General features: G+C 64.6%; 53 protein-coding genes, 1 tRNA gene and 1 riboswitch (1 of these 55 cut by a window edge). Of the genes, 21 read left to right on the top strand and 33 right to left on the bottom strand.

Annotated features, from left to right (window positions below):
- Positions 1-1630, top strand: the 3' portion of a protein-coding gene (locus IPV08_RS17440) for a DNA polymerase III subunit gamma/tau (protein WP_207412802.1). 338 nt of this gene lie to the left of the window's left edge; the window shows 1630 of its 1968 coding nt (coding positions 339-1968); its start codon lies beyond the left edge, outside the window; its stop codon occupies positions 1628-1630.
- A gap of 66 nt (positions 1631-1696) precedes the next feature.
- Positions 1697-2017, top strand: coding sequence for a YbaB/EbfC family nucleoid-associated protein (locus tag IPV08_RS17435; RefSeq protein ID WP_207412801.1), 321 nt, complete (start codon positions 1697-1699; stop codon positions 2015-2017).
- Positions 2018-2084: 67 nt separating this feature from the next.
- On the opposite strand, the gene IPV08_RS17430 is transcribed toward IPV08_RS17435, so the two are convergent.
- Positions 2085-3701, bottom strand: coding sequence for a phosphoenolpyruvate carboxykinase (locus tag IPV08_RS17430; RefSeq protein ID WP_207412800.1), 1617 nt, complete (start codon positions 3699-3701; stop codon positions 2085-2087).
- 336 nt (positions 3702-4037) lie between these two features.
- On the opposite strand from IPV08_RS17430, the gene recR reads away from it, so the two are divergent.
- The 5 genes from recR (at position 4038) to IPV08_RS17405 (ending at position 8513) form a co-directional block, all read left to right on the top strand.
- On the top strand, positions 4038-4643 hold the full coding sequence (gene recR, locus IPV08_RS17425) for a recombination mediator RecR (RefSeq protein ID WP_056430987.1): 606 nt from the start codon (positions 4038-4040) through the stop codon (positions 4641-4643).
- Between the two features lie 120 nt (positions 4644-4763).
- Positions 4764-5282, top strand: coding sequence for a peptide deformylase (locus tag IPV08_RS17420; protein WP_207412799.1), 519 nt, complete (start codon positions 4764-4766; stop codon positions 5280-5282).
- Between the two features lie 28 nt (positions 5283-5310).
- On the top strand, positions 5311-6240 hold the full coding sequence (gene fmt, locus IPV08_RS17415; protein WP_207412798.1) for a methionyl-tRNA formyltransferase: 930 nt from the start codon (positions 5311-5313) through the stop codon (positions 6238-6240).
- 25 nt (positions 6241-6265) lie between these two features.
- Positions 6266-7039, top strand: a complete 774-nt coding sequence (gene truA / locus IPV08_RS17410) for a tRNA pseudouridine(38-40) synthase TruA (RefSeq protein WP_207412797.1) — start codon at positions 6266-6268, stop codon at positions 7037-7039.
- 88 nt (positions 7040-7127) lie between these two features.
- On the top strand, positions 7128-8513 hold the full coding sequence (locus IPV08_RS17405; protein ID WP_207412796.1) for a hypothetical protein: 1386 nt from the start codon (positions 7128-7130) through the stop codon (positions 8511-8513).
- A 6-nt stretch (positions 8514-8519) separates the two neighbouring features.
- Here the strand turns inward: IPV08_RS17405 and dapE are convergent, their stop codons facing one another.
- Positions 8520-9725, bottom strand: a complete 1206-nt coding sequence (gene dapE, locus IPV08_RS17400; RefSeq protein ID WP_246748013.1) for a succinyl-diaminopimelate desuccinylase — start codon at positions 9723-9725, stop codon at positions 8520-8522.
- A gap of 112 nt (positions 9726-9837) precedes the next feature.
- Between dapE and moeB the strand changes: the two genes are divergently transcribed.
- The gene (gene moeB, locus IPV08_RS17395) at positions 9838-10614 is read left to right on the top strand and encodes a molybdopterin-synthase adenylyltransferase MoeB (protein ID WP_207412794.1); all 777 of its coding nucleotides are present in this window, start codon (positions 9838-9840) and stop codon (positions 10612-10614) included.
- A 120-nt stretch (positions 10615-10734) separates the two neighbouring features.
- Here moeB and IPV08_RS17390 read toward each other — a convergent pair whose 3' ends face one another.
- The 12 genes from IPV08_RS17390 to IPV08_RS17335 form a co-directional block, all read right to left on the bottom strand.
- Positions 10735-10938, bottom strand: coding sequence for a hypothetical protein (locus IPV08_RS17390; RefSeq protein ID WP_207412793.1), 204 nt, complete (start codon positions 10936-10938; stop codon positions 10735-10737).
- A 63-nt stretch (positions 10939-11001) separates the two neighbouring features.
- Positions 11002-12033: a formate dehydrogenase subunit gamma gene (locus tag IPV08_RS17385; protein ID WP_207412792.1), complete on the bottom strand. Its 1032-nt coding sequence runs from the start codon at positions 12031-12033 to the stop codon at positions 11002-11004.
- A gap of 47 nt (positions 12034-12080) precedes the next feature.
- Positions 12081-12677 carry a formate dehydrogenase FDH3 subunit beta gene (gene fdh3B / locus IPV08_RS17380; protein ID WP_056431009.1) on the bottom strand — a complete coding sequence of 199 codons (597 nt, stop codon included), beginning with the start codon at positions 12675-12677 and terminating at the stop codon, positions 12081-12083.
- A 12-nt stretch (positions 12678-12689) separates the two neighbouring features.
- The gene (locus IPV08_RS17375; protein WP_207412791.1) at positions 12690-15632 is read right to left on the bottom strand and encodes a formate dehydrogenase subunit alpha; all 2943 of its coding nucleotides are present in this window, start codon (positions 15630-15632) and stop codon (positions 12690-12692) included.
- Positions 15633-15639: 7 nt separating this feature from the next.
- On the bottom strand, positions 15640-15864 hold the full coding sequence (locus IPV08_RS17370; RefSeq protein ID WP_207412790.1) for a formate dehydrogenase: 225 nt from the start codon (positions 15862-15864) through the stop codon (positions 15640-15642).
- Positions 15865-15908: 44 nt separating this feature from the next.
- Complete coding sequence (locus IPV08_RS17365; RefSeq protein WP_207412789.1) at positions 15909-16556, bottom strand: molecular chaperone TorD family protein; 648 nt, start codon at positions 16554-16556, stop codon at positions 15909-15911.
- Positions 16557-16651: 95 nt separating this feature from the next.
- A complete protein-coding gene (locus IPV08_RS17360) occupies positions 16652-17326 on the bottom strand; it encodes a DUF3306 domain-containing protein (protein ID WP_207412788.1) in 675 nt (224 codons plus the stop codon).
- Positions 17323-17865, bottom strand: coding sequence for a DUF3305 domain-containing protein (locus IPV08_RS17355; RefSeq protein ID WP_207412787.1), 543 nt, complete (start codon positions 17863-17865; stop codon positions 17323-17325). Before IPV08_RS17355 ends, IPV08_RS17360 begins: the two co-directional genes overlap by 4 nt.
- On the bottom strand, positions 17862-18872 hold the full coding sequence (locus IPV08_RS17350; protein WP_207412786.1) for a DUF6352 family protein: 1011 nt from the start codon (positions 18870-18872) through the stop codon (positions 17862-17864). The genes IPV08_RS17355 and IPV08_RS17350 overlap by 4 nt, the downstream gene beginning before the upstream one ends.
- Positions 18869-19447 (bottom strand): DUF6505 family protein, encoded by a 579-nt coding sequence (locus IPV08_RS17345; RefSeq protein ID WP_056431027.1) that lies wholly within the window; start codon positions 19445-19447, stop codon positions 18869-18871. The genes IPV08_RS17350 and IPV08_RS17345 overlap by 4 nt, the downstream gene beginning before the upstream one ends.
- A gap of 151 nt (positions 19448-19598) precedes the next feature.
- Positions 19599-20882: a porin gene (locus tag IPV08_RS17340; RefSeq protein WP_207412785.1), complete on the bottom strand. Its 1284-nt coding sequence runs from the start codon at positions 20880-20882 to the stop codon at positions 19599-19601.
- 77 nt (positions 20883-20959) lie between these two features.
- Complete coding sequence (locus tag IPV08_RS17335) at positions 20960-21688, bottom strand: biotin/lipoate--protein ligase family protein (RefSeq protein ID WP_207412784.1); 729 nt, start codon at positions 21686-21688, stop codon at positions 20960-20962.
- Positions 21689-21816: 128 nt separating this feature from the next.
- Between IPV08_RS17335 and IPV08_RS17330 the strand changes: the two genes are divergently transcribed.
- On the top strand, positions 21817-23859 hold the full coding sequence (locus IPV08_RS17330) for a 4Fe-4S dicluster domain-containing protein (protein WP_207412783.1): 2043 nt from the start codon (positions 21817-21819) through the stop codon (positions 23857-23859).
- Between the two features lie 289 nt (positions 23860-24148).
- Here the strand turns inward: IPV08_RS17330 and IPV08_RS17325 are convergent, their stop codons facing one another.
- On the bottom strand, positions 24149-25411 hold the full coding sequence (locus IPV08_RS17325; RefSeq protein ID WP_207412823.1) for a c-type cytochrome: 1263 nt from the start codon (positions 25409-25411) through the stop codon (positions 24149-24151).
- Positions 25412-25629: 218 nt separating this feature from the next.
- Here IPV08_RS17325 and IPV08_RS17320 point away from each other — a divergent pair, with 218 nt between their 5' ends.
- The 5 genes from IPV08_RS17320 to IPV08_RS17300 all read left to right on the top strand — a co-directional run bounded on the left by IPV08_RS17320 (position 25630) and on the right by IPV08_RS17300 (position 31359).
- Positions 25630-26715 carry a molybdopterin-binding protein gene (locus IPV08_RS17320; protein WP_207412782.1) on the top strand — a complete coding sequence of 362 codons (1086 nt, stop codon included), beginning with the start codon at positions 25630-25632 and terminating at the stop codon, positions 26713-26715.
- Positions 26712-28706 (top strand): molybdopterin biosynthesis protein, encoded by a 1995-nt coding sequence (locus IPV08_RS17315; RefSeq protein ID WP_207412781.1) that lies wholly within the window; start codon positions 26712-26714, stop codon positions 28704-28706. Before IPV08_RS17320 ends, IPV08_RS17315 begins: the two co-directional genes overlap by 4 nt.
- On the top strand, positions 28703-29257 hold the full coding sequence (gene mobB / locus IPV08_RS17310; RefSeq protein ID WP_207412780.1) for a molybdopterin-guanine dinucleotide biosynthesis protein B: 555 nt from the start codon (positions 28703-28705) through the stop codon (positions 29255-29257). Before IPV08_RS17315 ends, mobB begins: the two co-directional genes overlap by 4 nt.
- Positions 29241-30494 carry a gephyrin-like molybdotransferase Glp gene (glp, locus tag IPV08_RS17305; RefSeq protein ID WP_207412779.1) on the top strand — a complete coding sequence of 418 codons (1254 nt, stop codon included), beginning with the start codon at positions 29241-29243 and terminating at the stop codon, positions 30492-30494. Before mobB ends, glp begins: the two co-directional genes overlap by 17 nt.
- Before the next feature lie 163 nt (positions 30495-30657).
- Complete coding sequence (locus tag IPV08_RS17300; protein ID WP_207412778.1) at positions 30658-31359, top strand: TerC family protein; 702 nt, start codon at positions 30658-30660, stop codon at positions 31357-31359.
- 767 nt (positions 31360-32126) lie between these two features.
- Here IPV08_RS17300 and IPV08_RS17295 read toward each other — a convergent pair.
- Genes IPV08_RS17295 through IPV08_RS17285 form a run of 3 tightly spaced genes read right to left on the bottom strand, consistent with a single transcriptional unit; the run spans position 32127 to position 34359 of the window.
- A complete protein-coding gene (locus tag IPV08_RS17295) occupies positions 32127-32963 on the bottom strand; it encodes a substrate-binding domain-containing protein (protein ID WP_207412777.1) in 837 nt (278 codons plus the stop codon).
- A complete protein-coding gene (locus IPV08_RS17290) occupies positions 32936-33667 on the bottom strand; it encodes an ATP-binding cassette domain-containing protein (RefSeq protein ID WP_207412776.1) in 732 nt (243 codons plus the stop codon). Before IPV08_RS17290 ends, IPV08_RS17295 begins: the two co-directional genes overlap by 28 nt.
- Complete coding sequence (locus IPV08_RS17285; protein ID WP_207412775.1) at positions 33664-34359, bottom strand: ABC transporter permease; 696 nt, start codon at positions 34357-34359, stop codon at positions 33664-33666. Before IPV08_RS17285 ends, IPV08_RS17290 begins: the two co-directional genes overlap by 4 nt.
- A 75-nt stretch (positions 34360-34434) precedes the next feature.
- Between IPV08_RS17285 and IPV08_RS17280 the strand changes: the two genes are divergently transcribed.
- Entirely contained in the window at positions 34435-35415 is a 981-nt protein-coding gene (locus IPV08_RS17280) for a substrate-binding domain-containing protein (RefSeq protein ID WP_207412774.1), read from the top strand.
- Between the two features lie 65 nt (positions 35416-35480).
- On the opposite strand, the gene IPV08_RS17275 is transcribed toward IPV08_RS17280, so the two are convergent.
- The 11 genes from IPV08_RS17275 to IPV08_RS17225 form a co-directional block, all read right to left on the bottom strand.
- Positions 35481-36209: an amino acid ABC transporter ATP-binding protein gene (locus IPV08_RS17275; protein ID WP_198290855.1), complete on the bottom strand. Its 729-nt coding sequence runs from the start codon at positions 36207-36209 to the stop codon at positions 35481-35483.
- A gap of 53 nt (positions 36210-36262) precedes the next feature.
- Entirely contained in the window at positions 36263-36955 is a 693-nt protein-coding gene (locus IPV08_RS17270; RefSeq protein ID WP_056431063.1) for an ABC transporter permease subunit, read from the bottom strand.
- A 57-nt stretch (positions 36956-37012) separates the two neighbouring features.
- Positions 37013-37735 carry an amino acid ABC transporter permease gene (locus tag IPV08_RS17265; protein WP_056431064.1) on the bottom strand — a complete coding sequence of 241 codons (723 nt, stop codon included), beginning with the start codon at positions 37733-37735 and terminating at the stop codon, positions 37013-37015.
- A 28-nt stretch (positions 37736-37763) separates the two neighbouring features.
- The gene (locus IPV08_RS17260; RefSeq protein WP_207412822.1) at positions 37764-38642 is read right to left on the bottom strand and encodes an amino acid ABC transporter substrate-binding protein; all 879 of its coding nucleotides are present in this window, start codon (positions 38640-38642) and stop codon (positions 37764-37766) included.
- Between the two features lie 403 nt (positions 38643-39045).
- Complete coding sequence (locus IPV08_RS17255; RefSeq protein WP_207412773.1) at positions 39046-40647, bottom strand: porin; 1602 nt, start codon at positions 40645-40647, stop codon at positions 39046-39048.
- A 458-nt stretch (positions 40648-41105) separates the two neighbouring features.
- Positions 41106-42611: an aspartate ammonia-lyase gene (locus IPV08_RS17250; protein WP_207412772.1), complete on the bottom strand. Its 1506-nt coding sequence runs from the start codon at positions 42609-42611 to the stop codon at positions 41106-41108.
- A gap of 565 nt (positions 42612-43176) precedes the next feature.
- The gene (eda, locus tag IPV08_RS17245; protein WP_207412771.1) at positions 43177-43794 is read right to left on the bottom strand and encodes a bifunctional 4-hydroxy-2-oxoglutarate aldolase/2-dehydro-3-deoxy-phosphogluconate aldolase; all 618 of its coding nucleotides are present in this window, start codon (positions 43792-43794) and stop codon (positions 43177-43179) included.
- 95 nt (positions 43795-43889) lie between these two features.
- On the bottom strand, positions 43890-45713 hold the full coding sequence (edd, locus tag IPV08_RS17240; RefSeq protein WP_207412770.1) for a phosphogluconate dehydratase: 1824 nt from the start codon (positions 45711-45713) through the stop codon (positions 43890-43892).
- A 149-nt stretch (positions 45714-45862) separates the two neighbouring features.
- A tRNA-Leu gene (locus tag IPV08_RS17235) sits at positions 45863-45949 on the bottom strand.
- Positions 45950-45986: 37 nt separating this feature from the next.
- Positions 45987-47204, bottom strand: a complete 1218-nt coding sequence (locus tag IPV08_RS17230; protein WP_348646146.1) for an FAD-dependent oxidoreductase — start codon at positions 47202-47204, stop codon at positions 45987-45989.
- A gap of 33 nt (positions 47205-47237) precedes the next feature.
- Positions 47238-47492: a zinc-finger domain-containing protein gene (locus tag IPV08_RS17225; RefSeq protein ID WP_056431078.1), complete on the bottom strand. Its 255-nt coding sequence runs from the start codon at positions 47490-47492 to the stop codon at positions 47238-47240.
- A 271-nt stretch (positions 47493-47763) separates the two neighbouring features.
- On the opposite strand from IPV08_RS17225, the gene map reads away from it, so the two are divergent.
- The 6 genes from map to IPV08_RS17195 all read left to right on the top strand — a co-directional run bounded on the left by map (position 47764) and on the right by IPV08_RS17195 (position 53601).
- The gene (map, locus tag IPV08_RS17220) at positions 47764-48594 is read left to right on the top strand and encodes a type I methionyl aminopeptidase (protein ID WP_056431081.1); all 831 of its coding nucleotides are present in this window, start codon (positions 47764-47766) and stop codon (positions 48592-48594) included.
- Between the two features lie 25 nt (positions 48595-48619).
- Positions 48620-49339, top strand: coding sequence for a DNA repair protein RadC (gene radC / locus IPV08_RS17215; protein ID WP_207412769.1), 720 nt, complete (start codon positions 48620-48622; stop codon positions 49337-49339).
- A 138-nt stretch (positions 49340-49477) separates the two neighbouring features.
- Positions 49478-50917: a circularly permuted type 2 ATP-grasp protein gene (locus tag IPV08_RS17210; protein ID WP_056431086.1), complete on the top strand. Its 1440-nt coding sequence runs from the start codon at positions 49478-49480 to the stop codon at positions 50915-50917.
- 68 nt (positions 50918-50985) lie between these two features.
- Positions 50986-51930, top strand: a complete 945-nt coding sequence (locus IPV08_RS17205) for an alpha-E domain-containing protein (protein ID WP_056431088.1) — start codon at positions 50986-50988, stop codon at positions 51928-51930.
- Positions 51931-51966: 36 nt separating this feature from the next.
- The gene (locus IPV08_RS17200) at positions 51967-52794 is read left to right on the top strand and encodes a transglutaminase family protein (protein WP_056431091.1); all 828 of its coding nucleotides are present in this window, start codon (positions 51967-51969) and stop codon (positions 52792-52794) included.
- A gap of 57 nt (positions 52795-52851) precedes the next feature.
- Entirely contained in the window at positions 52852-53601 is a 750-nt protein-coding gene (locus tag IPV08_RS17195) for a hypothetical protein (RefSeq protein ID WP_056431094.1), read from the top strand.
- Here the strand turns inward: IPV08_RS17195 and IPV08_RS17190 are convergent.
- The 4 genes from IPV08_RS17190 to thiO are packed head-to-tail and all read right to left on the bottom strand — an operon-like array spanning position 53598 to position 56443.
- Positions 53598-54227, bottom strand: coding sequence for a thiamine phosphate synthase (locus IPV08_RS17190; RefSeq protein ID WP_207412768.1), 630 nt, complete (start codon positions 54225-54227; stop codon positions 53598-53600). The genes IPV08_RS17195 and IPV08_RS17190 overlap by 4 nt on opposite strands.
- Positions 54227-55021, bottom strand: a complete 795-nt coding sequence (locus IPV08_RS17185; protein ID WP_056452111.1) for a thiazole synthase — start codon at positions 55019-55021, stop codon at positions 54227-54229. The genes IPV08_RS17190 and IPV08_RS17185 overlap by 1 nt, the downstream gene beginning before the upstream one ends.
- 16 nt (positions 55022-55037) lie before the next feature.
- Positions 55038-55250: a sulfur carrier protein ThiS gene (gene thiS / locus IPV08_RS17180; protein WP_056431100.1), complete on the bottom strand. Its 213-nt coding sequence runs from the start codon at positions 55248-55250 to the stop codon at positions 55038-55040.
- Positions 55247-56443, bottom strand: coding sequence for a glycine oxidase ThiO (thiO, locus tag IPV08_RS17175; RefSeq protein ID WP_348646147.1), 1197 nt, complete (start codon positions 56441-56443; stop codon positions 55247-55249). Before thiO ends, thiS begins: the two co-directional genes overlap by 4 nt.
- A 98-nt stretch (positions 56444-56541) precedes the next feature.
- Positions 56542-56672: riboswitch (TPP riboswitch) on the bottom strand.
- Positions 56673-56812 lie beyond the last annotated feature (140 nt).

Genomic DNA, 56812 nt, shown 5'->3' with positions numbered 1-56812 from the left:
GGAATCACGGCACATGGACGTGCTGGAGATGGATGCCGCCTCGCATACCGGTATCGACGACGTACGCGGCATCATCGACGGCATCCGGTATTCGCCGGTCTCCGCCCGCTACAAGGTCTACATCGTCGACGAAGTGCACATGCTCTCGGAGAAGGCGTTCAACGCCTTTCTGAAGACACTGGAAGAGCCGCCGCCCCACGCCAAATTCGTCTTCGCCACCACCGAGATCCGCAAGGTGCCGGTGACGATCCTGTCGCGCTGCCAGCGTTTCGACCTTCGTCGGGTCGAGGCCGACACCATGGTCTCCCATCTGGCCAAGATCTGCGCGGCCGAATCCGTCGAGGCCGAGCCGGAAGCCCTGGCGGCGATCACACGCGCCGCCGAAGGTTCGGTGCGTGACGCGCTCTCGCTCCTCGACCAGGCCATCGCCCATGGCGCCGGCCTGGTCACCGGGGCGAGCGTGCGCGACATGCTCGGCCTCGCCGACAGGGGGCGGATCGTCGACCTGTTCGAGGCGGTGATGCGCGGCGACGTACCGACTTCTTTCGCCGAGATCCGCAGCCAGTACGAAGCGGGCGCGGATCCCGCCGTCGTCCTGTCGGACCTGGCGAGCTTCACACATCTCGTCACTCGGCTGAAGCTCGTCCCCGATGCGGCGGCGGCCGACCCGACCTTGAGCGCCGACGAGCGCGGTCGCGGAGGTGAGTTCGCGGCCAAACTGTCCATCCGCGCCCTGTCCCGCGCATGGCAGATCCTGCTGAAGGCGATTCCCGAGGTCCAGACCGCCGCGAGACCGCTCGCCGCCGCCGAAATGGCTCTCGTCCGCCTGGCCTATGCCGCCGACCTGCCGACGCCGGACGAGGCCCTGCGACAGTTGAAATCGGATGCGTTCGCTGCAACCCCGATGACATCGACGGGAGCTACACTGCCGAGTGCATCCGCGCCGAGCGGAGTGTCATCTGCGCATGCCGGAGCAGCGCACTCGGCCATATCGGGCCCGCCGCCGGGGGCTGCGCAGTCATTGGCCGCACAATCGATGGCCTCGCCATCGATCGACTTGCCATCAATCGACTTGCCATCGATCGACTTGCCCCCGCCGCGTCCCGCGCTGACCCTCGCGGCGAGCGGCGGCGCGCGTGTGAATCTCGTCCCGGCCCCCGCCCCGGAAGCAGCGCCCCGCGAGGCTGGTCCGCGCCTGACCTGTTTCGAGGATATCGTCGCCCTCGCCGACGAGCGCCGCGACATCGGTCTCAAGATGGCGCTGGAACGGGAAGCGCATCTCGTACGGTTCGAGGAAGGACGGATCGAGTTCCGCCTGGCGGAGGGGGGCCGGCAGAGCCTGCCCAACGATCTTGCCCGTTCGCTGGATGCCTGGACCGGCCGACGCTGGATCGTGGCGCTGTCGAAGGAGGAGGGAGAGCCTACCCTTGCCTACAAGGCACGCGCCGCGCTGGAATCGCGCCATGAGAACGCGGCGGCGCACCCTCTGGTGAAGGAAGTGCTCGCGCGCTTCCCCGGCGCTCAGATCATCGACGTGCGGGACAAGGCCCCCCCGGTGGAAGCGGCTGCCAGCACGGACCTCACGCCGGTCGACCCCGAAAGCACCGGAGATCCGGACGACGAGGCATAGCGCTTCGCCGCTGCCGACCCCAGATGCCGTCCTGTAATCGTCTCACTTCGTTTTGAAAGCTCAGCCATGCGCGACCTCATGGGAATCATGAAGCAGGCCCAGGCCATGCAGGAGAAGATGGCGACCCTGCAGCGCGAGCTCGATACCGTCGAGGTCAGCGGCGCGTCCGGCGGAGGCGCGGTCGCCGTGACGATGACCGCCAAGGGCCTCGTAAAGGGCGTCACCCTCGATCCTGGGCTGATGAACCCCGACGAACGTGAGATCCTGGAAGATCTGATCGTGGCCGCGGTCAATGACGCGCGCGGGAAAGCCGAGCACGTGGCGGCCGAACGTATGGCCGAACTGACCAAGGGATTGCCGATCCCGCCGGGGCTGAACCTGTTCTAGGTCTTCGGCCGGTTCTTCCTCGTAGGGGCCGATCCCGGCACGAGCCGGGATCGGATGATGATCTGTCTCAGGCCGCGATGACCTGAACCGGCTCGGCGGCGCGCACGTCGGCGTCCACATGGGCCTCGAAGCGCTTGAAGTTCTCCCGGAACATCGACACGAGGCGCGTCGCCGTCTCGGCGAAAGCCGTCTTGTTGCCCCAGGTCTTCACGGGCTGGAGAATGTGCGGCTCGACCCCCTGAACGAAAGCCGGAACCGCGAAGCCGAAATACGGATCGCGACGGAACTCGGTCTTCGACAGCGACCCGTCCAGGGCGGCACCGAGCAGCCGACGCGTGACGCGGATCGGCATGCGCCGTCCGGTGCCGACACCTCCGCCGGTCCAGCCGGTATTCACCAGCCAGCAATCCACATCGTGATGGGCGATGAGATCACGCAACAGGTTGCCGTAGACGCTCGGGTGCCGGGGCATGAAAGGTGCGCCGAAACAGGTCGAGAACGTCGCCTCGGGCGCCGTCAGGCCGCGTTCCGTTCCGGCCACCTTGGCGGTGTAGCCGGAGAGGAAGTGGTACATCGCCTCCGCGCCCGAGAGCTTGGCGATGGGTGGCATCACCCCGAACGCGTCGCAGGTGAGCATCACGATGTTCTTCGGGTGAGCGGCCCTGCCCGTGGCGCTGGCATTGGCGATGAAGTCGAGCGGGTAGGCGCAGCGGGTATTCTCGGTGAGCGACGCATCGTCGAAATCGGGGCGACGCGAGAGCGGGTCGATCACCACGTTCTCCATCACCGTGCCGAAACGCTCGGTCGTGGCGTAGATCTCGGGCTCGGCGTTGCGGGAGAGACGGATGGTCTTCGCGTAGCAGCCACCCTCGAAATTGAAGATGCCGTCCTTGCTCCAGCCATGCTCGTCGTCGCCGAGGAGCTGCCGCGAGGAATCGTTGGAGAGCGTGGTCTTGCCGGTGCCCGAGAGGCCGAAGAACAGGGCTGACTCGCCCTCGGCATCCAGCGCCGCATTGGCCGAGCAATGCATCGGCATCACGCCCGCGCCGGGCAGAACGTAGTTCAGATAGGTGAAGACCGACTTCTTCATCTCGCCGGCATAAGCACTGCCGCCGATGAGAACGATCTTCCGGGTGAAGTCGATGGCGATGACGGTCTTCGAGCGGCAGCCGTGACGGTGCGGTTCGGCTTGGAAGCTCGGAAGATCAATGATCGTCAGACCGGGGACGTAATCCGCAAGGGCCGAACGCTCAGGCCGGATCAGCAGGTTGCGGATGAAGAGCGAGTGCCAGGCGAGTTCGGTGAAGACCCGCGCCTGGACACGGTGGGCCGGATCGGCGCCGCCATAGAGGTCCTGGGCGAAGAGTTCGCGCCCTTCGGCATGGCTGAGGAAATCCTGGTACAGCGTCTCGAATTGCTCGGGCGTAATCGCGCCGTTGTTCTCCCACCAGATTTCGTTCTCGGTGTTGGCGTCACGGACGATGAACCTGTCCTTCGGCGAACGACCGGTATGGCTGCCAGTGGTCGCCACGAGGGCGCCGCCATGGGCGAGCTGCGATTCACCACGGCTCAGGGATTCCTCGTAGAGCCGCGGGGGTTCCAGGTTCCAATGAACCGCCTTCAGATTGCGCAGACCGATTTTTTCGGGTCCATGGCTGGCGTTGAAATCGCCGAAATGTGTCACGTCCGCTACTCCTCGAACACCTGATCGCTTTGAGGTCTGGCTTGGCCGGAATCTCCCATTCGTCTTCCGGACGGTCCGATGGAGCGTCCACGCGGTCGTTCAGGTCCGCCGCGCACAGGTTCACCACTCGATCGAATAGACCTGCTTATTCTCCGGCGGCCACCGGTCAATTGAGACGGCAACGGTTTAAAAGACGAACGAACGGATCTGTCAGAGAAACAAAGGGGTATCCGGAGCGGCGTCGGAACGCATGCGGCGGCGGCGATTCCCGACTACAAGACGACGAGATCCGACCCCATTTAACGAACACGGCCGCGGCCGTCTGACGGAACACGTATGGCCCAAGCCGTTGCCGGCCCCGAAATCGAACGCCTGATCCAGCTCCTCGCGCGAATGCCGGGGCTCGGCCCGCGCTCGGCCCGGCGCGCGGCGCTGCATCTCATCAAGAAGCGAGAAGCTCTGCTCGCTCCGCTGGCGGAGGCGATGCAGGTGGCCTCCGAGCGCATCGTCGTGTGCCAGGAATGTGGCAACGTCGATACAAGCGACCCATGCACCATCTGCCGGGACGCGTCGCGCGATCCCTCCATCCTGGTGGTGGTCGAGGATGTCTCCGACCTCTGGGCCTTGGAGCGGTCGGGCGCGGTGACGGCGCGCTATCACGTCCTCGGCGGCGTGCTCTCCGCCCTCGATGGTGTTCGGCCGGAGCATCTCAACCTCGCGAGCCTCGTGGACCGGGCCGGGAACGGCGATGTCCGGGAGATCATCCTGGCTCTGAACGCCACGGTCGATGGCCAGACCACCGCGCATTACGTCACCGAATCCCTGGCGCATCACGGGCTGAAAGTGACCCGCCTCGCCCATGGCGTGCCGGTGGGGGGAGAGCTCGATTATCTCGACGAAGGGACACTCTCGGCGGCCATCCGAAGCCGGACGGCGTTCTGAGCCGCATCGTTATCCCGGCCGATTTGACCGGCCATCCGCCAAACCTTATCTGCGGGTCCGGCACGGCGGACCCGGGAGACAGGGAGCCGGGCCCTTTTCATCGACAGATCCGGCCGCGCCATGACCATCCGCCCCCTCGTCATCCTGCCAGACGCCCGCCTGCGTCAGGTGTCGACCCCCGTCGGTACCATCGACGATGAGGTCCGCACCCTCGCCGCCGACATGCTGGAGACGATGTACGATGCCCCGGGCGTCGGCCTCGCCGCCATCCAGGTCGGCGTGACCAAGCGTGTAGTCACGATCGACACGTCGAAGGACGAGAACGCGCGCCAGCCGCAGGTCTTCATCGACCCGGAGATCGTCTGGGCTTCGGAGGAGAAGCGCGTCTATGACGAGGGCTGCCTGTCGATCCCCGAATATTACGGCGAGGTCGAGCGGCCCGACCGGGTGCGCGTACGCTTTCGCGATCTTTCCGGCGAAACCCGCGAGATCGAGGCGGACGGGCTTCTGGCCACCTGCATCCAGCACGAGATCGATCACCTCGACGGCGTACTCTTCATCGATCACCTGTCGAAGTTGAAGCGCGACCGGGTCATCAAGAAATTCGTCAAGGCGGCCAAGCGCGGCGAGGACGTCTGATCTCATCCTTCAACAGAGAGCGCGTGCGATGAAGCTCGTCTTCATGGGGACGCCCGATTTCGCCGTGGCGACCCTAGCGCGCCTGGCGGAAGACGGTCACGACATCGCCGCGGTCTATACCCGCGCCCCGGCGCGGTCCGGGCGCGGCATGGCGTTGCGTCCGTCCCCCGTCCATGCGCTAGCGGACAGGCTCGGCCTGCCGGTTCATACCCCCACGACGCTGAAGACGCCGGATGCGCTCACGCTGTTCCGATCGCACGGATGCGATGTCGCCGTGGTCGTCGCCTACGGGATGCTGTTGCCTCAGGCGATCCTCGACGTGCCGCGCCACGGGTGCCTGAACCTCCACGCCTCCCTGCTGCCCCGTTGGCGCGGGGCGGCACCGATCCAACGCGCGGTCATGGCGGGGGATACGGAGAGCGGTGTCGGCATCATGCGCATGGAGGCGGGCCTCGATACCGGCCCCGTGGCCCTGGAAGAACGGGTCGCCATCACCCCCGGCATGAGTGCGGGAGACCTGCACGATGCGCTGATGCCCATTGGCGCGGCGCTCATGAGCCGGGCCCTCGGCCAGCTGGAACACGAGCCCCTCCCCCTCACGCCCCAATCCGAGGAGGGTCTCGTCTACGCGCACAAGATCACCAATGACGAGGCGCGCATCGACTGGTCGAAGCCGGCGGGTGAGGTGGCGAACCATATCAACGGGCTGTCGCCCTTCCCCGGAGCCTTCTTCGAGGCCGATCTCGGCAAGGGGCCGGAACGGGTTAAGGTGCTGCGCGCCGTGCCAAAGGAGGGACAGGGCACGCCCGGCACTCTGCTCGATGCGGCCGGAACCATCGCCTGCGGCGAGGGCGCCGTGCAGCTCACAGAATTGCGCCGGGCCGGCAAGGGCGGCATCGTCACGGGTGCGGAATTCGTGCGCGGTGCGCATCTCGCGCCGGGAACGCGCTTCCCGTGAAGTCAGAGACCAGGGGCCGTCGCTGATGCCCCGCTACAAACTCGTCATCGAGTATGACGGCGCTCCGTTCTGCGGATGGCAGCGGCAGGCCGAAGACATCACCGTCCAGGGCGCCATTGAGGACGCCGTCAAACGCTTCACAGGGGAGGACCTGCGCCTGACCTGCGCCGGTCGGACGGATGCCGGCGTCCACGCCATCCATCAGGTGGCCCATCTGGACCTCATCAAGGACTGGCGCACGGATACGGTGCGCGACGCCCTGAACGCCCATCTCCGCCCGCTACCGGTCGCCATCGTCAGCGCCGAGCGGGTCGGGCCCGGTTTCGATGCGCGCCACTCAGCCATTCGACGGCATTACCGCTACCGCATCTTCAACCGGCGCAGCCCGCCTGCCCTGACGCGCGACCATGTTTGGCACGTTCCATGGCCGCTCGATGCCGAGGTGATGCACAGGGCCGCGCAAGGTCTCCTCGGTCGCCACGACTTCACCGCCTTTCGCGCCGCCGAGTGTCAAGCGAACAGCCCGATCCGCACCCTCGAACAGCTCGATGTGGCCACGGTGACGATGGGCCTGTTCGAGGAGATCGTGATCTCGACCTCGGCGCGCTCGTTCCTGCACCATCAGGTCCGCGCCATGGTCGGAACACTGATGATGGCCGGCTGCGGACGATTCGGTATCGCCCAGGTCGCCGACATCCTGGCGAGCCGCGACCGCGCCCGCTGCGGCCCGATGGCGCCCGCCAAGGGACTGACCTTCGTGGGGGTGGATTACGGACCGAACCGGGAATCTACTGAGTAAGCAATTTCAGATTGTATTTCGCCAGCGAAAAGGCATCTTCAGGCAACCTCGACGATTTTCGACATCGTGAGGCCTGGAGCCTTCGCCCGTGGAAACGCCATTCCAGATCATCCTCGTTCTCGCGACTGTCTTCGCGGTCGTCTCACCGCTGATCTTCGTCGCCATACGAGAGGCGATCAAACTTCAGAGGCAGGAGATCATCACGGATCTTGCAACGGTCTTCGATAGATCGGATCAGCCGGGGCCGATGCTGATCCCCTCCTTCGAATTCGTGAAATACAAGTATTTCGTCGGGGCCAAGCGCAGCAGCGACCCGACCGCAGGATTCGGTGGCGATGATCGAACGAATGCCATGGCGCGGGAGGCGCATCGCAAACGCGAGGATTTCTCGAAGGTCTCCTGGCTCATCGGCTGCGCTCCCTTCAGCGCATTCGCGGGGATCGGCATGTTCTACGGATTGTCGCTGCTCCTCTGGATGTTCGCCGGACAACCGACGACACCGTCCGGTTTCAGCTGGCCGGGCGTGACGTATCCGACGCCGGGTAGCCTGGGGCTGGTCTGGCTCCTGGGAATCTGCGCGGCCTTCGCCGGAAGCTACGTTACGGCGTTGCGCAGTTTCTACCGCGCGATCAAGAACTTCGACATGAGCCCCGGGACGATCGTCGGCGAGAGCATCAGGATGCTGGTCAGCATCGCGCTCGGGCCGATCCTCGTCATTTCCATCCTCTGGATCGGGACGGACGTGGTCTCCGCACTGCTGAAAGCAGATTCCTTCGCGACTGCGCCGGCCACCATCGCTGCAGTGGTCGTCGCCTGTTTCATCGCCGGGATCATGCCAGATGTCGTCATGCGGAGCATCGTGCAAAGAGACCAGCTGAAGAACTTCAAACGCGAGGAAGAGGACGTCTTCCGAGCGTTCAAGATCACACCCGTAGAGATCATCGACGGGATCGACAGCAACATCCGCGTCAGGCTCGACGATCACCACATCCACTCGACACAGAACCTAGCGACCGCCAATCCGCTGATGCTGTTCGTAGAGACACCGTTCGGCGTCTACCAGATCATGGATTGGGTGGCGCAGGCGCAACTCTGCTGTTCGGTCGGCCGAGAGAGGGTCATCCGGCTTTGGCCCCTAGGCGTGCGGACCTTGTTCGACCTCGAACGTCTCGCGGCTTCCACCGACGGCACACACGAAAACCTGCTTCTGGAAGTCGGGCGCATCATCCTCGGTGACAGCCTCGTTCCGCTCAGTGTCAAGGATCCCAAGGCTGCGGCCGCGCTGACGAGAGCCAGTATCGAGCTGCGCCTGGACGACCCGCATGTTCACCGCCTTCGGCAGATCTACATCGCCGTCGGGGAAAGATTGGGCCCGCGCAATCGCCGCTTCACCTTGCACCGGCATCGCCTCCAATGCCGGTATCGCATTCGCGATAGCTGGGTTCGACGGTCGATCATGCATAAGGCGTCGTGATGCCCATCAGGCCTTGGCTGGGTTCGCTGTTTCCCCGAAGTAAGCCGCCAGCACCCGCCCATAGATCGCGGTCAGCCGATCCAGATCGGCGATAGCCACGCATTCGTCGGTCTGGTGCATGGTCTCACCCACGAGGCCGAACTCGATGACCGGACAGGCATCCTTGATGAAACGGGCATCCGATGTGCCCCCGGTGGTGGACAGGATGGGGCGCAGCCCGGTCTCGGTCTCGATCGCCTCGACCACGAGGTCCGTGAACGCGTCCGGCGCGGTGAGGAAGGCCGGGGAGTTCGAGGGCTGAAGGTCCAGGGTGAACCGGTCGGTGTTGCCGGCGGCCGCCTCCAGCCGCCGTTGGATCTCGGCACCCAGGGTTTCCGCCGCCCAACCCTCGTTGAAGCGAATGTTGAACGTCGCGCGGGCATCGGCCGGGATGACATTGGTGGCCGGATTGCCGACATCGATGGTGGTGAATTCGAGGTTCGACGCATCGAAATGCGCGGTGCCGCCATCGAGTGGCTCGGCGAGAAGGGCAGAGGCGAGGCGCAGCAGGCCGGGGATGGGGTTCTCGGCCTTGTGGGGGTAGGCCACGTGGCCCTGGCGGCCATGGACGACGAGCTTGCCGGTGAGAGACCCGCGCCGACCGATCTTGATCATCTCGCCGAGGCGCGCCGGGTTGGTAGGCTCACCCAGAAGGCAATGGTCGAATCGCTCGCCCCGCCCCTTCACCCATTCGAGGAGCTTCACCGTGCCGTTGATGGCTGGCCCCTCCTCGTCGCCTGTGATGAGGAACCCGATGGAGCCGTTGAACGCCCCTCCTCGCTCGGCGACGAAAGCAAGCGCTGCCGAGAGCATACAGGCGATACCGCCCTTCATATCGACCGCGCCGCGGCCGTAGAGCATGCCGTCCGCTACCGCGCCGTCGAACGGCCCGTGCCGCCACGCTTCGACGGAGCCGGGCGGGACGACGTCGGTATGGCCCGCGAAAAGGAGATAGGGACTGCCTGTCCCGATCCGCGCGTAGAGATTGTCGATATCGGGCGTTCCCGGCTCCGAGAAGCGTGGGCGCTCGACGGTGAAACCTGCCTTCTCCAGGACGCCACCGAGCCATTGCAGGGCACCGCCTTCCTCTGGCGTCACCGACGGGCAGCGGATGAGGGCCTGGGCGAGGGCCAGCGGCGAGTGATCGGCGATAACGGGAGAGGACACGGGCATCGTCTCGTCGAGATGGGACATTCCACCGTCGCGAATAAGCGGCACGGCATCGGGACGCAAATACCGTCCCGATGGCCTTTCGGCGCTTCGCCGCAAGGGCTATCTCACCGGGATGGCCTTCTCCAGCGACGAAGTCGAACGCTACGCCCGCCACCTCGTCCTGCGTGAGGTCGGAGGACCGGGACAAGCGCGTTTGCAGGCGGCGCGGGTGCTCGTCATCGGCGCCGGCGGGCTCGGCGCTCCGCTGATCCAGTATCTGGCAGCGGCCGGCATCGGCACGATCGGCATCGTCGACGACGACACGGTCTCGCTCTCCAATCTGCAGCGGCAGGTCATTCACGGCACGCCCGATATCGGCCGTCCGAAGATCGCCAGCGCCGCCGATGCCGTGGCGCGTCTCAACCCGCATGTGCGGATCGAACCGCATCTCATGCGGATCGACGTCGACAATGCCGTCGCGTTGATCGGCCGATACGATATCGTCGCCGATGGGTCGGACAATTTCGCGACCCGCTATGCCGTCTCCGATGCCTGTTTCCACGCCAAGCGTCCGCTCGTCACGGCCGCCCTCGGGCAGTTCGACGGCACACTGACGACGATCCGCGCCCATGAGACTGGACCGGACGGCCGCCCGAATCCAACCTATCGCTGCCTGTTCCCGAACCCGCCTCCCCCTGGCAGCGTGCCCGCCTGCGCCGAGGCCGGTGTGCTCGGCGCTCTGGCCGGGGTGATGGGATCTCTGATGGCGATGGAAGTGATCCGCGCGGTTGCGGATTTCGGCGAGCCGCTGGTGGGACGGCTGCTCATGGTCGATGCCCGATCCATGCGGTTCGAGACGCTCGGCTATGGTTGGGACGAAGGCAATTCGTTGAACGGATCGGCGGTTTAAGGACCGGAAAGTCGCTTTCGCGGCCCATTGTCCACCGAATACGGTACCGCGCATCCGGCAAGCGGGGCTGCTTTCGTGCCCCTGAACCCACGTCGTGAGCGTTCCGTGAGATTCCGGAATTCAGGATTTAGAGGGCTTCTCCGGATCGGGCGTGACGCCGTTCCAATGCGGCCCGACGAGATTGCTGTGCCCCGCCGGGTCGGAAACCCGCGTGCCGGAGGTCGTGAAGGCCTGGTAGGCGAAGCGCTGCTGCTGGTTGAGAAGCATGGCGGCCAGCGTGCCGAGGGCGACGGCGACGACGAGGGCGATGATGAAAGCTTTCATGGACGTTGTCCGATCCTCGACATGCCGGCTCCGGTCGCCGAACGCCTGTATTAGTCCGTCAGGTTACTCGGCAGGCACCTGATGGCGCCCTAGCTGGGGGCCGCTGGCGTTCTTGGCCTGCTCTTCCTCGACCCAGAGGTCGTGGTGGACCTTGGCCCAGCCGAGATCGACTTTGCCGCTGCCCATCGCGTCGTAGGCGCCCTCCATTCCGAGGGTACCGATGTAGATATGGGCGAGGATGCCGGCGATGAAGGCGATGCCGATGAGGGCGTGGATCACCTGCATCAGCTGCATTCCGGTGATGTCGGTGAGGGCGAAGGGAAAGATCATCATCAGGCCGGTGACGCTCATGGCCGTGCCGAAGCCGATCACCATCCAGAACACCATCTTCTGGCCTGCGTTGAAACGGCCAGCGCTGGGATGCTTGTTGCCGATGAAGCCGCCGAAGGCCTTGATCCAGGCAATGTCGATCTTGTTCGGGATGTTGTCCTTCAGCCAGAGCACCAGCATCAGCGCGACGCCGATCATGAACGGCCACGCGAGGTAGATGTGGCTGAACTTCGCGTATTGCGCCACCACGCCGAACGCATCCGCACCGATGAGCGGCATCAACAGGCGCTTGCCGAAGATGTAGTTCAGGCCGGACAGGGCCAGGATGATGAAGCAGCTCGACGTCATCCAGTGCGCGAACCGCTCGAACCCGTTGAAGCGCAGGATCTTGCGGCCCGTATCGGGACCGGGCTCCATCAGAATACGGCCCCGGAAGAAGTAGAACAGGCCGAGAAGCGCGACGGCGCCAAGGACGGCGAGCGCGCTGAGCCAGGGCAGCCACCGTTCCCGGAAATCACGGTAGTCGCGGCCGGCGGGCTGGATCAGGTGCGCCGCCTTGCCGTCGGGGATGCTGATGCGGCCGGTGATCTTCGGGTCCTGCTTGAACAGGAAATCCTCGTTGACGGATTCAGCCGTCGGGTTCTGCCCGGTCGGGTTCAGTCCGTCGCGCGTCTGCTGCGCGAAGGAGGTCGACGAGGCGCCGACAGCCGCCGTGAGGATGGTCGCTGCGACCAGCGTCCTGAAAGTCGTCAGTGTCCGCCGCATCGGCGTTTCCTTCCTGAAGTCTCGACCCCGGCAGTCCAATCCGTCGCCTAGATGGCGACGGTTTCGCGATAGGCGGTCTTCCAGCCCCAGGCGCCGGAGCCGTAGCCGCGCTTGATCACGCGCTGCTTGTAGATCTGGGCGATCATCTCACCGTCACCCGCCAGCAACGCCTTGGTCGAGCACATCTCGGCGCAGAGCGGCAGCTTGCCCTCGGCAAGACGGTTCGAACCGTATTTCTCGTACTCGATGGTGGAGAGATCGGATTCGGGACCGCCGGCGCAGTAGGTGCACTTGTCCATCTTGCCGCGCGAACCGAAGTTGCCGACCTTCGGATATTGCGGCGCGCCGAACGGACAGGCGTAGAAGCAGTATCCGCAGCCGATGCAGATGTCCTTCGAATGCAGCACCACCGCGTCGGCCGTGGTGTAGAAGCAATTCACCGGGCAGACCGCCGCGCAGGGCGCGTCGGTGCAGTGCATGCAGGCCATGGAGACCGAGCGCTCGCCGGGCTTGCCGTCATTGAGCGTGACGACACGCCGGCGGTTGATGCCCCACGGCACCTCGTGCTCGTTCTTGCAGGCGGTGACGCAGGCGTTGCACTCGATGCAGCGGTCCGCGTCGCAGAGGAATTTCATGCGAGCCATGGCGATTATCCCTCAAACGGCCCGGATCTGACACAGGGTGCACTTCGTCTCCTGCATGCCCGTCACAGGATCGAAGCCATAGGTCGTCGTGTTGTTGGAGCTCTCGCCCAGCACCACGGGGTCGGTGCCGTGCGGATAGAATTTCCGCATGTCGTCGCCCTGGTACCAGCCGGAGAAGTGGAACGGCATGAAGGCGACGCCCTTGCCGACCCGGTCCGTCACCAGCGCCTTGACCTTGGCCTTGGCGTTGTTCTCGGGGCCGGAGACCCAGACGAACTGACCGTCCTTGATGCCGCGATCGGTGGCATCGCCGGTGTTGATCTCGACGAACATGTCCTGCTGCAACTCGGCGAGCCACGGGTTCGAGCGCGTCTCCTCGCCGCCGCCCTCGTATTCCACGAGACGGCCGGAGGTGAGGATGATCGGGAAGTCCTTGGCGATGCCGCGATCGACCGCCGCCTTCTGCACCGAGAAGCCGATATTCGGCATGCGCAGCTGACGTTCGTCGGGGCGAGTCGGGTACTGGGCCACGAGATCGGGACGCGGGGTATAGATGGGCTCGCGGTGCACCGGCACGGGGTCGGGCAGGTTCCAGGCATTCGCCCGGGCCTTGCCGTTGCCGTAGGGCGTGACGCCGTGGTCGAGGCAGACGCGCTGGATACCGCCCGACAGGTCGGTCGCCCAGCTCACCGTATCGATGTTGGCCCCACCGATCTTGGTGATGGTCGCCATTTCCTCGGCGGTCAGGTCCTTGTCCCAGCCGAGCTTCTTGAACACCGCCATGGTGAATTCGGGGTAGCCGTCGGTGAGCTCGGAGCCCTTGGCAAAGGAATCCTCCGCCAGCAGGGTCACGCCGTTACGCTCGGTGCCGAAGCGGGCCCGGAACGTTCCGCCACCGTCCTTGATGTGGAGGTTGGTGTTGTAGAGGATATGCGTTCCCGGATGGCGGAGCTCCGGCTTGCCCCAGCACGGCCAGGGCAGGCCGTAATAGTCGCCGCCCACTTCAGGGTCGTCCTTGGGCGCCCGCAGCGTCACCAGATCGAACTTGGCCTGGTTGCGCATATGCGCCTTCAGGCGTTCCGGGCTCTGGCCGCAATAGCCCGTCGACCAGCCGCCGCGGTTGATCTCCCGCAGGATATCCTCCGCGTCCGGCACCGCGTCCACGACCTTGATGTTCTTGAACATCTTGTCGGCGAAGCCGAGCTTCGCCGCCAAGCGATAGATGACCTCGTAATCGTTCTTCGATTCGAAGGCGGGTTTCACGATCTGCTCGCCCCATTGGAGCGAGCGGTTCGAGGCCGTGCGGCTGCCATCCATCTCCAGCGAGGTGCAGATCGGCAGGAGGTAGGTGTTGTCGCGCCGCGCATCGAGGGCGGCGAAGGTAGTGGGATGCGGATCCGCCACTACGAGGAGGTCGAGCTTGGTCAGGCCTTTCACCGCCTCCGGCAGGCGGGTGACGGTGTTGCCGCCATGGCCGAACACCATCATCGCCTTGATGCCGGTGCGCTGGTCCACCTGTTCTTCGGGCAGATTCACGCCGTCGAACCACCTCGTGGAGGTGATGCCGGGTAATTCCATGCTCTCCTTGCGCGTACGGGCCTTCCGGCCGCCCTTGGCCGGCACCTCGTCGAATCGCGACTGGAGCCAGTCGTATTCCACGTCCCAGACGCGCGCCCAGTGCTTCCAGGCCCCTTCGACGAGACCGTAATAGAGCGGCAGCGACGTCACATCGAGGCCCAAATCGGTGGCCCCCTGTACGTTGGTGTGGCCGCGGAAGATGTTCGCGCCCGTGCCTGGCTTGCCGACATTGCCCGTGGCGAGACACAGGATGCAGAGCGCACGGACGTTGGCGGTGCCCACCGTGTGCTGGGTTGCGCCCATGCACCAGATCAAGGTGGCGGGCTTCTCCTTGGCGAACTTCTCGGCCACGCGGCGCAGCTGCTCGCCGGGCACCCCGGAAACACGCTCGACCTCCGCGGGATTCCACTTGGCGACTTCCTTGCGGACGTCGTCCATGGCGTAGACGCGCTGGCTGATGAACTCCTTGTCCTCCCAGCCATTCTGGAACACGTGCCAGAGGATGCCCCAGACCACCGGGATGTCGGTGCCGGAACGGATGCGGACATATTCCGTGGCGTGGGCGGCCGTGCGGGTGAAGCGCGGATCGATGACGATCATGTTCGCGCGGTTGATCTCCTTGCCGGACAGCAGGTGCTGAAGGGAGACCGGATGCGCTTCGGCGGGGTTTCCGCCGAGAATGATCATCGTCTTGGCGTTGCGGATGTCGTTGTAGGAATTGGTCTGAGCGCCGTAGCCCCAGGTATTGGCAACGCCTGCCACCGTGGTCGAATGGCAGATCCGCGCCTGGTGATCGACCGAGTTGGTACCCCAGAAGGCGCCGAACTTACGCAGGACGTAGGCGGCCTCGTTGGTGAATTTGGCGGAGCCGAGCCAGTAGACGGAATCGGGGCCGTATTTGTCCCGCAGGCCGGTGATCTTGTCGCCGATCTCATCGATGGCCTGATCCCAGGAGATGCGGGTCCACTGCCCGTCGACCATCTTCATCGGATATTTCAGGCGGCGGTCGCTGGAGACGAGCTCGCGGATCGCCGCGCCCTTGGCGCAATGGGTACCCCGGTTGATCGGGCTGCTGAAGGAGGGCTCCTGGCCGACCCAGACGCCGTTCACGACCTCCGCCGTCACCGTGCAACCCACCGAGCAATGGGTGCAGATGTTCTTCTTGATCGTCACCTCGGGGCCGATCGCGGAGGCGCCCGCCGCCTGGGCCTTGCGGACCGAGCCGAGCTGGATCGAGCCGGCGGCCGCGAGCCCTCCGGCGACGAGGCCGGAATTGCGCAGGAAGGCGCGACGGTCGAGGGCCTTCGGCGTCTCGCCGATGGTGACGGCCTGATGGAAGGTGCGGCCCGGGCCGCCTGTCTTGCGCTTGATCAGCATGGCGCCCTCAATTCTTCTTCAGGGTCTCGTAGCCGTTGGTGCGGTAGAACGCCTTGACGTGGTCGGACTCGCGGTAGCGGGCCTTCGTCTCATCCGCGCCGGGGTCGTAAGCCTGCGCGGGCGTCGCAATCATCGGCTGGGCCGTGATCACGGCAGCGGCCGCCACCGATCCGCCGCCGAGGGCGCGGAAGAAATGGCGCCGTCCCATCTCGTCCTTTCGATCGTCCCGCATGCTCGTCACTCCTGAATGCGACCGATGTTTCAATGATTCCCGCCTCACGCGTCGAGCGCGTAAGCCCGGGTCTCGATGTCGATGAACGTCCGGCCGAGGTCGCCCACGGCACGGTAGAAAGACGAACGGGTATTGGCCGCCACATCGTCGAACAAACGCCCGGCCCAGGGCTTTAGATGCCGCTCGAAGAAGACGCGGTCCTCGCCGGCTCCCGTCTCGAAACGGCCCGAGACGAGACCCGCCATGGTCTCGAGCAGCATCGCCACATGGTCTTCCGGCTCGCTCATGCCGCCCGAGGCTTCGATGCCGAGCCGGGCCAGATCCTGGCGGATGCGCGCCAGCGGGCGCTCGTTGAGAAAGCCGGTCAGGTAGTAGGAAGCGTGCGGCACGACTTCGCCGCGTCCGACGCCGACGAAGAGACCGAAATACTCGCGCCCGACCTTGGCCAGATCCGCACCGGCCGCTTCGCGAGCGAGGGCGGAGCTCGCCTTGCCCAGGGGAGTCTCATCGCCACCCGAGCCGGCAAGAAGCGACAGGATATCATCGGACGGGACTCGGCCGGTTAGGGCCGCGAGGAGATCGTAGAGATGAGCGCGCAGAAAATCGACGTCGTCGACGACCGGCTGCGTCATGCCGGGCGCGCCGGAAGCGAGTTTCGCTTCGTCTTCGCGCAACAACTCAACCGAACGCATACCATCCTCAAACCGCGACCCGATCGCGGGCGAAGTGAATTCACTTCGTCCACAATACCGCGGAATGGGACGTGCGCAACGTAGTTTTTAATTGCTCAAAGTGGGATGGCGCTGCCATGTCGTCGCGGCCTCGGCGTAGCCGTATCCACGGGGGCAGAACGTGGCGGCGACAAGGCCAAGCTTGGCTCGTCAACCTGCACGACAGTGAGACCCGGTTCTTCACTGCCCCGATCCGTCTCTTCGGTTTTCACCGGTTCGGATTCCTCCGCCAGCTCCTCCGCTTCGATCAGCGTGGCCTCTTCGCTTTCCTGCTCAGGATCGACGTTCAAGTCGGGCGTCCCGTCGAAGATGTCCCGCAGCATGGCCTTGATGTCGTCTGTGGGCAGAAGCGGGCCGTTTCCCGGCACACCGCCCACCGCATTCCAGTCATAGGCGTATTCCCGCGCCTCGCTGACATAGTCGCGGATGTTGGTGTCGAGGGACCACATCCGGCGCAAAGCCGCCTTGCGCATCACCATCGGAACGCCAGCCCGAAGGAACTGGGTCAGGTCGGTCTGTGCCGTCAGGCTGTCCAGGGAGGGCAACTTGGCGAGTTCCTCGGGCGACAGGGTCTCACCCTCGGAGAGTTCTCCCGCGAGAGGCGCCGCCTCGCTCTCGACCGCTTCGCCCGCGACCGCCTCGCTTCCAACCGGCACGGTCGCGGGCGGGTTCTCGCGGACGACAGCCCGCTTGCGCTTCGACCAGCGGGAAAAGAAATCGCCGCCGCTCATCCCTCGTCCCCCCGTCTGCGCGTACCGGTCCCCTGTCGCGCCAGGGCCTCGGGATCGGCACGGTCGCGCTTACGCTTGTGGAACACCTGTTCGACGTGGAAGGCCTCGAAGAAAGCCAGGACCTTGGCCTGCACCTCCAGCGGCATCGGCACCGCCTCGACCACCTCGCCGATACCCTCGGCCATGGATTCGCCCTCATAGGGATCGGCCGTCACATTGGCGACTTCGTAGCTGCCCTCCGCGATCTGCCGCAGGGCGACCCAGAGCGAGGGCCGGCCCGAGATCAGGTTGTCGCGGTAATGCGACGTCTCGGCGGGGTGGAGCGAGACCTCGTAGGCGCCGGCATAGAAGGTTTCCTCCTCCGGCGTTGACGACAGCACGGTCCAGGGCGAGGCGGCCGGGATCGCCGGAAGGGCCGCGACCGGTAGCCAGGCATGGCTTGTCCAACGGCTCTTCAAGGCCCGTTTGACGACAATGATCCCGACGTCGAAACGGTCATCGGGCGGCGTCGGTAGAGGGGTCGGATTCTCTTCGGTCATGCGGCCTCCGCGCCGTCGGCGAGCGGCAATCCAGCCATGAGGTTCTGAGGTTTGAGAAAAAGGCGCTTGTCGGGGTCCATGGCCATCAGGAGATAGACCGGCCGGCCCGCCGCGCGCGGGTCGATCCGCCGGTCGTCGGCGAAGGTGAGGCGAAACAGGGCCAGGATGCGCATGCGGCTCGCTTCGTCCAGGGTCTCGCCGTTCCAGAGGGCGTTGCCGATTCGGGTCGCTTGAGCGTCGAGCCCGACGAACCAGCGCCAGTCCGGATCGTCCATGGAGGCGATCGGCTCCACTTTCGCCTCCACATGCAGAAGGTGTCGTACCCAGGCCTCGATGGCGCGCGCCAGACCGTCGCGGCTCTTCGGGTTGCTCCCGAGGTTGAGCGCCATGGTGAACGCGTCGGAGCGGCTCCAATAGGTCCAAGCCGTCTCGTCCGTGAGCACGTCGAGCTCATTCGCCGGCTCCTTGCCCAGCATGGCGACGAGGGGCGACTGCGCGGCCCCGATCTCCCGCGCCTCGATCACCTCGGCATCGGCCAGGAACGCCGCACCATCGACGAAGGAGACGCGCTGCGGCCGGAAGAAGAGTTCGCCGGCGCGGAGCGTGTAGGGGTCATCGCAGCCATCGAGGGCATTACGCAGGATGAGATGCGCCAATTGATTGAGGAAGATCGGCGGCGTGCCGTTCAGCCCCCTGCGAACGAGGTCGAGATAGGCCGCCTCCACCGACTGCGCGGCCATCAATCGGTCGCGGAAGGCGAGCATCATGGTCCAGTTCTCGCGCGCATCGGCATCCGCCATCGCGGCGATCTCACCGGGGGAGACCGGCCGGCGCGGCGCCGTCACGAGGCTGCGGTGGAGCGCCCGCTCCGCCATGCAGGCTTCGTCGGGCGGCACGAGCTCGGGCCGTGCGAGATAGGCGAGGATCAACTCGTCGGTGACGGCAAGGCCGCCCCCTTCCGTGCGCCCGGCGAGGTGGTGTCCGCTGGAGACCCAGAACTCGGTCATCGTCCGTCATTCCCGGAAACAGGTGCGTTGGCCATGCCGATGAGGTCCGCCCGTTCCTCGGGTTCGTCATCGGTCTCCTCGAAGGTGAAGGCCCTGGCATGGGCATGCAACTTGTCCGCCCCGGCGACGCCCGGACCACGCTGATGCAGCGTGCGGAACGCTTCGCGGATCGCACCGTCCTCGAAGGTCCGATGCAGCGCGATCACGCTTCCCACCGCCGGCTGACACAGGGTGGCGGCGAAGGCGATCTCCTCGTCGGCCGCGATGCGGGCCACATCGAGGGTAGGCGCGCCGAGGCGCTCGCAAAGGTGATGCGCCAGCTGCTCGACCGCTTTGTCCCGCTCGGCCATCGTCGCCTCGCTGACCACTGCCAGGGTCGAGAAGCCGAGGGAGGTCACCCCAAGGAACCCGGAGCGAAACGCCGTACGGTCCTTACCTTCGAGAAGCGGAACGTCGGCATCCCAGAACAGGAACGAGCCCGTGACGGCCCATTCGCCGGGCTCGGCCGCCTTCGCGAAGACGAAGGTATCGGACGGATCGAGGCGGATCGTCCGGGGAAGTTTGAGACTGCTCATCGAGGCCTTCGCCTGTTCATTCCATCGTCACCACCCGAACCGGCCGAGAGGTGGTGGCGAAGACCTTCGTGTTCGAGGCACCTGTCCGGCGTCCACGGTACGTATCTGGGGTCGGCTCGCGGAAATTGCTCACGACTGGGCGAGACGCCCTTCACCAATACAATTGAAACCGGCCGATGAACGTATCGGCGTCGATCGTCCGTCCGTTCTGAAGCGCGGAGGGAGAGGTGTGGGACCGGACGTAATCGGCCATGATGCGGATGTTGGTATCGGGATACCAGGATAGGCCCACCGTGCCGTCCCGCTCGATGCCGCCGCGCACGCCGCCATCGTCGAGATCGATGGCCGAGAACCGCAGGCCGAGTTCGAAGACGCCGAAACCGCCACGGGTGATGCGCTGCGCTTCTGCGACTTTGACGCCGCCGAAGACCGCATAGCCGGTGCCATTGAAGTCGGGCGCCATGCGATAGGCCCGATTGTCGCCGTTGAGCACCCAGCTCGCCTGGACGTATCCCCCCTGGAAGCTTAGCGGCGATCCGCCATCGAGCCGGCCGATCTCGGTTCGCGTGTATTCCGCGCTCACCAGCAGCGGACCGGAGCGATAGGCCAGTTCCGCACCGAGGCGGGCGATGCTCGCCGCATCGCGGATATCGCCGGTATCGACGAACCTCCTCGCGTAGAGGAACGCTTCGGATCGGCTCGAGAGCGAGAGGGGGCTCTCGTCGCGCGGCAGGCTGCGGTAGCTCCCGGCGAGGCCGAGATGGAGCGTCCGTTTCTCATCGTTGATCGGCGCGTAGGTCACCCGGCTCGTCGAGGCCAAGCCCTCGCTGCCGATACCGGTATTGGCGTTGCCGCCGAAGATGCCGGTGACGACGCTCCAATCCTTGCCGTGCCTCCCCAGGGCGAAGCCGAAGTTCCGCGCCGGAACGAAGGCGTCGGACAGGGCCCGCTCGGTGAAGAGAATGTTGTTGTTGGAAGCGAGCTGGTCGAGGCCGAACGGCTCCTTCTCGTTGCCGATGCTGAAGAGCATGTCCGGCACACCGCGATAGACCAGGACCGCATCGTTGATCGGCGTCACCGGATCGGCGAAATCGTATTGAAATCCGAGGCCGACATCCTTGCCGAGGCTCAGAGTGGTCTCGATCCATGAGCGGCGCACCGCGATATTGTCGCTGAACGGATTGCCGAAGCCCGATTGGCGGATGCCGGCCGCACCGAAATCGAGGTGGAGCCGGCCGCCGATGCGCAATGTCGCGGCATCGTCGGGAAAGGTCAGGGTGATGCCCTTGTCGTCGATGGTGAGCCGCTCGCCATAGGGGCCGGGCATGCCCTTCGCCTCGATGGCCGGGCCCCTCGGAGCCTCCTCAGCCCGAAGCCCACCCGGCAGGGATAGAAGTGCGGCCAGCGCAGCGAGGCAGGCGATGCGGGTTCTCAATGATGTCTTCTCACTGGGGAACGCCCTAACCGCGGGCGATATCGACCGACATTCCCACATTCCGGGCATCGCCACATTCACAGATGAGGCTCGCCCGTCTGCGGATCGCCCCAGCGCATCGCGGCCAGGGCTTCGACGAGATCGCGGCGATCGCCGTCGCCGCCGATCAGGTCGCCGCCAGCATCGATCCGTGCCACCGGGCCACCCTCGGCGAGCCGCCAGAGATAGCGTCGTTCGATCCCCGCGAACCCGTCTTCCTCCCAAATGGCGAAGGTCTTCATGAGATGACGGGCGAAGCTCTCCACGAGGATTCCGTGGCCATCCTCGAAATTGAAACCCTCGTTTTCGAGGGAGGTCGAATCCGGCGTCAGGCCCGGATCGCCGGCCCGTGCCTTCGAGGCGATGATCGTGGCGGAGAAGACGAGCCAGTCCGGCACGTCGCCCTCGCCGCAGGTTTCCGGCCATCCGAGACGCCCGCCGCCGAGGCGCGCGCCGTCGAAGCGGAGCGTATCCGGCCAGCCGAACGTCACCGGGACCTCGGGCGGCCCATGGGCGCCGATGGCCTCGGCAAGCGCCACCATGCCGGCGAAGACGGCGCGGCGCGCCGTGGCGAGGGGCTCGTCCGGCTCCAGGATCACCGCAAAGTCGAGCAGTTCCGCGTTCTTTCGCCAGACGAGACGCCCGGTCCGGCCGCCGGATGCGGCCGCGTCGCGGGCTTCGTCGAACGCGCTCGCCGGCCCGGCTGAGATTGCGAGAGAAAAGACGGGCGGCAGGATCAGGTCCGGGTCGTTGGAGCTCGGCGCCATGCGTTTCGGTTCTACCTGCGCCCGTATGTCGGGTCCTAGTTTCGAGCCGTTATAGTATACGATGCACCAACCTGAGCGCGAGTGGGCTGGTACCCTCGCCGCTGTGACCAAACGTTCGGGGTAAATCATTGTCCGACCGGATCGTGTTCGCGTGCTCCTGCGATGAGACCGTCGCCCTCGACGGGCAGGCGATCGGCAAGGCGTGCGGTGGCCGCCTGGAGACCGCCGATCAACTGTGCGGGCGTGAGATCGCCCGGTTCGAGGACGCGCTGGCACAGGGCGCGCCCGTCACCGTCTCGTGCACGCTGCAGGCCCCCCTCTTCACCGACATCGCCGCCGGGGCCGGGGCGGAAGCCCGCGTGACCTATGCCAATATCCGCGAGAACGCGGGCTGGTCGAGGGATGCCGATGCGGCCGGACCGAAGATCGCGGCACTGCTGGCCGCCGCGGCCGAGACGACGCCCGCGCCGGGCACCGTCGCGATGGTGAGCCAGGGCGTCGCCCTCATCTACGGACGCGACGAAGTCGCCATCGAGGCCGGGCGGCGGCTCGCCGACCATCTCGACGTGACGGTTCTGCTGAGCCGACCGCGCGATGTACCGGTGCCGCGCCGGCACGAGTTTCCCGTGCTCCAGGGCAGTGTCGTTTCGGCGAGCGGGCATCTCGGGGCGTTCTCCCTGCGCATCGACGATTACGCGGTGCCGAGCCCCTCATCCCGTCAATCCCTGTCCTTCGGCCCGTCGCGCAACGGCGCCACCTCCACCTGCGACGTGGTGCTCGACCTGACGGGGGGCACGCCGCTCTTTCCCGCGCATGACCTGCGCAGCGGCTATGTCCGGGCGGATCCCGGTGACCCGGCCGCCGTGGAGCGGGCGATCTTCACGATCTCCCACCTCGTCGGCGAGTTCGAGAAGGCGCGCTTCATCGATTTCCAGGCCGATCTCTGCGCGCATTCGCGCTCACGCATCACCGGCTGCACGCGCTGCCTCGAAGTCTGCCCGACCGGCGCCATCGCGCCCGCAGGCGATCACGTCGCCATCGATCCCTATATCTGCGCCGGCTGCGGATCTTGCGCCTCCGTGTGCCCCACCGGTGCGGCGGCCTACGCCCTGCCCGCCGCCGACGGGCTGATGCGCCGCCTGCGGACCCTGATGCGTGCGTATCACGAGGGCGGGGGACGGAACGGCGTGGTGCTGTTCCACGATTCCGAGCACGGCGAGCCCCTGATCGAGGCGCTGGCCCGCTACGGCGACGGCCTGCCGGCCAACGTGCTTCCTGTCGCCGTCAACGAGGTCACGCAACTCGGCCCGGAGGCCGCCGCGGCGCTCCTGGCCTACGGCGCCGTGGGCATTCGCCTCCTCGTCCGTGACCGTCCCAAGCACGACATCGCGGCTCTACGCCGGATGGCTCATCTTGCCGATACCCTCGCTGGAGCGCTGGGCTACGGTTCGGCCGATGGGACGCCCGTCGTCTCGCTCATCGAGACCGACGATCCAGACAAGCTGGGCTCCGCGCTGACGACCGGAAATCTCGGCACAGCCGCGCCGGTGCCCGCGGCCTTCATGCCGGTCGGCCCCAAGCGCAACGTCCTGCAATTCGCCTTCCGCGAGATGCATGTCGCCGCCCCAGCCCCTGTCGCAGTCGTCCCCTTGGAAGCCGGTTCGCCGTTCGGCGGTCTCGACTTCCGCACCGAGGATTGCACCCTGTGCCTCGCCTGTGTCGGCACCTGCCCGACCCATGCCCTCAGTGACAGCCAGGACCGGCCGCTGCTGGCATTCGAGGAAAGTCTCTGCGTGCAATGCGGGCTCTGCGCCGCCACCTGCCCGGAAGATGTCATCTCTCTGAAGCCGCAGGTGGATTTCGCCGCCTGGAGCCAGCCGCGCCGTATCGTCAAGGAGGAAGAGCCGTTCGATTGTGTCTCCTGTGGCAAGCCCTTCGGCACACGCAGCAGCATCGAGCGGGTCATCGAGAAGCTTCAGGGCCGCCACTGGATGTTCAGAGGCAGTGCCGGCGAGGCCAGGATCCGTACCCTGATGATGTGCGACACCTGCCGCGTCGAAGTCGTCGTGAACGAGGCTTTCGACCCGCATACGGTGCCGGAGCGGTCGAAGCCGAGAACCTCCGAGGATTACTTCCGGGCGCGGGAAACGAGCGGGAGCGGCGGCGCCTGAGAACCGGTTTGGCCGGATTTCCCAGCGGATGCTCCTGCCAGAGTCGATCATCCCATCCAGTCACCTCATCCTGAGATGCCCGCGTCAGCGGGCCTCGAAGGAGCCCTCCAGTTCACTCAGTGGGTTCTGGAGCGCTCCTTCGAGGCCGCTAGGCAGCACCTCAGGAAGAGGTAAAGCATTGGAAAACCAATTCAAAAAGTGTCTTACAAATAGCCCGCTGCACCGTCTTGCTCCGGGCAAGAACCTACCGAGACGGGAAGATTCATGATGCCTCTCACTCCCGTTTTGATCACGGCGTCTTCGTCGCCCTCTCGAGGAAACGCACCAGGGCCTCGCGGTCGTCCGGGTTGTTGATCGTCTGCTCGGGCATCTTGGTGCCGGGCGTGTAGCGGGATGGGCCGATCTCGAACAGTTTCGAGATGGTCCGCGCATCCCAGACGATGTCGAGGCCCTTCAGGGCCTGCGAGAACGTGTATCCCTCGGCGGTGGCGACGCGCCGACCGAACACGCCGCTCAAGGTAGGGCCGGCTCGCGTGCCGTCCTCCGGCGTCAGGGTATGGCAGGCGACGCAGGCGCGAAATACCTCGGCCCCGTGATCGCCCTTGAAGGCCGCCAGCGAATCCACCGGCCGCGGCATCGACAGCGAGCCGATGGGTTCGCCCGTCCCGGCATTCCATCGACGGACCAGCCTGTCCCCGCCCCCGGTCAGCAATTCGGTTCCGTCCGGCCGGAAGGCAAGCGACCAGACGGGCAGTCCCGGCCCCACGAGGCTGAACGCCACCTTGGCCGCGCGACGGTCGATCATGGCCACGGTGCCGGCCACCGTGGCAGCGGCGACCCGCCGCCCGTCTGGAGACAAAGCGAGACCGATGACAGGGTTGGTCGCGAGGTCGACCGACGCGCGGATGGTGCCGTCGGCGGACAGGAAGCGGACCACGCTATCCGCACCGGCGGCGACGATCTCGCCCTCCCCGGCCACGGCCACGCTGTTCACCGGCGATGGGAGTTGAACGATGCGCGGTGGCTCGTCGGTCTCGGCGAGGGACCAGACTCGAAGTGTGGCGTCGTAGCTCCCGGTGACCAATCTGCCATCGGGCAGGAAGGCGACGGCGTTGACGTTGCCCGCATGTCCCCGCAGCACCCGAACCGGCCCGCCGGCGAGGAACCGGATATGCGCGGTGCCATCCCAGGAAGCGGAGGCGAGGCTCGCCCCGTCCGGCGAGACCGCGAGGGCCGCGATGGGTCCGGCATGGTCGGAAAAGATCTCGACGGGCTCCGGGCGTCCGGCCTGCCAGAGGGCGATGCGCCCGTCCTCGCTGGCCGTGACGAAGCGGCCGCCATCGAGGGCTGCAACGGCATTCACCGCACCGTCGTGAAATCGAAGGACCGAGAGGGCCGTCCCTTGGTCGATCGCCCACAGAATGCCGGAATGGTCGAACCCGCCGGAAATCGCGAGGCGTCCATCCGGGGCAATCGCCAGCGCCCGCACCGGACCACCATGACCGCGAAGCTGCGCTGAGCCCGGAAGCGGTGCGGAGAGGACGAGGAGCATCGCGCAGATCGGCCAGACGCGGCGGATCGTCTGTCGAGAGAACCGAGGTCGAACCGACAACCCTGATATCCGCGCCACGCCGTCGCTCTCTTAGGGGATCGAGGACGTTGAGAATTAGACGCGGCGACTCAACCTGTCTTCCCTTCCGGCTACCACTCGGCTGATGCGCCGCAGGCGGGCTTGCTCACCCGCTCGCAATGCCGCATCCGTCACGGCGCATGTCGATCCGGTCCGCGACTTCGGCCTTGATGCCCCTCGACGACGCCTTGGCGCAGCTTCTGGTCGCCGAGCCCGTAAGCGCCATTGTCGTGCCGGTGGGCGATGCGATCTGCTCCGTTCTCGCGGCGGATGTCGTGGCCCCCGCCGACCTACCCACGCGTCCGCGCGCGCTGCGGGACGGCTGGGCCGTGGCCGGCAGCACTGTGACGGGTGCCTCGGCCTATGCGCCGGTCACGCCGCTCTCGCCTCCACCCTGGCTGGACACGGGCGATGCGATGCCGCCGGGCACCGATACGGTCCTGCCGCCTGACGCGATCGACACCGACGGGGACATCGTGGCGGATGCGGCACCGGGCGGAAGTGTGGCGGGCTCCGGCCAGGAGATCGCCCGGGGAGACGTTCTGGCGCGATACGGGGAACGGCTGACGCCGCTCGGTGCTCTCGCTCTCGGTGCCAGCGGGATCGACATAGTCGCAGTCCGCGTGCCGCATGTTCACATCCTCGATATCGGGGGCCATTCCGCATCCACCATCGCGGCTTTGGCGAGGAAGGCGGGCGTTCGGGTGACGTCGAGCCGATGCTTCCGCGAAAGAGAGTCCATCGCCGATGCGCTGCTCGTCCCAGGGGCGGACGCGGTGTTCGTCGTCGGCGGCACCGGTTTCGGCCGCAATGACCACAGCGCCGAGGCCCTGGCATTGCGGGGCCGGCTCGGCGCGCATGGCATCGCGCTTCGTCCGGGAGACAGCGCCGGTTTTGGCTCGATCGCGTCTGTCCCGGTCCTGCTCCTGCCGGGCAGGCCTGACGCTGCCCTCGCGACATTCGTTGCCCTAGGGCGTCCCCTACTGGCGAGGCTCTCCGGAGCGAGCCTCCCCGGCAGGGCCAAGGGGCGTCTCGCCCGCAAGATGTCCTCGACCATTGGAATGAGCGACATCGTCTTTATCGGGCTGAAGAATGACCGGGTGGAACCTCTCGGCGGAGCGGATCTGCCGCTGCGACGGTTGATCCACGCCTGGGGCGCGGTTCTGGTACCGCCGGAGCGGGAAGGCTATCCCGAGGGGGAGTGGATCGAGGTCATGCCCCTGTGAAGCGTCTCGACGCATCGGAGTCGAACGAGGATTTCCTGGCGAGGCTGTCGCGCGCGGCCCGTCAGGAGCAGTTTCTTCATGTGGTCAGCCGAGACGAGGCCGCATCGCGGTTTCGCGCGGCGGTGCCGCATGTGGCGCTGCCATCCGAGAGTGTGCCGCTCGCCGCAACGCTCGGCCGCGCGCTGGCGCGGGACGTGGCCTCGCCCATCGACGTGCCTCCCTTCGACCGAGCCCTCGTCGACGGGTTCGCACTCCGCTCCTCCGACACGCTCGGCGCGAGCGAGGCCGAACCGGCCCGGCTCGGACTCAACCACGAAATCCTCGCCTGCGGCGTCGCTCCCCGATTGGCGGTGGAGCCCGGCACGGCGACGACCATCGCCACGGGCGGCATGATTCCACGCGGCGCCGACGCGGTGGTGATGGTGGAGGCGACCGAGATCGCGTCCAGCGAAGGATCGATGGCGATCGATCTCGACCGGGCGGCCGCGCACGGACAGTTCGTCGGTTATGCCGGGTCGGACATGGCGCGCGGCGAGACCGTTCTCCGCAAGGGCACCGTCATCACCGCGCGCGAGATCGGCATGCTGGCCGCCTGCGGCCTCGATGCGGTCGAGATGGTGCGCCGGCCGAGGGTCGCCGTGCTCTCCACCGGCGACGAGTTGTCGCCACCGGGCCAACCCCTGCCGGCAGCCGGCATTTACGATTCGAACGGCGCCATCGTCTCCGCTTCGGTCACCGAGAATGGCGGCGAACCCGTGCCCTTCGGCATCGTCGCGGACGATGAGGCCGCTCTCGAAAGCGCCATCCGCGCGGCGCTTTCGGAGTGCGACGTCGTCGTCCTGTCGGGAGGGACGTCAAAGGGGGCGGGTGACGTGTCCCACCGCATCCTCTCCCGCCTGGGCGAGCCGGGTATCCTCGTCCACGGCGTCGCGCTCAAGCCCGGCAAGCCCCTCTGCCTCGCCAAGGCACAGGGCAAGGCCATCGTCGTCCTGCCCGGTTTCCCGACCTCGGCGATGTTCACCTTCCACGAATTCGTCGTGCCCCTGATCCGCTCGCTGGCCGGGCTTCCCCCGCGCGAGGAAGAGAGCGTCGAAGCTGTGCTGCCCCGGCGCATCCCCTCAGAACTCGGGCGCATGGAATTCGTGATGGCCTCCCTTGCCCATGGGCGGGACGCTCCGGTCGCCGTTCCGCTGTCCAAGGGTTCCGGCTCGGTGACGGCCTTCTCGCAGGCCGACGGCTTCTTCGCGATTCCCGCCGCGCGCGCCGGGCTGGACGCCGGCGAGCCGGTGCGCCTCTCTCGAATAGGCGCGGGCACCCGCGCCCCCGACCTCACCATCGTCGGCAGCCATTGCGTCGGGCTCGATGCCGTCGTCGGACGCCTGGCCGAGCGCGGCATCCGGGCCCGCACCATCTGGGTCGGGTCCTCAGGAGGGCTCGCCGCCATGAAGCGGGGCGAGTGCGAGATCGCCTCGATGCATCTCTTCGATCCCACGACCGGCCGCTACAATGCGCCCTTCCTGACCCCAGCCTTGCGCCTCGCCGAGGGCTGGACGCGGATGCAGGGATTGGTGTTCCGCCCCGGCGACAGCCGGTTCGCGGAACGCGGCGCGGCGGGTGCCGTCGCGGCGCTCCTCCTCGACCCGGACGCCATCATGGTGAGCCGCAACACCGGCTCGGGGACGCGCCTCCTCATCGACGGGCTTCTGAACGGGGCGCGCCCTCCCGGCTACTGGAACCAGCCACGTTCGCACAACGCCGTGGCCGCCGCCGTGGCCCAAGGCCGAGCCGATTGGGGTGTCGCCATCGAGAGCGTCGCGGGCGCCTATGGCCTCGGCTTCATACCGCTGGTGAGCGAGCATTACGATTTCGCCTATGCCGAAGATCGGGCGCAGGAGCCGGCTCTCGCCGCCTTCCTCGCGCTGCTCGCCGAGCGGGAAACGGGGGCGCTTCTCGCCGAGCTCGGATTTTCCTTGCCGGAGGCCCAGCCATGACGGACCGGACCATGCGGGTCATCGGCCTCGCCGGCTGGAGCGGGGCGGGCAAGACCACACTTCTCACCAAGCTCATTCCCGAACTGATCGCCCGCGGCTTCACGGTCTCGACGATCAAGCACGCGCACCACGCCTTCGACGTGGACCAGCCGGGCAAGGATTCCCACCGGCACCGGCAGGCTGGCGCATCCGAAGTGCTGATCTCGTCGGCGGCCCGGTGGGTGCAGATGCACGAAGTGCGCGACGGCGCCGAGGCGAGCTTGGCCGATCTGCTGCGCCGTCTCAGCCCCTGCGACCTCGTGCTGGTCGAAGGATTCAAGCGCGAGGGGCATCTCAAGATCGAGATTCATCGGAACGCCAACGGCCGTCCACCGCTTCATCCGCAGGACGAGTACATCGTCGCCGTTGCGACGGATGCGGAATTCCCCGACGCTCGGATTCCGGTGATAGGCCTCGACAATGTCGGTGGAATCGCCGGTCTCGTGGCGGTCATGGCGGAGCCGATCGAGGTCGTCCTGAACAGGCTCGGAGGCCATGGCGCAGCTGACTGACGATTGCTTCGCCTTCGGCGGGCAGCTCATGAGCGTGGACGACGCCCTGGCGCTGATCGCCGAGCGCCTTCCGGTGGTCGCCGGGATCGAGACCGTACCGCTTAACGAGGCGGACGGACGCATCGCGGCGGAGGACGTCATCGCCGGTATCGACTTGCCGCCATTCGATAATTCCGCCGTCGACGGCTACGCGTTGCGCCACACCGACCTCGCTCCCAACGGCGAAACGCGGCTGCCCTTGGAAGGCCGGATCGCCGCCGGCCAAGCCGGTCTGGAGATGGGAAGCGGGCCGAGCGCGGTCCGCATCTTCACTGGCGCCAGAATGCCGGACGGCGCCGACACGGTCTTCATGCAGGAGGACGTGACGGTCGAGGGCACCGAGGTGGTCCTACCCCCCGGTCTGAAGCGCGGATCGAACCGGCGGCTCGCCGGAGAGGATGTCGCAAAAGGCACGACGATCGTCACAGCCGGCCGTCGACTCCGCCCGCAGGATATCGGGCTCGCCGCCGCCATAGGCCGCCCGCATCTGACCGTCCGGAAAAGCCTGAAGGTGGCGGTGTTCTCTACCGGCGATGAACTGGCCGAGCCGGGGGGCGCCCTGCCGCAGGGGGCCATCCACGATTCCAACCGGGTGATGCTGGTCGCCCTGCTGAAACGCTTCGGCACCGAGGTGAGCGACCTCGGCATCCTACGCGATGACCGAACTCTTCTCGCGGCACGCCTCACGGAGGCGGCGTCCGCCCATGATCTCCTTCTTACATCCGGCGGTGTCTCCACCGGTGAGGAGGATCACGTGAAACCGGCCGTGGAGACCGTCGGCAGCCTCGTTTTCTGGCGCCTTGGGATCAAGCCGGGCAGGCCGGTGGCTATGGGCCTCGTGCAGGGGACACCCTTCGTGGGATTACCGGGCAATCCCGTCGCCGCCTACGTGACCCTGCTCTTCGTAGTACGTCCGCTCCTGGCGCGGCTCGGTGGAGAAGATTTCGTTCCGCCATTGGGCATTCCCGTCCTCTCCACCTTTGCCTATCGCAAGAAGGCTGGCCGCCTGGAATTCATACGGGTAAGCCTGCAGCGCGCCGCCGATGGACTGCTCGAAGCGGTAAAATTCCCCCGCGATGGGGCCGGTATCCTCTCGTCACTCACCGGCAGTGATGCACTGGCTGGCCTCCCGAACGAAATTACCCGAATCGAGCCTGGCGATACGATCGAGGTATATCCGCACAGGATGCTGTACTGACGCGGAATCGCCTGTCCTCATACCCGTAAGCGTGACTGAAGCTTGCATTGCACGGGCTTCGGTACGATGTGCCGGGTGCCCTTCGAGACCGCATGCTCCCCGCTTTCGAGCGGAGGGCCGCCCGCTCCGACTCCCTGCCCCTCCGACCTGATCGAAAGCGCCGATGGATTTCCTCGACTCGCACTTCCTCGTCTCGGTGCTGCAGATCGTCTGGATCGACCTGCTCCTTTCCGGCGACAATGCGGTCGTCATCGCCATGGCCTGCCGATCCCTTCCCCCGGAGCAGCGGCGCACCGGGATCCTTCTCGGGGCCGGTACGGCTGTGGGGCTTCGCATCCTCTTCGCCGTCATCATCACTCATCTTCTGGCGGTACCGTTCCTTCGGATCGGTGGCGGGCTGCTTCTCCTTTGGATCGCGGTGAAGCTCGCGCTCGGCGAGGATGACGAGGCACATGCCGTCGGCGACAGCAAAACCTTATGGAAAGCGGTACGGACCATCGCCATCGCTGATGCGGTGATGAGCCTGGACAACGTCGTTGCCATCGCAGCCGTTGCGAAGGGCGAGGTGTCGCTATTCGTCTTCGGTCTTCTGCTCTCGATCCCTCTCATCGTCGCGGGCGCATCGCTGATCACGACTTTGCTGAAGCGCTTCCCCTTGGTGATCTGGGCGGGCGCGGCGCTTCTCGGGTGGATCGCCGGGGAAATGATCGTCACCGACCCCTACATTGCCGAACACGTGGCCTCGGTGCCCCACGCCCATCAGATCGCGGCTGCGATCTGCGCCGTCATCGTCGTCGCCGCGGCCTTCACCTGGAAGCGCATCGCGGCACCGGCTCGGACAGTCGCCGGCCACGGCCATCTGTGAGACGCATCACGAACGAGAAGAGGCCCCTGTCAGGGGGCCTCTCATCTCGCAAAGCTCCTAAATTCTGTTTGGCGTGACCTCAGTTCGCTGTCTCGAGGATTTTGAGATCGAGGGCAGCCAGAGCCATTAGCGGGGGCGGCATGACGACCCCGTCGCGGCGAATCTGCCGAGCGACCCGCTGGCAACCCGCAATGTCATTGGCAGCCGCAGCGGTATTGCCCTGCTCGATGAACTCGGTGCTCGCAGCCTTGGGCGGTGGTGCGGCGGGGGCGGCAGCGGGCGCTGGGGCCGATGCGCCCGAAGGCGCAGCGGCATTCTGTGTCGCTCCCTGTGGGCCGGCCGCGCCAGGACCATTCGGGGCGGTCGGCCCGCTGAGGCCCGAATCCTTCTGTGTCTCACTGCCAGAAGGTTTCTGCGATCCGGAGCCGGGTGCGGTGACCGCTGTGCTAGTCTGGCTCGTAGCTTGACCGGATGGTGCCGCCCCAGCGGGCGCATGCAGGAAGGCTGTGAGTTCCTTACAGATATTAGCGGGCTTGCCCGTCGGTTCAGCCAGGGCAACGACCGGCAGCAGAGACGCCATCGCCGTCCCCGCTGCGGTGGACAATGCTACGATACGGAAACTCATCATGTCACGGCCCTCCCAAGGCCAAGCCGTCGCATACGTGACGAAACACTAAGTAGGAGAAAGTGCGACGGCCGAGAGGGGTGTCAAGGCCGGGCAATGGCGGTTCGACCGATCGCACTGCGCATTTGATAGGAGCCAAGGCTCATCTGGCTCCCGCGTTAGGGAAGAAGAGTTGTTCCCCCCCGATCCGGTATGCAGCGATGGCGTTCTGCCCCGGGGTGGAAACGAGCCAGTCGATGAAGGCCTGTCCCGCCTTCGCCTTCACATGTGGATGCTTCTCGGGGTTCACGAGCATCACGCCATATTGGTTGAAAAGACGCTTATCGCCTTCGACCAAGATCTTGAGATCACCACGATTCTTAAATGACAGCCAAATGCCCCGGTCGGTGAGCAGATAGGCATTGGAGGCCGATGCGGTATTGAGCGCCGGCCCCATTCCCTGACCCACATCCTTGTACCAATCGCCGCGTACCGCGCCGAGATCGAGACCGGTTTCGTTCCAGTAGCGCAGCTCGGCGGTATGGGTGCCCGAGCGATCACCGCGAGAGACAAAGGATGCCTTGGCGGCGGCGATCTTTCGCAGGGCCTCGACGACGCTGGCGCCGGCCGCGCCGGCCGGATCGTCCTTCGGGCCGACGAGGACGAAATCGTTGTACATCACGGGATAACGCTTCGTACTCCATCCCTCGCTGACGAATTTCTCCTCGGCGGTGGTGTCGTGGACGAGGGCGACGTCGGCATCCCCGCGTCGGGCGGCATCGAGTGCCTGCCCGGTGCCAAGGGCGACGACCTTCACGGAAATCCCACTGGCCAGCGTGAACTTCGGCAGCAAATCCTTGAACAGGCCGGATTGCTCGGTGGACGTGGTGGACGCCACCGTGATCGTCTCCTGGGGGGTGGCCAGAACTGGGCCTGTCGCCAGGCCAAGGACGGCAATGAGGAGCCCGAGGCTCAGGGCAGAGCGGCGAAGGCGGTCCATGGCATTTCTCCAGCGAGGTAAGCTCGCGCCTGCGGCGAGTGTGGGGATGAGAGAGTGCTGCGGACAGGCCCGTGCTCAACGGCGAGTCCAGCGGCAAGGACGACGACATCTTCGGCGAGACGCATGACCTGGCCGAGGTTGTGTGAAACGAGGACCACCTTCGTACCGGCTTCGGCCATCGACATGACGAGATGCTCGATGGCGTGAGAGGAGGCCGGATCGAGATTGGCGGTGGGCTCATCGAGAAGGAGGAGATCGGGCGCTGTTGCCCAAGCTCGCGCGAGGGCGAGCCGCTGCTGCTCGCCCCCCGACAACCGCGTAGCAGGTGCTCCGGCCTTCTCCGCAAGTCCGACGTGATGCAGTGCCGCCCGCACACGGTCGTGTCGCTCGCGCCGGCTTAGCTTGAGTGGCGCTAGAGCCAGCGAAACGTTCGCGGCGGCGCTCGCCCTGATGAGACCGGGCCGCTGGAAGACGAATGCGGTACTTGGTCGAGGATGCGCAGATACGCCGATGCTGATCGTACCGCTCGTGGGCGCAAGCAACCCATCAATGAGGCGCAAAAGCACGGTCTTTCCCGCACCGTTCGCACCGATGATCGCCGTGATGCCGGGCGCTGTCACCGCCACATCGACACCGTTGAGGATCGGTATATTTCCGGCTCGGTAGCACAATCCTTCGATCACAAGAGGAAGTGCGGCGCTCATCCATAGGCCCGCATCGCGTAAGACCTGAGCAACGAGGCAACGGCACTGACGGCGATGACGACGGCGATGAGGACGACACCGAGCGCCAGGGCAAGGGGAAGGTCTCCCTTCTGCGTTTCGAGGGAAATCGCCGTGGTCATGGTACGGGTATGCCCGTCGATGTTCCCACCGACGACAAGGACGGCGCCAATTTCCGATATGGCACGGCCGAAAGCGGCAAGAAGCGCTGTCACCAGCGAGAAGCGCGTATCGAAGATCAGGATCGCGGCGCGCTGTGCTCCATTGAGGCCAAGAGAGCTGAGTTGCTCGCCAAGGTGATCTTGCGCATCCGCCACGATTTGGCGCGTGAGTGCAGCGATTAGTGGGACAACCAGGACGGTCTGTGCCGCGATCATCGCACTCGGCGTGAAGAGCAAACCGAGACCGCCGAACGGGCCGGAACGAGACAGGATGAGGTACAGGACAAGGCCGATAACCACCGGCGGTAGGCCCATGGCTGCGTTGAGCAGACCCACAACGAGCCTTCGCCCCGGGAATTGAGACACGGCGACAAGGGCACCGAGCGGCACTCCAAGCAACGTGCCAAGACCGACCGCCGAGAAGCTCACGCGGAGCGAAAGGCCGGCGATGGCGACTACGGCTGGATCGAGGGCTGCGAGCCGCGAAAGCGTCTCCTGGAGGGTTTGAAGCATGGCTCTGATGCTGTGCGCGACCGAACCCCTCATGCTATCGCCGGGGAGTATAGTTCAATAGGAAACGACGTGCCTATGAAGATCGAGTTGTTTGTCGATGGCATCATCTCGGTGGCGAAGGGGCGCATCGCGTTTGGCCCCACGCTGGCGCTCTTGGATGCGGTCGCCTCGGAAGGCTCGCTTCAAGGCGCAGCGACGCGACTTCACGTGTCCTATCGCTCCGCCTGGGGCCGTCTCACCCTCTTGGAGGATATCCTAGGGCAGCCGGTCATCAGCAAGACGAAGGGCCACGGTACCGTTCTGACATCTTTCGGCACTGTCTTTCTCGAGGCACTCGGTCGTGCGTCGCGAGCGAGCCAGGAAATCATCGGGGTGGAAGAGAGGCGATTAGAGATCGCCCTCGCCGTTCTGTCAGGCCTTGCGACCGCACCCCTGGCATTGGCAGTGAGCCACGATTCAGTGTTGCTGGATGCGCTTCACACCATGGGCGACATAACGGTTTCGATTGCTGGGAGCACGGATGCCCTCGCACAATTGAAAAACGGTCAGGTCGATGGTGCGGGGTTTCATTTCGGCGCAGCGGTCCCAGAGCCGGGCACGATCTTCGCTGACGTTCTGGCTGATCCGAACCTGATCGCCCTTCCGGTTCTACGGCGGGAACAGGGCCTCATGATGGAGGAGGGCAATCCCTTCGCAATCTCCGCCATCGCGGACCTGGCAGCGACCGGTCTCCGCTTTGTAAACAGACAGCGGGGTGCGGGCACACGGATATGGTTTGACAGATTATGCGTGGAAGCGGGCATCAACGGGCCGGACATCCAAGGCTACCAGACGGAAGAGTTCACGCATCAGGCCGTCGCAGCCTTGATCGCTTCAGGTGCAGCGGACGTTGGAATGGGCACCCGCGCCATCGCGAAACGCTTCAGTCTCGCATATCTGCCCCTCGGTGAGGAAACCTACTTCCTCGCCGTGAGGTCGTTCGTTGGCCTGCCACGCTTGGAGGCGATCAGAGCAGCAATAAACCATCGCGCTGCAATCACACCGGGTTATGCGTGAGCGAGATCATTCGAGTGATCCTAGAGGGACGAGAGTCGATGCGGCCCTCGCCCTTCGTCTGCAGGTCAGTGAGCCAGGATCTTCGAGAGGAAGGTCTGAGCCCGCTCCGAGCGAGGCTTGTCGAAGAAGTCGTCCTTCGTAGCGTCTTCGACGATCTCCCCACGATCCATAAAGACGACGCGGTTGGCGACTTTCCGAGCGAAGCCCATTTCGTGGGTGACGACCATCATCGTCATACCCTCACGGGCGAGCTCGATCATCACATCCAGCACCTCTCCGACCATTTCTGGGTCGAGAGCCGAGGTCGGCTCATCGAACAGCATGACGATGGGGTTCATCGACAAGGCACGGGCGATGGCGACGCGCTGTTGCTGGCCACCAGAAAGCTGGCCCGGATATTTGTGAGAATGCGCCGAGAGGCCGACCCGCCCGAGGAGCTTCAAGCCGCGGTCATGGGCATCGTCCTTGGCCCGTCCCAGCACCTTGCACTGGCCGAGCATCAGGTTGTCGATGATCGACAGGTGGGGGAACAGCTCGAAATGCTGGAACACCATGCCGACGCGGGCGCGCAGCTTGGGCAGGTTGGTGCCCTTGGCCTGGACGCCGATACCGTCGACGGTGATGGCCCCTTTCTGGATCGGCTCCAGGGCGTTGACCGTCTTGATCAGAGTGGATTTGCCGGAGCCGGAAGGGCCGCAGACCACGACGACTTCGCCCTTGGTGACCTGGGTCGTGCACCCGTTTAGAACCTGAACCGGGCCGTACCATTTGCTGATGTTGTCGATGGCGATCATCGGCTTTGCCGAAGCCTGGGGATCGATGGCGGACATGGCGGATCCTCGAAAGCTTAGCGAATGATGGCGACACGGCGCTGCAGGCGCCGGACGAGAGTCGAGGCGGTGATGCAAATCACCAGATAGATCGCAGCCGCGAACAGATACATTTCCACGAGACGCCCATCGCGCTGAGCCACCTTGGATGCGGCACCGAGGAAATCGGTAAGCGAAATCACGTAGACGAGGGACGTATCCTGGAACAGCACGATGGTCTGGGTCAGCAGCAAGGGCAGCATGTTGCGGAAGGCTTGAGGCAGGATCACTGTCCGCATGGTCTGCCCGTAGGTGAGGCCGATGGCCTGGGCCGCGGATGTTTGTCCCTTCGGAATTGCCTGGATGCCGGCGCGCATGATCTCCGAAAAGAACGCCGCCTCGAACAAGGTGAACGTTACGAGCGCTGAGGTGAAAGCGCCGACCGAGATCGGACGCGAAGCACCCGTCATCCACTGTCCGATATAGGGAACGAGGAAGTAGAACCAGAAGATCACCAGCACGAGCGGCAGCGACCTCATGAAGTTCACGTAGATCTTGGCCGGGATCGCCAGAGCAGCGATCCCGGACAGGCGCATCATCGCTATGACGGTGCCGAGAATGATGCCGCCCGAGGCGGCGAGTGCGGTGAGCGTCAGCGTGAACACCATTCCCGTACCGAACAGGTACGGCAAGGATGAGAGGACGACCCCGAAGTCGAAATCCGTAAACATCGGTCCTCTAGTCCCGTCTGGCGGTCGCGAAGGATGGGAAGGCGGATGGTGCGGGCATCAGCGCGATCCCGGGACAGCGATACGTGTCTCGAGCTTGCTCGACAGGGTCACCACGATCAGGCTGATGCCGAGATAGATCACCGTGGCTGCCGTAAAGGATTCGAAGACCTGCGAAGAGAATTCCTGCATCGAGCGCGCCCGCGCGGTGAGTTCGAGCAGACCGATGGTGAGCGCCACCGACGTATTCTTCAGGTTGTTCAAGAACTCCGATGTCAGCGGGGGTAGGATCACCCGGTAGGCATTGGGCAGCAGCACGTAGCGATAGGTCTGCCAAGTGGTGAGACCGATGGCGGTGCCAGCCATCCGCTGGCCACGGGGCAAGGTCTCGATGCCGGTACGGACCTGCTCAGCGACTCGTGATGCGGTGAAGAAGCCGAGACAGATGACCGCCGTGTAGAACGATGCATTGGGCAGCTGTTTCAGCCAAGTCCCCCAGGAGCCGGGAAGGAGCTCCGGCACGACGTAGAACCACAGGAACATCTGAACCAGCAGGGGAATGTTCCGGAAAAGCTCCACATACATGGTGCCGATCCGCTGAGCCCCCCGGCTCGGAAGGGTGCGCAGCACCCCAATGAGCGAGCCGAGGGAGAAGGCGATGATCCAGGAACAGAGCGCCGTGGCGATCGTCCAAGACAGGCCGGAGAGAAGCATGTCGGCATAAGTACCGGTGCCTTCCGGCGACGGGTCGAAGAAGACCCGCCAGTTCCAGTTGTAATTCATCGCCTGTCGTCTGCTCCCGTGCGGCGGCTTAGTAAGCGGCCGGGTCGGCGCTGTCGCTCGGCGACGCGAAGGCCTTGATCATCGGCTCGCTCATGGGCAGGCTGAGGTTGATGCCGCGCGGCGGGATCGGCTTGGTGAACCAAGTGTCGTAGAGGGCCTTGCCCTCGGGGCTCTTGTAGAGCTTGGCCGTCGCCTCATCGACCACGGCCTTGAACGGCGCGTCGTCCTTGCGGAGCATGATGCCGTAGGGCTCGGGCTTCGACAGAGCCTCGCTGGAGATGGCGTAGGCACCGGGCTCCTTGGAGCTGGCGGCGAGCGAGGCGAGCAACACGTCGTCCATCACGAAGGCAGCGGCGCGGCCGGTCTCGACCATCAAGAATGCTTCAGCGTGATCCTTGGCCGGCAGAATCGTCAGGCCGAGGTTGCGCGCGGTATTGGCCTCGTTGATCTGACGGATATTGGTGGTGCCCGAGGTGGAGACGACGGTCTTACCCTTGAGATCCTCGATCGTGTCGAGTTTGGCAGACTTCTTCGCGACGTAGCGGGTCGCGGTGAGGAAGTGGGTGTTCGTAAAGGAGACCTGCTTCTGGCGATCGACGTTGTTCGTGGTCGAACCGCATTCGAGATCGACGGTGCCGTTGGCGATCAGCGGGATGCGTGTGGCGGACGTGACGGGATTGAGCTTCACCTCGAGCTTCGTCAGCTTCAGGTTGGTCTTCACCGCTTCGGCGATCTTCTTACAGATCTCGAACGCGTATCCGACCGGCTTCTGATCACCGTCGAGGTAGGAGAACGGAACGGAGGCGTCACGATAGCCGATCGTAATTTCACCGGTCTCTTTGATCTTTTTGAGAGTGCCGGTCAGTTCCTGGGCATTGGCGCCGGCTGCGCCGAGCGTGAAGCTCATTGCCGATGCAAGGACGACCGTCGCCTTCAGAGCGACGGACCTGTGATGACCAAAATGCATGTGAAGGCTAACTCCCGAAGGGGTTTCCGCCGACCGAATGATCGGCTCTCGAGGCTCAACGTAGCAGCGGTCGCGCCCATCGCAATCGGTGAATAAGGGACCACCGGAGATGTCAACCGCTCAGGAAGACTATAGCAATCACCGTGCCGTGCGGGCGGGCTAGATCGCTTTTAGCGAGACAATGCCCTGCGTTTGAAATCACCGGATCCAGAAGGAAGAGGCCGATTATCGAGGTGCGGCAATCATGAAAAAGGCCCGGCTTTTCAGCCGGGCCCATTCTGAACCGTTTCCTTGCATCCCCCAGGGTCGGCGCACGAAGCGCCAACCCCAAGACCGCAGAGCCTTAGAAGTCGCGCTGGACGCGCATACGCACCTGGTAGGTGTCGTCGGCGGTCACGGTGCGAACGGCGCCGGAGGCGATGTTCGCAGCGTTGACGGTGCCGCTCGACTGGGTGCGATCCACGACACGGCCGTTCTGAACTCCGACCTTGGTGTAGAAGCCCTCGACACCGATATCGAGGTCCTTCACCGGCGACCAGATCAGGCTTGCGCCGGCGACGATCTGGTAGGTGTCACGGAGAACCGGGCTGACGTCGAAGGAGACTGTGCCGGGAGTGCCGGTGAACTGAGTCGTCGCACCGTTGGTCTGGAACGCCGCCGCATTGGCGGCGCGAGCGCCACGGGCGAAGGAGAGCTCGCCGTAGCTGCCGAACACGGCCGAACGCCACTCAGGTGACCAGTAGTGCAGGAACGAGCCAACCACCGTGAAGCTGGTGGAGGTTTCGATCTTGCCGGTCAGAGGGTTCAGCGTGGCGTCGGACATGAAGGGATCGAAGGCAGCGCCGTTGATGGTGCTGGCAATCGAGGTGTAGCTGCCGTTGTAGGACGAGTAGCCCGTGTAGAGGGTTGAGCCCTCGCCATAAGCACCCTGCAGGTACAGCGTATCGCCCGGAGCGATGAACGGGGTGTTGATCTTCACGCCACCCTGGACAGCCCAGCCGTACTCGCTCGAGGGATGTCCGGTCACAGCAGTCCCACCAAGACCGGGAACCGAAGCTATACCGAAGGTAGATCCAACGGGATTTTGGACGTTGATTTCCTTGACGGCAGCTGAGATCTGGGCCGAACCCCAGGCAGCATCGTAGCGCAGAACGCCAACGAAGTCGGGCATCCGGTTACGCTGCGACACGTCGAAGTTCTGGAACGTGTTTGTTGCGCCGAGTCCGACGAGAACCGGAGACGGAGCGCCGGTCACGCCAGTCGCCCCGAAGGTCTGCGAGTAGACGGTGTTGCGACGGAAGGTCGGGTCTTCGAGCGAGACCGTGGCGGAGAAGCCTTCGCCGAACTTGGCCGAATAGGCGAGCAGGTTGGTCGACTGAACGTCGGAGTTCAGGGTCGCACCGGCGAATTCGAAGTCGTGAGCGTAGAAGTCGAAGAACGAGGAGGCGCGACCAGCGGTGAGGCCGGCGAACTGAATGAACGCCTTATCGGTGTTCACGAACTGCTGAGCGCGGCCAGCCTGATCCTGACCGGTTGCAGCGAAGGCGGAGCCGATGCGCTCTTGGGTGCCGGAGCGGAGGCCGCCGGTGCCGCCGGTGCGCGAGGCGAACTGGATACGGGTGAAGGCGCGCAGGGTGCCGTAGGCCGTCTGGGTGCGGGCATCGACGTTGATGCGAGCGAGACCGATATAGCCGGTCGTGTCACCATTGCCCGAGCCGGAACGGCTGTCCGTCGGCTGGTAGCCGATGTCGAGGCGGGCACGGCCCGAGAGACGGATGCAGGTATCCGTTCCGGGGATGTAGAAGAAGCCGGCGCCGTAGGCGGAGCAGACGCGGACGTATTCGATCGGCACGGCCTTCTTCACGGGAAGATCGGCGGCATGCGCTCCAACGACCGACGCAAAACCTGCGGCGGTACCGAGGAGTGAGCTCTTCAAGAGCTTCATTGATATCTCCAAAAGCTTCGAGACCCGAGGGATAGGCAACTTCAACACGGTGTGGACCGATGTTCGTTTGCCTTTATTTGTTAGCCAGGGAAGCGTTTCATCGCTCCGTTCCGGCTGTGCCCCGGGGTTTCCCCAGTGCGTTTTCACTCTGTGCGAGCGGGTCCCGCCGGGCAACTCGGAATCGTGAATGCCACGGCGGTTGTGAACCGCTGTGGCGGCGTTGCAACGTTTGTCAGGCGGCAAAGCATGTCATCGCTGAGGTCGCATGCTGTGCAGAGGTTGGCCCCGGAGAAGAAAAGCAATGCATCGCGCTGCGCTAATGGCATTACTTGTTCACGCAAGCGCACCCTTTGCTTAGTTTTTGTGCTCTGCACCGTCACTGAACCGTCATGAAGAGAGCTAGGGCCCCGTTCCAGCGACTGCACCGGAACGACGGGGCAGTCGGGACGCGTTAGCCGTCAGGCCCCCTGATTGGTCCGTCTCACGCGCGAAGGACGTGTCATGGCCTCGAGCTCCAAGAGATGCTCGAGTTGATTCTCTGTCAGCAATCCCTCCTCCAACACGATCTCGGCGACGGGGCGATTCTCGGCCAAGGCGCGTTGGGCGACTCTGGAGCACGCCTCGTACCCCAAGGCAGGCACAAGGGCGGTAACGAGGCCGATCGAACCATGGACGAGGGAGCGGCAGCGTTCGCGATCCGCCTCGATCCCTTCGATGCACCGTTTCGTAAGGGTATCGACCGCGGCGGTGAGCATGCGCAGGGAGCTGAGAACGCAATACCCGATCGTCGGCTCGAAGGCGTTGAGCTGAAGCTGGCCTCCCTCTGCGCAGAGGGTCACGGTGAGGTCGTGGCCAATCACCAGGAAGGCGACCTGGTTGACCACCTCAGGAATCACCGGGTTGACCTTACCCGGCATGATCGATGAACCGGCCTGGACGGCCGGCAGCCGGATCTCGCCGAACCCAGTGCGCGGGCCGCTGGAAAGCAGGCGCAGATCGTTGCAGATTTTAGAGAGCTTGACCGCCACGCGTTTCAGCACGCCGGAGAACAGAACGAACGCTCCGAGATCGGATGTCGCCTCGATCAGGTTCGATGCAAGGACCATGGGGTGCCCGGAAATGCGTGATAGCTCTTCCACCGCCAGGGACGCGTAACGAGGATCGGCATTGATTCCGGTGCCGATGGCTGTGGCACCGAGATTGACCTCGCGGAACAGCCCGACGATCTCGTTCAGTCGGGCCACGTCCTCTTTCATGGTGGCGTGGAACCCATCGAATTCTTGGCCGAGGGTCATCGGTACCGCATCCATGAGTTGGGTGCGGCCCATCTTGAGGACATCGGCGAACTCAACGGCCTTGCCCTTGAAAGCGTAGGCGAGGTCGTCGAGCGCCTTAATGAGCGGCTGGGTGGCGAAAATGACCGCAAGTCTCAGCGCCGTCGGATAGGCGTCGTTGGTCGATTGCGCCATGTTGACGTCGTCATTGGGGTGGAGCGCCTCATAATGCCCTAGCGGGTGCCCCATCAGTTCCAGGGCGACATTAGCGATCACCTCGTTGGCATTCATGTTGGTCGACGTGCCAGCGCCGCCCTGAATCGCATCCACCACGAAGGATTCGGCAAAGCGCGGCTCAGTGGCGACGAGAATACAGGCGCGGTCGATGGCGTCGGCCTTGTCGGCGGTCAGGTAGCCGAGTCGCCGGTTGGCGCGCGCAGCGGCCTGCTTCACAAGAGCGAGGCTTCTTACGAATTCAGGAAAGTGCCCCACCGGAACACCCGTGATGGGGAAGTTCGCGACCGCGCGCTTGGTATGGATCCCCCAATAGGCGTCGGCGGGTACTTCGCCATAACCGAGAAGGTCGTGCTCCGTGCGCGTCCGTGCGCCCTCCATCTCGACGGTTCGCACGGTTGCGACAGCGATGTTCTCGGTCGGTATCTCGGTGACCGTCTGCGTGTCCGTCGCCATCGATCTTCTCCCTCGCCCTGCGCTCGCAGCGGCTCTGCGGAAGGCCACACGCGGCGGCACGACCGTCAAGCGCTTTGGAGGTCCAATCCTGACATCGGCTCAGTCCTGAAGCCGCATGAATAGCCGCCGACCTCAGGTTATCGACTCATTCCGCGTCGCTGCAGACGCCGATGCAGCGATGATCGGATGAGGTGCGAGACGGCTACTCGGAGCGCGTAGAAACAATCGTCGAGCTACAAAAGCTTGCGCCGGTGGAAGGTGACGATGACCGCCGCTTCGTTGGTCGCAAGGACGGTAGCGAGCGGCGTCTTCGACCCCGTCGCCGCGTCCTCCGAGAAGAAACGCTCTTGCCACTTCACGACGTCTTGGAGGTCAATCCATGCTTTGCAGCAAGATATTCAAGTGAAGCTTTCGATCGCTCTAGCGCTACTATGAATGCCTGAATCGTCGTGGCGTAGCCGTGAAGATCCTGTCCAATGACGCCTCCCGGTATGCGGCGGCCTTAACTAACCCCATGCCGCCACACCGCAGGACTGCGCATCCAAGAGTATCCTCTTTTGGCGGGTCAGTTCCTTCGTAGGCCTGACGCGACCCTTGCTGCCCTACGGATTGCTTCAGGCTGCGGCTCGCCGGCCGGCACGACCCAACTGCCGCCGACGCAGAGGACTTGGCCGACGGCCAACCAGTCCGGTGCCGTAGCTTCGGTGATTCCACCCGTCGGGCAAAAACAGACCTTTCCGAACGGGCCGGTAAGGGCCTTCAGCGCCTTGACGCCCCCGGCGGCCTCGGCAGGAAAGAACTTGAACCGGTCGAGCCCGTGATCGAGGCCGCGCATGATGTCGGCGGCATTGGCGATCCCTGGCAGGAAGGGAATGCCGCGGTCTAGCGCGGCTTTCGTCAGCGGATCGGTGAGACCGGGGCTGACGATGAACTGCGCGCCCGCCTCCATCGCCGCATCGAGATCCCGCTCGTTGAGTACAGTGCCTGCGCCGACCACAGCACCCTCGACCTGTGCCATGATGCGGATCACCTCGAGGGCAGCGGGGGTCCGCAGGGTGACCTCCAGCGCCGTCAGGCCGCCATCGACGAGGGCCCTGGCGATCGGCTCAGCATGGGCGGCCTCTTCGATCACGAGGACGGGAATCACGGGAACGGAGCGCATAAGCGCGTCGATGGTCGTCATTGAGAACCGTCCTTGGCGAAGGGTGGAGTGTTCGGTCGGTCGTAAAAGCGTCATGCGGAGAGCCAATGCGCCCTCCCCGGACCGGACAGCTTTGGCTAGAGTCCTGCGGCGCTGAGCATCGCGGAAGCGCCCTGCTCGGCGCCATCCGCTCCATGGCGCATAAAGGCAAAAAGCTCCCGCCCGGTACCGAAAGGCGGCGGAGGCGCTGTCGCATCTCCCCGCGTCTCCCATTCGGACGGATCGACGAGCGCTTGAAGCGTACCATCCTCGGCGCTCAGGCGAACGATGTCACCGTCGCGAAGCTTTCCCAGTGGGCCGCCTCCGAGGGCCTCCGGGCTCAGATGGATCGCGGCCGGCACCTTGCCAGACGCACCGGACATGCGCCCGTCGGTCACGAGGGCGACGCGAAAACCACGATCCTGAAGGACACCGAGTTGCGGCGTCAGCTTGTGGAGTTCGGGCATTCCGTTGGCTTTCGGTCCCTGGAACCGCACTACCACCACGACGTCCCGCTCCAGTTCACCCGCCTTGAAGGCAGCCATGACGTCGTCCTGATCGTCGAACACCCGAGCCGGAGCCTCCACCGTCCAGCGCGAGGGATCGACGGCGCTGGTCTTGAAGGTGGCCCGGCCGAGATTGCCCTTCACCAGCCGCATCCCGCCATCCGGCTGGAAGGCGTTGGCGGGGCCGCGCAGGATGCTCTCGTCATGCGAAGCCGCCGGCGCGTCCTCGAACACGAGTTCGTCCTCGATCAGCTTCGGGTCGCGGGCATGGTCGCGCAGGCGCCCGCCGGCCACGGTGAGGATGTCGTCGTGCAGCAGGCCCGCATCGATGAGGCTGGCGATGACGTAGGACATGCCTCCAGCGGCGTGGAAGTGGTTCACGTCCCCGGAGCCGTTGGGATAGACCTTTGCCACCTGCGGAATGACGGCCGAGAGCCGGTCGAAATCCTCCCAGTCGACGATGATCCCGGCGGCCCTGGCGATGGCCGGCAGGTGGATAGCGTGGTTGGTGGAGCCGCCGGTGGCCAACAGGCCGATGATCGCGTTGACAATGGCTTTCTCGTCGACGCAGCGCCCGAGGGGCCGGTAATCGTTGCCGGAAGCACCGATCTCCGTGAGCCGGTGGACGGCCGCGCGGGTCACCGCCTGGCGCAGCTTCGTACCGGGATTGATGAAAGAGGCGCCGGGCATGTGCAGGCCCATCACGTCCATCATCATCTGGTTGGAATTGGCGGTGCCGTAGAAGGTGCAGGTTCCCGCCCCATGATAAGAGGCGGATTCCGATTCCAGAAGCTCGTCGCGGCCGACCTTGCCTTCGGCATAGAGCTGGCGGATGCGCTGCTTCTCCTTGTTGGCGAGGCCCGAGGGCATCGGCCCGGCCGGGATCAGGATCTGCGGCAGGTGCCCGAAGCGCAGGGCGCCGATGAGCAGCCCCGGCACGATCTTGTCGCAGATGCCGAGTAGGGCTGCCCCGTCGAACATGCCGTGACTGAGGCCGACCGCCGTGGAAAGCGCGATGGTGTCGCGTGAGAACAGCGACAATTCCATGCCGCGCTGCCCCTGGGTGACGCCGTCGCACATGGCGGGGACCCCGCCTGCAATTTGCGCCGTTGCCCCGACCTCGCGGGCGAACAACTTCATCTGCTCAGGGTAGCGGCCATAGGGCTGATGCGCAGAGAGCATGTCGTTATAGGCGGTGACGATGCCGATATTCATGCCCCGGCCGGCCTTGATCGCCGGCTTGTCCTCGCCGGAGGCCGCGAAGCCATGGGCGAGGTTGCCGCAATTGAGCATCGGCCGGTGCACGCCGCCGTCGCGTTCGCGGGAGATTAGGTCGAGATAGGCGCGTCGGCTCGCCTTGGAGCGCGTCACCACGCGCTCGGTGACGGCTGCGACTTCCGGGTGAAGCTCGGTCATGGCAGATCCTTCCCTCGCTGATGCGAAGCCACCTGCTGTCAGGAACGTAGAGGGCTCGTCTCGCAGGCGATAGATCGGTCGCCGCGCGGTACGATCAATGACCGGATCGGCTCAGCACGTTTCAGGCCATCGCGGTTCGAAGCGGGTGATGGTGCGGACGGCGGGACTCGAACCCGCACAGCCTTTCAGCCGCAAGATTTTAAGTCTCGTGCGTCTACCGGTTTCGCCACGTCCGCATTGCGAGATCAGCGGTAACGAGGCGAGGCTCCGAGATCAAGGCGCCCAGCCGTAGAGCCAGTCGTAGCGGCGGCCCATTCCGGTGGGACCGAGCCGGCGCATCACAGTATTACGGGCAAAACCGAGGAGCGCCCCGGCATGATAGGTCCGGCCGTTGCCGCGTGCCGCCGCTTGCACACGCTTAGTACGAGGCACGCGTCGTTTCGCGTAGGCCACCATCGATCCCGCTACGTCATCGGCTCGCAGCGTCACGGCGAGGACGGCTGCGTCCTCAATGGCGAGCGCTGCGCCCTGAGCCAGGAACGGTAGGACGGGATGGGCCGCATCGCCTAGCAGGGCCACCCGCCCCCGCGCCATCGGTCGCGCCGTCGGCCGGTCGACGAGCGACCAGACCAACCAGGAATCAGGTGCGGTCAGAAGCTCGGCAAGAACAGGGGTCGCGTCCGGAAACTGCGCTCGCAGGACCGCAGTCTCGCCGAGCTGGCCCCAACCCTCGCTGCCGATGCGTTCGGGCACGACCGCCACGATGTTGATGCTCCGTCCACCCTGGATCGGGTAATGCACGACGTGCCGTCGACGCCCGAGCCAAAGACCGGTCTCGTCGCCCTGTAGTTCCGGCGGGGCGGAATCGATCGGTATCGTCGCCCGCCAGGCAGCCTCGCCGCAGGACCGCAAGGGCTTTCCGTCGAAATGGCCTCGCAGCGTGGATCGCACACCGTCGGCGCCAACCACGAGATCGACCGCCAGCGTGTCGGTTTTCGAACCCTGCCCGCTTTCTAGTGTCAGTTCGACGGAGGAGGCCGACTCGGCCAGCCCTCGCACATCCCGCCCCATAAGCAACCGGATTCCCGGCCGGCTACGGACGGCATCGAGAAGGAGCGTCTGCAGATCGGCCCGGTGGATGACATAATAGGGGGCGCCATGGCGACTGCGCAGATCGGCACCGAGTTCGACACCGCCGATCTCGCGGCCCGTCCCGAGGGCACGCACCACGACCCTTGGCGGTTCGCTCGCCGCCCTGCGAAGGGCCGCACCGAGGCCCAGCCCAATGAGAACGCGGCTCGCATTCGGAGAGAGCTGCAGGCCGGCCCCGACCTCGCTGAACCCCGTCCTCCGCTCGACGAGCGTCACTTCATGCCCGGCGGCATCGAGAGCGAGAGCGGCAGTCAGGCCTCCAATGCCCGCGCCGACGATAGCTACAGAAAGGCCAGTCCTGACTGAAGGGATTCGAACGCCATGAGAATCGTCGGACACCTGCGGGTCTCGTCGCTACGAAACGCTACGCGATCAGGCCGCCTTCGCCCCGTGGTCATCCCAGACGGCGGCGGCTGGATCGGCAGTCCCAGCTTTGAGGGTCGCGCGGTAGCGGTAAAGCGTCGAGCAGTACTGGCAGATGATCTCGTCATCGCTCCCCATATCGAGGAACACGTGCGGATGATCGAAGGGCGGCTTGGCGCCAATGCACATGAACTCCTTCGAGCCCACTTCGATGAGGGCGACTCCGAGGTCGTTGTGGAAATGCGGCACCGCCTTGTCAGCCATCGCCCGATCCTGCCTCCGGCCCGCCGAGGTGACCCCCGACCGGGCAACATTGCTCCGTCGCAGGCATTCTCTAGCCCCTCGGCGGCGTGAAGCCTAGCGCCGCCGATTCCCCAGGCCCAGCAAAAAGCCGACGGCGGATTGCCTTCACCGAACACGAAACCGGAAAAGCCGTCGCTGCCGGCAAAAGCGCCTATCGTCGAGGGTTGGCCTCCAGCGCATGCCGCCGTAGATAGATGGTTCTCATCGCTGCTTTTACGAAACCACACTTGTCATGACCCAGAACGAACAGGCCGTTGTCGAAGGCGGACGCCGCGCGCCTCGGCCGCCGATTCACGGTCCCGAAGGGTTCGAGGGCATGCGCAAGGCCGGTCGCCTGACGGCGGAAGCCCTCGACGTGCTGATGGAAGCCACGGCGCCGGGTGTGACCACGGAGGCGCTCGACCGCCTGGCCTACGAATTCGCCATGGATAACGGCGCTTACCCGGCCTCGCTACTCTATCGAGGCTACCCGAAATCGATCTGCACATCGATCAACCACGTCGTCTGTCATGGGATCCCCAACGACAAACCCTTGCGCGAGGGCGATATCGTCAATCTCGACATCTGTTTGATCGTCGACGGATGGCACGGGGATAGCAGCCGCATGGCCTATGTCGGCGAGGTGCCGCGTAAGGCGGCACGCCTGTGCGAGATCACCCACGAATGCCTCATGCGTGGCATTGCGGCGATCAAACCGGGAGGCTCGACTACGGATATCGGCCGCGCGATCCAGGCCTATGCCGAAGCGGAGCGTTGCTCGGTGGTGCGAGATTTCTGCGGGCACGGTCTGGGTCGCACCTATCATGATGCCCCGACCATCCTGCATTATGTCGAGCCGAGCTACGACGTAGCCTTCCAGCCCGGACAATTCTTCACGGTCGAACCGATGATCAATCTCGGTAGGCCGGCGGTGAAGGTTCTCTCGGACGGCTGGACAGCCGTAACCCGAGATCGATCGCTCTCGGCTCAGTTCGAGCACACCGTAGCCGTGACCGAAACCGGGGTCGAAGTGTTCACCTTCTCACCCAAAGGCCTGCATCAGCCAATCAATCCATCTGCCTGAAAGCGATTGATCCGGAGGCAACACGATGACGCGCCTCCCCGTCGCATCGGCGAACGAGACCACAGGATCGCTGGAACCGCATTATCTCGGACATCGCGACCGGTTGAGGGCCCGATTCGCCCAAGCCGGCGCCGATGCTCTGCCCGACTATGAGCTGCTCGAACTCGTTCTCTTTCGAGCGATCCCGCGGCGGGACGTAAAGCCCCTGGCAAAGGCTTTGATTCGACGGTTCGGCAGTTTCGCGGAAGTCGTGAGCGCAGAGCCGAACCGCCTCGCGGAGGTGGACGGCGTCAGCCAGGGCGTGATCGCCGATATCAAGCTGATCGAGGCGGCCGGCCATCGCCTCGCTCGGGGTGCCATCGCCGCGCGCCCCTTGCTGTCCTCCTGGGCTGCACTCCTCGAGTATTGCCGCGCGACCATGGCCTTTTCGGCGCGCGAGCAGTTCCGCGTGCTGTTCCTGGACAAACGCAACCACCTCATCGCCGACGAAGTTCAAGGTCGGGGCACCGTCGACCATACTCCGGTCTATCCACGTGAAGTCGCCCGCCGCGCCCTCGAACTCTCGGCCACCGCCATCATCCTTGCCCACAATCACCCATCCGGTGATCCGACACCGTCGGCGGCGGATATCAAGATGACGCGCGAGATTGTTGGAATCCTCGATCCACTGGGAATTATCGTCCACGACCATGTCATTCTCGGACGCGATGGACACGCGAGTCTGAAAGGGTTGAAGCTGATCTGAACGTGCTACTCTGACGTTAGGATTAGGCGGATCGTTTGGCGGACGGCGATCGGGAGACAACGTCGGCCTGATGTGACGTGCACATCGACCCGGTGGCGCGCCTCTTGCGACGATGCCGAGATAAAAGGGGAGGCGCGAATGGCGCTCGCTGCGTTCGACGAGATGAATGGGATACCCGGCGCCGCAATGGGCGATTCCGCGGTACGAGAAGCCTATGACAGTCTGAAATCCTGGCTCGACACGACTCCGCCCGAGCATTTCAATACGCGTCGTAGCCAAGCCGAAATGTTGTTTCGGCGGATCGGCATCACCTTCGCCGTTTACGGTGCAAACGAATCCACTGAGCGACTGATCCCTTTCGACATCATCCCACGGGTTATCACCAAGCCAGAATGGAGTTTCCTGGAGCGCGGGCTGAAACAGCGCGTCACCGCGATCAATGCCTTCCTCAGCGACATCTATGGCGCCCAGGAATGCATCAAAGCCGGGATCATTCCAGCCGATCTGGTCTATCGCAACCCGCACTACCGGATGGAGATGCGGGCCTTCAAAGTCCCGCACGATCTCTATGTGCACATCGCCGGTATCGATATCGTCCGTACGGGCGAGAACGACTTCTTCGTGCTTGAGGACAATGCCCGCACGCCGTCCGGCGTCTCCTACATGCTGGAGAACCGGGAAGTGATGCTGCGGCTCTTCCCCGAATTGTTTTCGCGCCATCGCGTGGCACCGGTGGAGAATTATCCGGATTCCCTGCTCGCGACCCTACGCAGCCTGGCCCCGCAGACGGCGACCCGAGATCCCTCCGTCGTATTGCTCACCCCCGGTCGCTACAATTCGGCTTTCTACGAACACTCGTTCCTGGCCGACAAGCTTGGCGTCGATCTGGTGGAGGCATCTGACCTCTTCACCAAGGACGACGTGGTCTATATGCGCACCACGGAAGGCCCGCGCCGAGTCGACGTTATCTACCGCCGCCTGGACGACGATTTTCTCGACCCCCTGGTGTTCCGTCCAGATTCGGTGCTCGGCGTGCCCGGCCTGATGAACGCCTACGAGCGCGGCACCGTGACCCTCGCCAACGCGGTCGGTACCGGTATCGCGGACGACAAGGCGGTCTACAGCTACATGCCGGAGATCGTGAAATTCTTCACTGGCGAGGAGCCGATCCTTCACAACGTGCCGACATATCGGTGCCGCGAAAAGGAAGCCTTCTCCTACGTGATGGATAACCTGGCGGACCTCGTCGTGAAAGAAGTCAACGGGTCGGGGGGCTACGGCATGCTGGTCGGTCCGCATGCGACAAAGCGGGAAATCGAAGATTTCGGGCGCAAGCTCCGCCACTCACCGGATGGGTTCATCGCCCAGCCGACCCTTGCTCTCTCAACGTGCCCAACATTCGTTGCATCCGGCGTCGCACCGCGCCACGTCGATCTGCGACCGTTCGTGTTATGCGGCTCCGACGAAATCAGGATCGTTCCCGGCGGTCTGACACGTGTTGCCCTTAAGGAAGGGTCGCTCGTCGTCAATTCGAGCCAGGGCGGTGGCACCAAAGACACTTGGGTACTCGACGCCTGACATCACGTTCGAACTCACCTCGCGCGAGAGGTGGATCGTTTTCTCGTCTATCGCCTTAACGGAAGCCCATGCTGTCCCGGACCGCCGACAATCTTTACTGGCTCTCGCGCTACGCCGAGCGGGCCGAATTCGTGGCTCGCATCCTCGATGCGGCTCATCGGCTCGCGGCCCTACCGTCGAGCTACGGCGGTGGCGAGACCAACGAATGGGCGTCGGCACTGGCTTCGGCGGGAGACCCGGAAGTGTTCAAGACGCTTTATGACAGCGTCAACGAAGCGACCGTGTGCAACTTCCTGGCTTTCTCACCCCACAACCCTTCTTCGATCCGCTCCTGCATCGAGACGGCGCGAGAAAACGCGAGGTCCGTGCGTACTGCACTGACCACGGAAATGTGGGACGCGATCAACGGCGCCTGGCTCGAACTGCGCAACTACGAAGGTCGTGACCTCACTCGCGATGAGTTCAGCCGTTTCCTCGAATGGGTGAAAGGTGTGTCCCTCGCGTTCGACGGCTCAGCCTATCGTACGATGCTACGGAACGACGCCTATTGGTTCACAAGACTCGGCACCGCCATTGAGCGGGCGGATAATACCGCCCGTATCCTTGATGTGAAATACCGTATTCTTCTGCCGGCCACTGAGAAAGTCGGTGGAAGCCTTGATTATTTCCAATGGACTACGATCCTTCGTGAGGTTTCGGCTTTTAACGCTTATCATTGGGTTTACCGTGAAAGCGTCAAACCGCTTCTGGTCGCCGACCTGCTCATTCTGAACCGGCAGATGCCGCGCTCCCTGACAAATTGCTACGGCATGCTGGTGGAGCATCTCGATCTCATCGCCGACGCCTATGGCAGGCGTGGGGCTAGTCAGCGGTTGGCGAGCAACACTCTCGCACGCCTTGAAAGCGAGAATATCGACCGGGTCTTCCGGTCGGGGCTACACGAGTTTGTCACCGCTTTCATCGTCGAGAACAATCGCCTCGGCGCGGCCGTCATCGAACAATATCTGGTGTAGGGTTCCGTCGAATCCTGAGCTCTGCAAGAGACGTCCATGCGCATCCGCGTTTTCCATGAGACCAACTACACTTACGAGCAGCCCGCTCGCGGCCTGATCCAACTCTTGCGTCTTCGTCCGCGTGACCATGACGGGCAATACGTCCGTCGCTGGCGGATCGAGCCGTCTGTGGATGGGCGGGTCAGCGAGCGCGAGGACGGCTTCGGTAATGTCACGCACTGGTTCACGGCGGACGAGCCTGCGGATGCCCTGACCATCCGGGTGACCGGCGAAGTCGACACCAACGAGATGCACGGGATCGTCCGCGGCACGGTGGAACGCCTTCCAGACGTTTTCTACCTGCGCGATTCCGATTTGGCGGTGGCCAATACCGAGCTTCAGGCGTTTGCCAAAAGCGTGGTCGACGAAGGGGATTCCTCAGTGCTCCCCTGCCTCCACCGTCTCCTTGCCGCTGTCTTCGACACGGTCGCGTTCGAGCCGGGTCCGGCCAGCGCCAGCACCACCGCTGCGCAATCCTTCGCCGCCGGAAAGGGCGTCTGCCAGGATCTCGCCCATATTTTCATCGCGGCCGCGCGACATCTCGAGATTCCTGCTCGCTACGTCTCGGGCTATTTCTTCCACGCCGAAGGCGGGGAGGACCAGGGAGCGGGGCATGCTTGGGCGGAAGCCCTGGTGCCCGGCCTTGGATGGGTAGGTTTCGACCCTGCAAATGGTATCGCTACGACCGAGGCGCATATCCGTGTCGCCATCGGGCTGGATTATTTGGGTGCGGCCCCGATCAGAGGCAGTCGGATGGGTGGCGGGACTGAAACGCTCGAAGTAAAGCTTCGCGTCGAACAGGTCCAAGCCGCCGTCCAGGTTTAATCTGTCGCATCGTGAGGCATGGCTCGAGATTCTCGGGCCATCGGGGGTATCGGTATCATGACCTATTGCGTCGGGCTCCTCGTCGAGGAAGGACTCGTGATGGTTGCCGATACCCGCACGAATGCGGGACTCGACGACATCTCGACCTATCGCAAGCTGCATCATTTCAACGTGCCGGGCGAACGGGTGATGATGCTGGCCTCGGCAGGCAATCTATCTGTGACGCAGTCGGTTCTCAGCATGTTGGCCGAGGGCGTCTCTGGCGATGACGGCGAACCTACACTGAAGATCACCGAAACCACGACGATGTTTCAGGCGGCCCAGCTCATCGGCAAGGCGATCCGCCGTGTGCGTGCCATCGAGAAGGCCGGGTTCGAGGCAGCGAACCTGCGATTCTCCATCTCGCTGCTGTTCGGCGGTCAGATCGGCAATGAGCCGATGCGCCTGTTTCTCATCTACTCGGCCGGAAACTTCATTGAGTGCAGCACCGACGCACCGTTCCTTCAGATTGGTGAGCATAAATACGGCAAGCCCATCCTCGATCGGGCCGTGAAGTTCGAGACGGACCTCTATGACGCCCTGAAGGTGGGCCTCGTTTCCATGGATTCGACGATGCGTTCGAATCTGGGTGTGGGTTTGCCGATCGATATCGCCGTGTGCCGACGCGATGCCCTCGACCTCGAGGTGAGCCATCGGATCGAGGCAGGAGAGTCATATTTCCACGATCTCCGGGAGCGGTGGTCGGCCGCTCTGCGCGCAGCGCACCGGGCTATCCCACGTCCTCCCTACGGGCCTGCCCCGCGCTAGCCCGGAGCCTCCCAGGCTTCGCGATAGGCACGTACCGCCCCCTCCGGATCCTTGGTCCTCATGACCCCGCCCATGATCGCAATTCCGGCAAAGCCGGCATTGCGGCAGGCTGGGGTATTCAGCGGGCTGATTCCTCCCAGGGCAAGGACAGGTATCTCACGCTTACGATCAGATTGGATCGCAGCTGGCCCGAGTGCGGGCCCGTATCCCGGCTTGCTTTGCGTCGCGAAAATTGGGCTAAGGGTCGCGTAGTCCACGCCCAGCTCGGCGGCCCTGTCGATCTCGGCTGGAGAATGGGCCGAGATGCCAACCAGGCATACGGATGGAAGTTGTTGCTTTGCCGAAAGGATATCCTCTCGCTTGGCGCCACCACCGAGATGGACACCGTCTGCTCCGATCGCACAGGCGAGCGCCACGTCTCCCCCCACAATGAAAGCGGCACCCATCCTACGCACCGGAATGATCAGGTCTTCGGCAAGGGATTGGCGAGAGGCCGCGTCGAGATCGCGGTCCCTGAACCAGATCCAGCGGACACCGCCGGCGAGGGCCGCCTCGACCCTTTCAACCAACGGGATGTCACTCCCCGTCCGGTCCGTTACGACGAGTAGACCTGATGGTTTCGGCATCACGAGCCCACGAGACCGAGCTGCGGGCTCGACGGATCGGCGCGGCCTCGCTTAGGGATTCGGCCAGCAAGATGGGCGAGGCGACCGGCCTCGACCGCATGACGCATGGCGCGAGCCATGCGAACCGGATCGTCCGCTTTGGCCACAGCGGTATTGAGAAGACAGCCCGCCGCGCCGAGTTCCATGGCGACCACAGCATCGGAAGCGGTGCCGATTCCGGCATCGACAATGACCGGCACACTGGCCCGCCGACAGATCAGTTCGAGATTAGCGGGGTTGGCGACCCCCATACCAGACCCGATCAGGGAGCCCATCGGCATCACCGCCGCGCAGCCGATATCAGCAAGCCGCTGACATACGACGGGGTCGTCATTGCAATAGGGCAGAACGACGAACCCATCATCGACGAGATGGCGACAAGCGGCCAGCAATTCGGACACGTCCGGGTAGAGCGTTTCCCGGTCACCGATGACTTCGACCTTTATCCAGTTCGTATCGAGGGCTTCACGGGCGAGATCGGCGGTCATAATCGCATCGCGAGCAGTCTCGCAGCCGGCAGTATTGGGCAGGAAACGATAGCCCTTCAGGCGCCGCACGGTATCCGAACCATGGCCTTGCAGCGAGACGCGGCGAATCGAGGCGGTGACGACCTCTGCACCGGATGCTTCGACCGCATCGACCATGATGCTCTGCGTTGGATAACCCGCAGTGCCGATGAAAAGGCGGGAGCTCAAGGCCACGCCAGCGATGACCAATGCATCGTCCGCAGCAGTTTCGATCGTACGTCCGTTCATGATGATTGTCCTCCGGCTATCCGCCCTGCATGGCACGCACGATCTCGACCTTGTCGCCTTCCGTGATGGCGGTCGTCTCCCAATCCCGCCGGCGAACGACCGTGCCGTTCACCGCGATGGCAATGCCCTGCGGGCTCTCAATTCCGGTCTGCTCCGCCTCGAGCCGGAAGAGCGCCGACACATCTCCGGCCTCGATCTCGCGAGGCTGTCCGTTGATGCTGATCTTCATGCGAAGGCCCTCCTCTCGCGCTGCACAGATCGGTGGAATCGAGCGAGACCGAAACTGCTTGCGATATCGGGTAACGCGCCGGTGGTAACGAGCTCGGCCACGCAATCGGCCGTGGCCGGAGCGAGGAGATATCCGTTGCGGTGATGCCCGGTGGCGACCACGAGGCCAGGAGCCAGAGTATCGATGATCGGCGCATCGTCATCGGAGGTTGGCCGAAAACCACTCCAGACCGCCTCGACCTCCATCTCCTCAATGCCGGGTAGAACCCGACGCGCTCCCTCTAACAACGCATAAAGACCACCGGCGGTGACGCCGGGGACGAAGCCGCAATCCTCGACCGTGGCGCCTATGATGAGATGGCCATCTGCCTTCGGGGCCATATGGACCTGCTCGGTCCAGACCATGTGCGAGAGATTGCCCGTCCGTGTTGTAGTCTTCAGCGCCAGAGATTGACCCCGCAACGGTCTCACCGGCAAAGCAAGTTCATCGGGAAGAAGGCTGGCGTCGCCGCTCCAGGCACCGGTTGCAAGGATCAGGGTCGCCGCCGAGATATGCCCGCGAGACGTGGCAGCACCGCAGACCCGGTCGCCTACCCAATCGAGCGCCTCCACTGCGCATTGCTCGACGATTGTGACACCGGCAGCCTGATTGGCGCGGGTGAGCCCGGCCATCACGAGACGTGGATCGACCTGATGGTCGTCAGGGCAGAACAGACCAGCCGTCACGGAGGGGCGTAGGGTAGGCTCCAGAGCACGAACCTCCGACCCCGGCAACCAGCGGGCGGAAAGTCCAGACCGGATCTGCAGGTCGTGCCGAAATCGAAGGCGGTCGACCTCATCGCGACCGATGGCTACGACGAGAGTCCCCTCCTCCCGGTAGTCGATGCTGATACCCGAGGCGGCCTGGAGTTCGTCGCGAAAGCCCGGCCAGCGTGCCAAGCTTTCAAGCGCCAGAGGCAGTAGAGGATCCGAACCCGGCTCATGCTCCGCAGCCGGTGCCAGCATCCCCGTTGCGGCGAGGCTCGCGCCGACGCCGACGGTGTCGCGCTCGATGACCGTGACGCTTAGCCCGGCTTGAGCCAGACGCCACGCACAAGAGAGACCGATCAATCCTGCGCCCACAACGACGACATCGCTTCGGGTTGGCAAAGCGTTGCTATCAATGACGATACCCGTCGCTCTACGGGAACCGATGGTCGGATTAGCTGAGACGTCCAAAAGGAACCTCCGCGATGCTTCGCAAAGATTGGTGTCCTTCAGCTCCGATCCGAAGCGTGCCGAGCTCCCTTCGAGAGAAACCCGCGGTCCAATCCCTACGCCGGTATGAGCCGGTTCAGGTTCAAAGGATTTCCGCGCCGCCCGGGCTCATGGCCCAAGCTCATCGGTTTCTCAGCCCCTTGACGGGGATCTCCCTGGAACGCCCATGATGTGGGTAACGATCGCGCCTCGGTCAATCCCCAGGGGCGCCTTGCAATAGCGACTTGGATTATGGTCGCCGTGTTCCGTGAGGAATGCCCCACCCCGGATGGCCGTCCGGAGTGGGGCGGTCGGCCGTCGGATCGT

Source organism: Methylobacterium sp. SD274 (assembly GCF_017355285.1).
Taxonomy (GTDB): Bacteria; Pseudomonadota; Alphaproteobacteria; order Rhizobiales; family Beijerinckiaceae; genus Methylobacterium.
This window is presented reverse-complemented; position numbering and strand designations above follow the sequence as displayed.

Bases quoted from the DNA above. Each gene is read 5' to 3' on its own strand.
- IPV08_RS17435 (WP_207412801.1), top strand. From the start codon at position 1,697: ATGCGCGACCTCATGGGAATCATGAAGCAGGCCCAGGCCATGCAGGAG.
- recR (WP_056430987.1), top strand. From the start codon at position 4,038: ATGGCCCAAGCCGTTGCCGGCCCCGAAATCGAACGCCTGATCCAGCTC.
- IPV08_RS17420 (WP_207412799.1), top strand. From the start codon at position 4,764: ATGACCATCCGCCCCCTCGTCATCCTGCCAGACGCCCGCCTGCGTCAG.
- fmt (WP_207412798.1), top strand. From the start codon at position 5,311: ATGAAGCTCGTCTTCATGGGGACGCCCGATTTCGCCGTGGCGACCCTA.
- truA (WP_207412797.1), top strand. From the start codon at position 6,266: ATGCCCCGCTACAAACTCGTCATCGAGTATGACGGCGCTCCGTTCTGC.
- dapE (WP_246748013.1), bottom strand. From the start codon at position 9,725: ATGCCCGTGTCCTCTCCCGTTATCGCCGATCACTCGCCGCTGGCCCTC.
- moeB (WP_207412794.1), top strand. From the start codon at position 9,838: ATGGCCTTCTCCAGCGACGAAGTCGAACGCTACGCCCGCCACCTCGTC.
- IPV08_RS17390 (WP_207412793.1), bottom strand. From the start codon at position 10,938: ATGAAAGCTTTCATCATCGCCCTCGTCGTCGCCGTCGCCCTCGGCACG.
- IPV08_RS17385 (WP_207412792.1), bottom strand. From the start codon at position 12,033: ATGCGGCGGACACTGACGACTTTCAGGACGCTGGTCGCAGCGACCATC.
- fdh3B (WP_056431009.1), bottom strand. From the start codon at position 12,677: ATGGCTCGCATGAAATTCCTCTGCGACGCGGACCGCTGCATCGAGTGC.
- IPV08_RS17375 (WP_207412791.1), bottom strand. From the start codon at position 15,632: ATGCTGATCAAGCGCAAGACAGGCGGCCCGGGCCGCACCTTCCATCAG.
- IPV08_RS17370 (WP_207412790.1), bottom strand. From the start codon at position 15,864: ATGCGGGACGATCGAAAGGACGAGATGGGACGGCGCCATTTCTTCCGC.
- IPV08_RS17365 (WP_207412789.1), bottom strand. From the start codon at position 16,556: ATGCGTTCGGTTGAGTTGTTGCGCGAAGACGAAGCGAAACTCGCTTCC.
- IPV08_RS17360 (WP_207412788.1), bottom strand. From the start codon at position 17,326: ATGAGCGGCGGCGATTTCTTTTCCCGCTGGTCGAAGCGCAAGCGGGCT.
- IPV08_RS17355 (WP_207412787.1), bottom strand. From the start codon at position 17,865: ATGACCGAAGAGAATCCGACCCCTCTACCGACGCCGCCCGATGACCGT.
- IPV08_RS17350 (WP_207412786.1), bottom strand. From the start codon at position 18,872: ATGACCGAGTTCTGGGTCTCCAGCGGACACCACCTCGCCGGGCGCACG.
- IPV08_RS17345 (WP_056431027.1), bottom strand. From the start codon at position 19,447: ATGAGCAGTCTCAAACTTCCCCGGACGATCCGCCTCGATCCGTCCGAT.
- IPV08_RS17335 (WP_207412784.1), bottom strand. From the start codon at position 21,688: ATGGCGCCGAGCTCCAACGACCCGGACCTGATCCTGCCGCCCGTCTTT.
- IPV08_RS17325 (WP_207412823.1), bottom strand. From the start codon at position 25,411: ATGCTCCTCGTCCTCTCCGCACCGCTTCCGGGCTCAGCGCAGCTTCGC.
- IPV08_RS17320 (WP_207412782.1), top strand. From the start codon at position 25,630: ATGTCGATCCGGTCCGCGACTTCGGCCTTGATGCCCCTCGACGACGCC.
- mobB (WP_207412780.1), top strand. From the start codon at position 28,703: ATGACGGACCGGACCATGCGGGTCATCGGCCTCGCCGGCTGGAGCGGG.
- glp (WP_207412779.1), top strand. From the start codon at position 29,241: ATGGCGCAGCTGACTGACGATTGCTTCGCCTTCGGCGGGCAGCTCATG.
- IPV08_RS17300 (WP_207412778.1), top strand. From the start codon at position 30,658: ATGGATTTCCTCGACTCGCACTTCCTCGTCTCGGTGCTGCAGATCGTC.
- IPV08_RS17295 (WP_207412777.1), bottom strand. From the start codon at position 32,963: ATGGACCGCCTTCGCCGCTCTGCCCTGAGCCTCGGGCTCCTCATTGCC.
- IPV08_RS17290 (WP_207412776.1), bottom strand. From the start codon at position 33,667: ATGAGCGCCGCACTTCCTCTTGTGATCGAAGGATTGTGCTACCGAGCC.
- IPV08_RS17285 (WP_207412775.1), bottom strand. From the start codon at position 34,359: ATGCTTCAAACCCTCCAGGAGACGCTTTCGCGGCTCGCAGCCCTCGAT.
- IPV08_RS17280 (WP_207412774.1), top strand. From the start codon at position 34,435: ATGAAGATCGAGTTGTTTGTCGATGGCATCATCTCGGTGGCGAAGGGG.
- IPV08_RS17275 (WP_198290855.1), bottom strand. From the start codon at position 36,209: ATGATCGCCATCGACAACATCAGCAAATGGTACGGCCCGGTTCAGGTT.
- IPV08_RS17270 (WP_056431063.1), bottom strand. From the start codon at position 36,955: ATGTTTACGGATTTCGACTTCGGGGTCGTCCTCTCATCCTTGCCGTAC.
- IPV08_RS17265 (WP_056431064.1), bottom strand. From the start codon at position 37,735: ATGAATTACAACTGGAACTGGCGGGTCTTCTTCGACCCGTCGCCGGAA.
- IPV08_RS17260 (WP_207412822.1), bottom strand. From the start codon at position 38,642: ATGAGCTTCACGCTCGGCGCAGCCGGCGCCAATGCCCAGGAACTGACC.
- IPV08_RS17255 (WP_207412773.1), bottom strand. From the start codon at position 40,647: ATGAAGCTCTTGAAGAGCTCACTCCTCGGTACCGCCGCAGGTTTTGCG.
- IPV08_RS17250 (WP_207412772.1), bottom strand. From the start codon at position 42,611: ATGGCGACGGACACGCAGACGGTCACCGAGATACCGACCGAGAACATC.
- eda (WP_207412771.1), bottom strand. From the start codon at position 43,794: ATGACGACCATCGACGCGCTTATGCGCTCCGTTCCCGTGATTCCCGTC.
- edd (WP_207412770.1), bottom strand. From the start codon at position 45,713: ATGACCGAGCTTCACCCGGAAGTCGCAGCCGTCACCGAGCGCGTGGTG.
- IPV08_RS17225 (WP_056431078.1), bottom strand. From the start codon at position 47,492: ATGGCTGACAAGGCGGTGCCGCATTTCCACAACGACCTCGGAGTCGCC.
- map (WP_056431081.1), top strand. From the start codon at position 47,764: ATGACCCAGAACGAACAGGCCGTTGTCGAAGGCGGACGCCGCGCGCCT.
- radC (WP_207412769.1), top strand. From the start codon at position 48,620: ATGACGCGCCTCCCCGTCGCATCGGCGAACGAGACCACAGGATCGCTG.
- IPV08_RS17210 (WP_056431086.1), top strand. From the start codon at position 49,478: ATGGCGCTCGCTGCGTTCGACGAGATGAATGGGATACCCGGCGCCGCA.
- IPV08_RS17205 (WP_056431088.1), top strand. From the start codon at position 50,986: ATGCTGTCCCGGACCGCCGACAATCTTTACTGGCTCTCGCGCTACGCC.
- IPV08_RS17200 (WP_056431091.1), top strand. From the start codon at position 51,967: ATGCGCATCCGCGTTTTCCATGAGACCAACTACACTTACGAGCAGCCC.
- IPV08_RS17195 (WP_056431094.1), top strand. From the start codon at position 52,852: ATGACCTATTGCGTCGGGCTCCTCGTCGAGGAAGGACTCGTGATGGTT.
- IPV08_RS17190 (WP_207412768.1), bottom strand. From the start codon at position 54,227: ATGCCGAAACCATCAGGTCTACTCGTCGTAACGGACCGGACGGGGAGT.
- IPV08_RS17185 (WP_056452111.1), bottom strand. From the start codon at position 55,021: ATGAACGGACGTACGATCGAAACTGCTGCGGACGATGCATTGGTCATC.
- thiS (WP_056431100.1), bottom strand. From the start codon at position 55,250: ATGAAGATCAGCATCAACGGACAGCCTCGCGAGATCGAGGCCGGAGAT.